The sequence below is a fragment of the Mesorhizobium kowhaii genome (assembly GCF_003253745.1).
GTDB classification, from domain to species: domain Bacteria; phylum Pseudomonadota; class Alphaproteobacteria; order Rhizobiales; family Rhizobiaceae; genus Mesorhizobium; species Mesorhizobium kowhaii.
Window position 1 is genome coordinate 280178 of the sequence record NZ_MZXV01000076.1, and the last position, 55981, is coordinate 336158.

Genomic DNA, 55981 nt, shown 5'->3' on the forward strand with positions numbered 1-55981 from the left:
GTTGCCGTCACCGGCGGCCGCATTCCGCCAGCGCACAACACAGGCTGGTTCTACGAGCCGACCATCCTGACCGGCGTTACCTCTGACATGGCGATCGTGCGCGAAGAGTGCTTCGGCCCGGTCGCAGCGATCTGCCGGGTCAAGGATTTCGACGAAGCGATCCGGCTTGCCAATGACAGCCCGTTCGGGCTTGGCGCCTCGGTGTTCACCACCGATCTGGCCGAAGCGCATGACGCCGCCGAGCGGCTCGAGGCTGGCATGGTCTGGGTCAACAACCCGCTGATCGACAATGACGCCTTGCCCTTCGGCGGCTGGAAGGCGTCAGGCCTCGGCCGCGAGCTTGGACGCCAGGGGCTGGACGCCTTCCGCCGCTCGAAGATGGTCATCATCGACCACAGACCGGCGATCCAGGACTGGTGGTACCCCTACCCCGACAGCTGGTTCCGAGAGACCGGCGGCCGCAAGCACATATAGGTCGAAAAGTCCGCGGGATATCCGCGTTATGAAGACAGCCCTATCGAATCTGCCTTGCGACTTGCTGGATCACCCGCGGCGAATACGGCGCTCGCCTCGCTGACGATGGAAACGTGGTCCCGTGCCGCCTTGCCGGCGGCAGCGCCATCGCCGCGCATGATCGCGGTGACGATGGCGTCATGCTCCTGCCAGGATTTGGCCAGGCGGCCTGGCAGCATGAACTGGGCGCGACGGAACGGCGCCAGCCGGCTGCGCGTCATTACGGTTAGCTCCGAGATATGGGTGCTGTGGGCACCGCGATAGAGCCGGGTGTGGAACTCGGTGTTGAAATATTCATAGTCCTCCTCGGCGCCCAATCGCACCAGGCGGGCCGAGGCCTGATGCTCAACCTCCAGCGCGCGGCGCTCGCCAGCGGTCATGCGTTCGGCGCAGAAGCGCGCGCAAATACCTTCAAGCTCGGCCATGCTTTCGAACATCGAGGCGAGATGTTCCTGCGTGACCACCGCGACGATGGCGCCGCGGTTTGGCCGCCTTTCCACCAGGCCCATGGCACTGAGCTGACCGAGCGCCTCCCTGACCGGCGTGCGTGATACGTCGAAGCGGGCGGCCAGCGACGCCTCGTCGAGTTTTTCACCGGGGCGCAGGAAACCGGTGACGATGCGGTCGCCAATCGCCCTCACCATTTGATCGACGGTCGTACCCGACCTGATCAAGTTGCGCTTTCCCGACACGTCTCCTCCGTCCAGTCTTTTCGTGGCCGTGAATCGCATGGCTCGCGGACCAGCTTCGACTCGGGCATCCTCTCTATGCCTGTATTTTAATCTACATGTCAAACTGTCTATTTTAAAAGCAAAAAGTGCATGCAATTGCCCGTCACTTGTGCAGGTGTCATTGGGGCAATTGTTGATTTAATTGGATAAATTTCACTGTTTAAACTGGCACGCTGATTGCATGCACTTTCATGACAAGGTTAACCGACTCGAAAAGGGTCTTACAGGGGAGCATTCACATGACCGACAGATTCATGCTTAACCGTCGCCAGTTGCTCAAGACCTCCGCCGCCGGAGCCGCACTTGGTCTTGCCTCAGCATCGTTTCCAATCAGCAGAGCCTTTGCCGCCGCTGCGACGGTCGGCTTCATCTATGTCGGTCCGAAGGACGACTATGGTTACAATCAGGCGCATGCCGAGGGTGCCGCGGCGCTGAAGGGCATCGACGGGATCACCGTCGTCGAGGAGGAGAATGTGCCGGAGACGGTCGATGTCCAGAAGACCATGGAATCCATGATCAATCTCGACGGGGCCTCGCTGATCTTCCCGACCTCCTTCGGCTATTTCGACCCCCATATGCTGGCCATGTGCGCGAAATTCCCTGACGTGCAGTTCCGTCATTGTGGCGGCATGTGGAACAAGGACAAGCATCCGATGAACGCCGGCTCTTATTTCGGCTATATCGGCATGGGCCAATACCTCAATGGCGTCGTCGCCGGCCACACCTCGAAGACCAAGAAACTCGGCTTTGTCGCGGCCAAGCCGATCCCGCAGGTGCTGCTCAACATCAACTCCTTCCTGCTCGGTGCGCGCTCGGTCGACCCGACCATCACCTGCCAGGTAATCTTCACCGGCGAGTGGTCGCTGGCGGTCAAGGAGGCGGAAGCCACCAACGCGCTGGTCGACCAAGGCGCCGACGTCATCACCTGCCATGTCGATAGCCCGAAAGTGGTGGTCGAGACGGCGGCCGGTCGCGGTGCCTTCGTTTGCGGATATCACGCCAACCAAAGCCCGCTGGCACCCGAAAAATACCTCACCGGCGCCGAGTGGAACTGGGCCAAGGTCTACAAGATGTTCGTCGACGACCTGGTCGCCGGCACGCCGCTGCCCAACTTCACCCGCGGCGGCCTGGCCGACGGTTTCGTCAAGATGAGCCCGCTCGGCCCCGCCGTCGGCGAGGCCGCGCACAAGCAGTTCGACGCCACGCTGGCCGAAATGATGAAGGGCGGTTTCTCCGTCATCAAGGGCCCGCTCAAGAGCAACAAGGGCGTTGTCGTCGCCACCGAGGGCCAGGCCTTCGTCGAGACCGCCATCGAGCTCGAAAGCATGGATTATCTCGTTGAGGGCGTCGTCGGCTCGACCGCCTAAGGCTGAGCGCGGAGACGGGACCATGACAGATACGACCAGCAGTGCGGAGGCGCCGGCCATCCTCGGCGCCAGGGCCTATCCGGCAGCGCTCGAATGGATCGCGCGGCGAGCGGAAGCCTTCGTCATTCCGCTCGCCGCGCTGGTCGTCGGCATGGTCCTGTTCAGCCTGTTCATCTTGGCTGTCGGCAAGTCGCCGGTCCTGCTCTACGAAACCATGTGGCGCGGCGGCTTCGGCTCATGGTTCTCGGTGCAGAACTCGCTGTCGCGGGCCGCACCCTTGCTGCTTGCGGCGCTCTGCGTGGCGCTGCCGGCGCGGCTCGGCCTCGTCGTCATCGGCGGGGAGGGCGCCATCGTGCTCGGCGGTGTCGGTGCCGCGGCCATCGGTGTCGCGTTGAGCGGCGCGCCTTCCTTCATCGTCATTCTTGCCATGGGCGTGGCGGGCATGGCCGCCGGCGGCATCTGGATCGGTGCCGTCGGCGCGCTACGCCACTACCGTGCCGTCAACGAAACCATCTCCAGCCTGCTGATGGCCTACATCGCTATCGCCCTGATGAACCAGCTGGTGGAAGGACCGCTGCGCGATCCCGCCTCGCTCAACAAGCCCTCGACGCAGCCGCTGGCCGACATCTATCGCATCGGCAACATTCCGGGCATGGATGTGCATTGGGGGCTGGTCGCCGGTGTCGTTGCCTGCATCGTGTCCTGGGTGCTCATTGAAAAGACCCGCTGGGGTTTCGCCGCGCGCATCGCCGGCGGCAACGTGCGCGCGGCACAGGTGCAGGGCCTGGCCGTCGGGCCGCTCATCGTCGGTTTTACCGCGCTGGCCGGCGGCTTTGCCGGGCTCGCCGGCATGTTGGAAGTCGCCGCCGTCCAGGGCAGCGCCAATGCTTCGCTCGCCGCCGGTTATGGCTACACCGGCATCCTCGTCGCCTTCCTGGCCCGCCACAACCCGCTGGCCATCATCCCGGTCGCCATCCTGCTTGGCGGCATCGACGCGTCCGGCGGGCTGATCCAGCGCCGCATGGACCTGCCCGACGCCACCGTACTGGTGCTCCAAGGCATGCTGTTCATCGTCATCCTGTTCAGCGAAACCTTGTACGGCCGCTTCAAGGCCTTCAATCCCGATTTGTGGCAGAGGGCCTCCTGATGGACGCGACCGAGATCGGCCTCTGGGGCGTGCCGCTGGCCATTCTGGGCGGCGCCATCCGCGTGTCGACGCCCTTCATCTTCGTCTCGCTGGGCGAAGCCATCACCGAGCGTTCCGGCCGCATCAATCTGGGGCTCGAAGGCACGCTCGTCTTCGGCGCCATGACCGCCTATGCGGTGGCGGTGATGACCAACTCGCCATGGCTCGGCCTGCTCGCCGCAGCCTTCGCCGGCCTGTGCTTCGGCCTGTTCCACGGCTGGATTTGCAAATTTCCGAAGGTCAACGACATCGCCATCGGCATCGCGCTGATGCTGTTCGGCTCGGGGCTCGCCTTCTTCTTCGGCAAGCCGTTCATCAAGCCGAAGGCGCCCAACCTGCCGGCCATTCCTTTCGGCGGCTGGTCCGATATTCCGCAGGTGCAGGCCGCGCTCGACGTCAACGTCCTGTTCCTGATCGGAGCGGCACTTTCGGTCGTCCTGTGGTGGGCCTTCCGCAACACCCGCGCCGGCCTCATCGTGCGCGTTGTCGGCGACAGTTCGGACGCCGCGCGCGCCATGGGTCTCAATCCCGACACGGTACGCCTGCTCGCCACCGGCGTCGGCGGCGCGCTGGCCGGCATCGGCGGCGCCTATCTGTCGCTCTACTATCCCGGCAGCTGGACCGAACGCATCTCGTCGGGCCAAGGGCTGATGGCGGTGGCGCTGGTCATCTTCGCGCGCTGGAACCCGCTTGGCTGCTTTGCCGCCGCCCTTCTGTTCGGTGGGGCCGGCGCTCTTGGACCGGCGCTGCAGTCGGTCGGCGTCACCCAAGGCTACTACCTCTTCTATGCCGCGCCCTACATCCTCACCCTGATCATCATGATCGCCACCTCGTCGCCGACCCGTTCGCTCGCCGGCGCACCGGGCGAATTGTCGATCACCAAATAACTGGAGTTTTTGCCATGAACGCCAGAGCCGAGATCACCCAGCGCTACATCGACGCCGACCCCTATCCATGGCCCTACAACGGCGAACTTCGCCCCGACAATACGGCACTGATCATCATCGACATGCAGACAGATTTCTGCGGACCGGGCGGCTATGTCGACCATATGGGCTATGACCTGTCGCTGGTGCGCGCGCCCATCGAGCCGATCAAGTCGGTGCTCTCGGTGATGCGCGCCAAGGGCTACACCATCATCCACACGCGCGAGGGCCACCGGCCCGATCTCGCCGACCTGCCGGCCAACAAGCGCTGGCGCTCGCGCCGCATCAATGCCGGCATCGGCGATCCCGGCCCTTGCGGGCGTATCCTGGTGCGCGGCGAGCCGGGCTGGGACATCATCCCCGACCTCTATCCGGCCGAAGGCGAGCCGATCATCGACAAGCCCGGCAAGGGTTCGTTCTGCGCCACCGACCTCGAGCTGATCCTCAACCAGCGCGGCATCGAAAACATCGTGCTGACCGGTATCACCACCGATGTCTGCGTGCACACCACCATGCGCGAGGCCAACGACCGCGGCTATGAATGCGTGATGCTGGAGGATTGCTGTGGGGCGACCGACTACGGCAACCATCTGGCGGCCATCAAGATGATCAAGATGCAGGGCGGCGTCTTCGGCGCGGTGTCGAGTTCGGCGTCCTTCGTCGCCCAATTGCCGTGAGGTTCGACCATGCGTGAAGGCAGCAGAAAGGCCGTCGGCGTCGAGACCATTGGCATGACCATGCGCTTCGGCGCCTTCACGGCGCTGGGCGATGTCTCGATCAAGGTGCCGGCGGGATCATTCCATGCGCTGCTCGGCGAAAACGGCGCCGGCAAGTCGACCCTGGTCAAATGCATGATGGGGTTCTACCACCCGACCTCCGGCGATATCCTCGTAGATGGCCGCGAGGTCGCGGTCGCCAGCCCCCGCGATGCCTCTGCGCTCGGGCTGGGCATGGTCTACCAGCATTTCACGCTGGTGCCCTCGCTGACGGGGGCGGAAAACCTCGTCATCTCGCGCGAAAAGGTGCCGGGCATCATCGACTGGCGCAAGGAGCGCGCCGACCTTGCCGTGTTCATGGAGCGCATGCCGTTCAAGCTGCCGCTCGACGTCAAGGTGGCGGAGCTCGCAGCCGGCGAGAAGCAGAAGCTCGAGATCGTCAAGCAGCTCTATCTCGGCCGCTCCTTCCTTGTGCTGGACGAGCCGACCTCGGTGCTGACGCCCGGCGAGGCGCAGGAGGTGCTGGGGCTGGTGCGCGACATGACCAAGGCCGGCGACCTCACCGTGCTGATGATCTCGCACAAATTCCATGAGGTGACGGCCTTCGCCGATGATGTCAGCGTGCTGCGCAAAGGCAAGCTGACGGGAACGGGCCGCGTCGCCGACCTCGACCACAAGACGATGGCAGCGATGATGATCGGCGACCAGCCGATCGCTGCGCTCGACAGCCGTGCAACGCCGAAGCCCGATGCCGAGACGGTGCTCAAGGTCAGGTCGCTGAAGGCGCCTGACCGAACCGGGTTGAAATCGATCAGCATCGACGATCTCGGCGTGCGCTCGGGCGAGATCGTCGGCATCGCCGGCATTTCCGGCAATGGCCAGAAAGAGTTTCTGGAAGTGCTGGCCGGCCAGCGTCCGCGCAACGCGGGCGACGTGCTGGTGCGCGGGTCCGCCTATGGGGCGACACGCGCCGAGGCGCGCGCGCTCAATGTGCGGCTCATCCCCGAAGAGCCGCTGAAGAATGCCTGCGCCCCGAAAATGACCGTGGCCGAGAACATCTCCTTCCGCACCTTCGACGTGGACGGCAACGGCAAACCGGTGAGCTGGATCAGCACCAGTGCCATCCGCGCGTTCAGCGCCAGGCTGGTCGAGCAGTTCAAGGTCAAGACCGCATCGCTGTCGTCGCCCATCGCCTCGCTGTCGGGCGGCAATGTGCAGCGCGCAGTGCTGGCGCGCGAACTGACCGGCGAGGTCGACTTGCTCATTGTCTCCAATCCCTGCTTCGGTCTCGACTTCTCGGCGGTGGCCGAAATCCGCGCCCGCATCATGAAGGCGCGCAATGCGGGTGCTGCCGTGCTTTTGTTGTCGGAGGACCTCGACGAGTTGCTGGAACTGTCGGACCGCATCTTCGTCATGTCGGACGGTGCGCTGGTCTACGAAACGCCGATCGCGCGGGCGAGCGTGCAGACCATCGGCGAGCATATGGCGGGACACTATTGATGGCTGAAATCGATGCGCAGCCGTTTGCCTTTGCATTCAAGCCGGAGACGACGGCGCTGGTCGTCATCGACATGCAGCGCGACTTCGCCGAGCCGGGCGGCTTCGGCGCCAGCCTCGGCAACGATGTCAGCCGCATCACGGCCATTGTGCCGACGGTGAAGCGGCTGATCGATGGGTTCCGCGCGGCCGGCCTGCCGGTGATTCACACGATGGAGTGCCACCGGGCCGACCTGTCCGACCTGCCGCCGTCCAAGCGCAACCGCGGCAATCCGTCGATCCGCATCGGCGATGTTGGGCCGATGGGCCGCGTGCTGATCGTTGGCGAGCCGGGCACAGCGATCCTCGACGAACTCGCGCCACTGCCCGGCGAGATTGTCATCGAGAAGCCTGGCAAGGGAGCTTTCTACGCAACCAGCTTTGGCGAAGATCTGAAACGACTCGGCGCACTGCAGTTGGTCTTTGCCGGCGTCACCACCGAGGTCTGCGTACAGACGACGATGCGCGAGGCCAATGATCGGGGCTATGAGTGCCTGCTCGCCGAAGACGCAACGGAGAGCTATTTTCCGGAGTTCAAGGCGGCCGCCATCGCCATGATTAGAGCGCAAGGCGCCATCGTCGGCTGGACGGCGACGACCGACCAGGTGCTTCGGGGAATTGCAAATGGCTAATCTGAGTCTTGCCGGCGTCCTCGGCGGCGGCTGGCGCGATCTGGCGTTCGAACATTTTCGCGAGGGCATCGCGGTGCACTGGCTGCTGAAGGGCGAACCGGTCGAACCGTCGGTGGCAATCCTCAACTACCGGCCCGGCGCCGGCGTGCCGCGCCATCGACATGTCGGGCTGGAAACCATCGTCGTGCTCGAGGGGACACAAAGCGACGAGAATGGCGATTATCCGGCCGGCAGCGTGGTCCTGAACCCGGTCGGGACCGAGCATTCGGTGTGGACGAAGGAGGGCTGCGTCGTGCTGATCCAATGGGACCTGCCGGTGATCATTCTGGGGGAGACCAAATGAGCGAGATCCGCTTCGACATCGGCAGTTTGCATGCGGCCTATCGGGCCGGCGTCGGTGTCGCCGCCATGATCGATACCGTCCATGCCCGCATCGCGGCGGCTGACGATCCGGGCATTTTCATTCATCTCGCCGCCAAGGCGGACATGCTGGCGCAGGCGCAAACGCTCGGGCCGTTCGATCCGGTAACCAAGCCGCTGTGGGGCGTGCCCTTCGCCGTCAAGGACAACATCGACGTCGCCGGCATGCCGACCACCGCGGCCTGCGCCGAATATGCCTACATGCCCCAGGTGGACGCCACCGTGGTGGCCCGGCTCAAGGCTGCCGGCGCGCTGGTGGTCGGCAAGACCAATCTGGATCAGTTCGCCACCGGCCTTGTCGGCGTGCGCACGCCGTACCCGATCCCGAAGAACGCCATCGATGCCAGTCTGGTGCCCGGTGGCTCCTCGTCGGGGTCCGCCGTTGCGACGGCGCGCGGCATCGTCTCCTTCGCGCTCGGCACTGACACGGCAGGCTCCGGCCGCATACCGGCCGGCCTTAACAATATTGTCGGCCTGAAACCGACCGTCGGGGCGCTGTCGGCCGCCGGCGTCGTACCGGCCTGCCGCACACTCGACTGTATCTCCGTGTTCGCGCTGACCGTTGACGATGCCTACGCGGTGTTCGGTGTGGCCGCAGCCAAGGATCCAGCCGATGCCTATTCGCGCGCGGTCAAGGTGCCGGCCCTCACCGCGCGGCCGCCGGTGTTAAGTGTCGGCGTGCCGGCGAAGCAGGATCTCAAATTCTTCGGCGACGCGGCGATGGCAGAGGGTTTCGACGCGGCGCTAGACATGCTGCGCGGGCTCGGTTGCCGGCTGGTGGAAATCCCGTTCGGCGATTTCTACGCCACCGCCAACCTTCTCTATGAAGGCGCCTGGGTGGCCGAACGGTACGCGGCGATCGCCGGTTTCATGGAGGCCAACGAGGCGGCCATGCATCCGGTGACACGGAAAATCATCGGCGGCGCGCGCAGCCTCTCCGCGGCCGATGCCTTCAGGGGCCTCTATGCGCTTCAGGCCTACAGGGCGAAGCTCGCACCGGTCCTCGCTTCGGTCGACCTGTTCTGCGTACCGACCGCGCCGACGCATTACGCTCTCGATGCGGTTCTCGCGGACCCTATCGTCACCAACAGCCGTCTCGGCACCTTCACCAATTTCGTCAACCTGCTCGACATGTGCGGCGTCGCCGTGCCGAGCGGCCGGCGCGACGATGGCTTGCCGATGAGCGTGACCTTGCTGGCGATGGCGGGCAAGGACTGGCTGACGGCCGGTCTCGCTCGCGACATCCACGCGGCCAGCGGCCTTCCGCTTGGCGCGACCGGCTGGGCGCAGCCGGGCAGCGCGCCGCCTGGCGAGCGCGCGCCGGACGAGATGATCGATCTGGTGGTCGTCGGCGCGCATCTGTCGGGCATGCCGCTCAATGGCCAGTTGCGAGATCTCGGCGCCCAGTTCTCGAGAACGACGAGAACAGCGCCTGCCTACCGGCTTTACGCTCTCGCCGGCCAGTCCGTACCCAAGCCTGGACTCGTCCGGGTCGCCAGAGATGGAATGCGGATAGATGTCGAGGTCTGGCGGCTTGATCCGGGCGCCTTCGGACGCTTCGTAGCCGCTATTCCGGCCCCGCTCGGCATTGGCACGATCGAACTCGACGATGGCACAACGGCGAAGGGGTTCGTGGCCGAGACAGCCGGCTTGTCGGCGGCGATTGACATCTCGGCCCATGGTGGGTGGCGCAGCTTCGTCGCGAGCTCGCACGAACCGCAACGCCGCCTGGAGGAAGTTGCGCCCACCTGACCATCCAACTCGAATAGCGGTTTTGTGACGTTCTGCCTTTGGTGAGGGGCCGAAACTCAAGAAGCCTGTCGCGCCCTCAGCAATGGCGCGACAGGGTCTGCGCCGCTAAAACGTCTAAGCCTCGATCGCTTCGACCAATGCCCGTGAGACTGAGGCAATGACGGCGTTGCGTTTGGCCAGGCTCTGTTTCGTGCCCGTCAGATAGATCGACATCAAAATCGGGTTGCTGGAAGTCGGCCAGATGACGGCCGCGTCATTGGTGCTGCCGCGCGCGCCGGTTCCGGTCTTGTCGCCGCATGTCCAGCCTTTCGGCAGTGCCGCCCTTATGCGCGCGTCGCCGGTCTTGTTCGCCACCAGCCAATCGACAAGCTGCGCCCGGCCCTTCCCCGACAGGCTGTTGCCGATCGTCAGCCGTTCGAGATTGTTGACCATGGCCAGCGGCGAGGTCGTGTCGCGCGCGTCCCCCGGCAGCGACTCGTTCAGCTCCGGCTCGATCCGGTCCAGCCTGGTCACCTTGTCGCCTATCGAACGCAGATAGGCCGTCAGCTGCGGAGGCCCGCCAAAGGACTCCAGCAACAGATTGGCTGCCCCATTGTCGCTGACTGTCACGGCGGCTTCGCAAAGCTGCGCCACCGTCATCTCGCCGCCGGCATGTTTGTTGGTCGTTGGAGAGTTCGCGATAATGGCGTCGTGCGGGACCTCGATGCTGCGGTCGAGCTGCTCGATGCCGCCGTCGACACGATGCAACACGAATGCCGCCGCGAGTGCCTTAAAGGTGCTGCACATTGGAAACGGCTCGTCCTCACGATAGCCGAATTGCGCAGTCGTTCCGGAGATCCGGCAGGCGACGCCGAGCCGGCCGCCGCTTTTCACCTCGATCCGCCTCATTTTCGGCAAGACCCCATCAAATTTTGTCGGGCTTATTGCCGCCTTCGCGATGGCGCCAACCGGGGCCGTCAAAACCACCGCGAGACCACTGATGAAACTGCGCCTGCTTGTCATGTCCACACTCTCTGTTGCCCCGCGCGGCAGAACTGGACCGGATCCGGCCCCATCGCAAACGAGTAAACATCGCCCCCGCCATAAAAAAAATTAGGGCTGGGATGATGAAGCGATCGCACCTCCCACTGAACGGTTTGCGCGCCTTCGAGGCCTCGGCAAGGCATCTCAGTTTCACCGGCGCCGGCCTCGAACTGCGCGTCACCCAGGCCGCCGTCAGCCATCAGATCAAGGGCCTTGAAGAAGTCCTTGGTATCAGGCTTTTTCGCCGATTACCGCACGGCCTCGCTTTGAGCGAGGAGGGCGAGGCTTTGTTGCCCGTGTTGAGCGATGCCTTCAACAGGATTAGCGTCACGCTCGACCGCTTCGAGGGCGGCCGCTTCAACGACATCGTCACCGTCGGTGTCGTCGGCACTTTCGCCTCGGGCTGGCTGATCCCCAGATTGCCGGCATTTCACCAGGCCTATCCGGATATCGAGCTGCGCATCTCGACCAACAACAACCGGGTCAATCTCGCCGCCGACGGTCTCGATTTTGCCATCCGCTTCGGCGACGGCTCCTGGCAGGGAACCGAGAACACGCCGCTGCTGCCCGGCGCTTTCTCGCCGGTCTGCACGCCCGGCATCGCGGCGCGCCTGCGCGACCCGTCCGATCTCGCACGCGAAACGCTGCTATGCTCCTACCGGGAAGACGAATGGTTGCGCTGGTTCGAGACGGCAGGGCGCCATTGCCCGTCGATCAAAGGCATCGTCTTCGACTCATCGGTCACCATGGCGAACGCTGCCGTCCAGGGTGCCGGCGTGGCATTGCTGCCGGTTTCGATGTTCAGCCGCGAACTCTGTTCGGCCCAGCTGGTGCAGCCTTTCGACTGCACGGTCGATGTCGGCCGATACTGGCTGTCGGCACGGCGCAGGCGCCAGAACTCGCAGGCAATGACGATCTTCGCCGACTGGTTGAAGGCCGAGACGGAGTGCAGTTCCAGGAAAAGTGTGTAGCGGTCTTCCCGGGAAAAGCGCATAGCGCTTTCCCTCAGGGAATTGCGTCAAAACAAAGAGATAGAGCGGTTCGGCGTTTCCGTAAGATGATGAACCGCTCTACTCCCCGGCTTCCCAGGAACCGGTCTCGGCCATTCGCTTGAGCAACGGCGCCGGTTTAAAGACTTGCCTTCCGGTGCGCTGATGCCAGTACTCGAGCCGCTCGATGATCTTGGCCGCCCCTTCAAGTCCGGCCCAGAACATCGGGCCGCCCTTGCCGACGGGAAAGCCGTAGCCGTTGACCCAGACGACATCGATGTCTGACGCGCGGGCCGCGATCCCTTCCTCCAGAATCCTGGCGCCCTCATTGACCAGGGGATAGAGCGTGCGTTCGATGATTTCTTCCGCGCCGACCGCCCTCAGTGCGATGCCCTTTTCGGCCGCCTTGTCGCGGATCAGCGCCTCGACCTCGGGATCGGGCACTGCGGTGCGTGCGCCGGCCTCGTAGAGATAGTAACCGCGGCCGGTCTTCTGGCCGAAACGTCCTTGTTCGCACAGCGTGTCTGCGATCACGGCCGTCTGGCCGCGCGCCTTGCGGTTGCGCCAGCCGATGTCGAGGCCGGCGAGATCGCCCATCTGGAACGGTCCCATCGGCCAGCCGAAATCGGTGAACGCCTGGTCGACCTGGCGCGGGGTCGCGCCCTCGAGCAGAAGCGCCTCGGATTCGGCGCCACGCGCCGCCAGCATGCGGTTACCGACAAAACCGTGGCAGACGCCGACGACGACAGCCACCTTGCCGATCCGCCGCGCCAGGTCGACGACGGCAGCCAGCGCATCGGGCGCGGTCTTCTCGGCCCGCACGATCTCCAAGAGCTTCATGACATTGGCCGGCGAGAAGAAATGCAGGCCGAGCACATCCTGCGGGCGCGAGGTCGAGGCGGCGATCTCGTTGATGTCGAGATAGGAGGTGTTGGTGGCGAGGATCGCACCCGGCTTGGCTGCCGCTTCGAGCCTGCCAAAAACCTCCTTCTTGACCGTCATGTCCTCGAACACCGCCTCGACGATCAGGTCGCAATCGGCGAGATCGGCATAGTCGGTGGATCCCGTGAACCGGGCGAGCCGCTGCCGCTTGGCGTCTTCGGTCAATGAGCCGCGTGTGACGGAAACGGCATAGTTCTTGTCGATGGTCGCCAGTCCGCGCCGCAAGGCCTCCTGGCTGGTCTCCAGCAAGGTGACGGGATAGCCGCCATTGGCGAAGGCCATGGCGATGCCGCCGCCCATCGTGCCGGCGCCGATGACGCCGACGCGGGCAATCCTGCGCTTGATGAAATCTTTGCCGGGAATCTTTGCCGCCTCACGTTCGGCGAAGAACAGATGCCGTTGCGCGCGCGACTGGTCGCTGGCGACAAGCTTCACGAAGAGCGCACGTTCCGCCGCCAGCGCTTCGTCGAAGTGCAGCGTGACGGCATTGCGCACCGCCTGCGCGCAGGCGATCGGCGCCTCGAGGCCGCGCGCCTTCTTGGCAAGGTCCGCTGCCTCGGTGTCGAAGGCGGCCAGGTCAGTTGTCTTGAGCCCTTCATCGCGATCGCGCACCGGCGTGAAGGGACCACCCTTGCGGGCTATTTCCCTGGCGAAGTTCACGGCATGCGTGGTCAGATCGCCTTCGAAGACGGCATCGACCAGACCGGCCGCATGCGCCTCTTCAGCACCGATCGACGCCCCGGAAACGATCATCTTGAGCGCCTTCAGCGCGCCGACAAGGCGCGGCAGCCGCACCGTGCCGCCGCCGCCCGGCAAAAGGCCGAGCTTTACTTCCGGCAGGCCGAGCTTGGCGCCGGCATCAGTGACGCGAAAATGGCAGCCGAGCGCCAGCTCCAGGCCGCCACCCAGCGCGGTGCCGTGAATGGCGGCGATTGTCGGCTTGGCGATGGTCTCAAGCGTCGCCACGATGGCGCGCAGTTCGGGCTGCTGCACCGGCTTGCCGAATTCAGTGATGTCGGCGCCGGCAACGAAAGTTCGGCCGGCACAGGCGATGACGATGGCCGCTACCGACGGATCATCCCGCAACTCAACCAGAGCCTGCATCAGCGGTTCGCGAACGTGGAAGCTCAGCGCATTGACCGGCGGATTGTCGATGATGACGATGGCGACATCGCCGTCCCGGCTGACCTTCAGGAAATCGGACACGCAAAACCTCCCAGCGATGGTGAGCGGCCGTGGCCGCGCGGACCGGATTTACAGCGCCATGACGCGGATGGGAACCCGATGCCGGCCTGGCACAATGATTCCCAGCTTTGAATACTTCAATGGCCCGACATCAGCTCGGGGAAGAGCGTGCGCCTGAGAGCATCTGCACGCCGGCGTGGGTCGAGGCGTCTGCGGTTTTCGGAGGTGTGTTGAGATTCAGGTCAGGCCGAGCCGGAGTCGAAGACGGGCGCGAAGCGACCAAACAAGGTGGGATTCGAGAACCGGAGCGGAGCGTACATTCGGGTACGTGAGCATCGGAAGCACAGAAACCCGCCGTTTGCAGGCCGGCATCACCTGAATATCAACACACCTCAACGCAGCGCCTTCTGCCCACCCGCCGCCGTGATCACCCCGACAATGATCAGCCCCGTCAGCAGCAGCCGCACGCCGGCGCTGACGCCGAACGTGTTGAGCATGGTCAACAGCAGCACCAGGAACAGGGCCGCGCCCCAGACGCCCGGCACGTTGGCCTTGCCGCCAGCCACCGATGTGCCGCCGATGACGACGACGGCGATCGAGGCCAGCAGATACTCGTTGCCGATGTCGACATTGGCGCCCCGGAAATAGCCAGCGAGCAGCGCCCCGTCGATGCCGCCGAGCGCACCCGACAGCGTGTAGGTGAGGAAGCGGATGCGGCCGACATTGACGCCGGCGAGCCATGCGGCACGGATGTTCTGGCCGATCGCCAGCACCGAGCGGCCATAGATCATGCGCTGCAGCGCGATCGCCGCACCGATGGTGAACAGCACGGTGAGGATCGCCAGCACCGGAATGCCCAGCACCTGCCAGTTGGCGAAATCCGCGAAGCCCGGCGGCGGCTTGATCTGCAGCCCGCGCCCATAGCTGATGTCGATCGACTGGATGATGAAGCTGGCCGACAGCGTGGCGATGATCGGCGGGATGCGCAACGCCCAGATCAGCAAATAGTTGGCGGCGCCGATCGCAACCCCCGTGGCGAGCGCCGCCAAAAGCCCGACCGCGATCATGGAGTCGTTGCCGTCCATCACCTTCATGGCGACGGCACTGGCAAGGCCGATATTGGCCGGCAGCGACAGGTCGACATTGCCCGGCCCGAGCGTGATGACGAACATCTGGCCGACACCGACGATGACGGTAAACACCGCAAGCGACAGCGCCGCCGTAACCATGCCGCCGGCGCCATAGCCACCGGTGAAGACGATCGTCGCCAGCCACACCAGCAAGGCGCCGAGGAACGACCAGATCCAGGGTTTGGCAAGCAGTGGTTTCAACACGGCCATGGCTACCTCTCCCTGCGGCTGATCAGGACGCGGGCCGCCAGCACGATGATAAGGATGGCGCCATTGGCGGCCACCTGCCAGTCGGGCGGAATGTGCATGAAGGTGAGCAGAGGCGAGGCGGCGAGCGCCAGTGTCAGCGCGCCGATCACCGCGCCGATCGGCGACACCCGGCCGCCGACGAACTCGCCGCCGCCGAGGATGACGCCGGCGATCGCCAGCAGTGTGTAGCCATTGCCGATATTGGCATCGGCCGAAGTGGTGATGCCGATCAGCGCCATGCCCGACAGCACGCCGAACAGGCCGGCCAGCGCAAACAGCACGATCTTGGTCTTGAGCAGCGACCAGCCGGCGCGCCCGAGCGCTGCCGGATTGCCACCGGAGCCGCGCAGGATCACGCCGTAGGAGGTGCGCATCAGGCCGAAATGAACGATGAGGCCGATCAGCAGTGCGGCAATGATCGGGAATGGCACGAAAGGCGGCTTGAATGCCATGAACGCCAGCAGCCAGTCCGGTGCCTTGCCGCCGGGTTTGGGCAGGACGAGAATGGCCAGCCCCTGCCAGACGAAACTCATGCCGAGCGTCACCACGATCGAGGGCAGGTTGCGCAGATGGATCAGCGCGCCGAGCAGCGCATAGACGCCGATCGACCCGAGCAGGATGACGACGCCAACGAGCGGCGCGTCCTTCAGCCAGGTCGCGGTGACGCAGCCGACGAAACCGACGAAGGTGCCGATCGACAGGTCCAGCTCGTTGCCGGCGATGACGAACATCTGCGCGATCGTCGCCAGCGCGATCGGGATCGCCAGGTTCAGCATCAGGCTGAAGCCGAAATAGCTGATGGCGCGCGGGTTGAGCCAGGCGATGGCGAGCAGCACCAGCGCCAGCGACAGCGCCGGCAGCAGCCCGCGCAGCAGGCGCGCGCGCGCCAGCGCGCCACGCTCGGCGGAAGTCTTGGCGGTGGTGTCGAGGCTGGCGGCCGTCATCTCAGGCCGCATCGCCGAACGAGGACTGGATGATCTTCTCTTCGGTCAGTTCGTCGCGACGCAGATTGGCGACGATGCGGCCGTTCTTGAAGACATAAATGTGGTCGCAATTGTCGAGCTCTTCGGTTTCCGTGGTGTACCAGAGGAAGGTGCGGCCGCGCCTAGCCTCTTCGCGCACGAGCTCGTAGACCTCGAGCTTGGTGCCGATATCGACGCCGCGCATCGGGTCGTCCATCAGCACGATCCCAGCGTCGGAGCCGAGCGCCCGGGCAAACAGCGCCTTCTGCTGGTTACCGCCTGACAGCGAGAGGATGTTGTTGTTCATGTCCGGCGTGCGGATGCCGATCTTCTTCTGCCAGAATGCAGCCAGCTCGGCCTCGCTCTGCGGCGAGATCAGCAGCCCAGTGCGCAAACGCGCCAGCGAGCGGATGCCGATGTTCTGCGCAATCGACCATTGCGGGAAGATGCCGTCTGACTGGCGGTCGCCGGCCACCAGCGCCACCGGCGCGGTCACCTCGATGCCGGCCTTGGTGCGCGATGCCGCCCCGAAGATCGCCAGCAACAGGTCCGTCTGGCCGTGGCCAGCCAGCCCGGCAAGGCCGATGACCTCGCCGGCGCACGCGACAAGGTCGGTGCCGTCCTTCTGCCCGGCGGGTCGCGCCCGCACCCGCAACGGACTGGCTCCAGGTTTGGCGGCGGCAACTTCGGCGGCAATCTTCTGGCGCGCTTCCGCTCCGCCCATCGCCGTCACCAGCCGGTCGCGGTCGAACGCACCAGCAGCGTCAGCGACAACCACCTTGCCGTCGCGCATCACCACGATGCGGTCGGCGTTCCGCAGCACTTCGCCCAGCACATGCGAGATCAGGATGCAGCTTTTGCCGCCGGCGACGAAGCGGCGCACGAAGGCCAGCAGCTGGCCGGCCGTATGGGCGTCGAGCGACGATGTCGGCTCGTCGAGGATGACGAGGTCGAGCCGGTCCTGGGTGACGGTAAAGGCGCGCGCCACCTCGACCATCTGGCGCCGGCCGATCGACAGGTCGCCGACAATGTCGCCCGCCGAGATGCTGTGGCCCGGAAAGATCTCGTCGAGCTTGGCGGCGATCAGTTCGGCTGCCTTGCGCCGCCAGCCGAAGCCGCGCAGCGACGCGTGGTTGATGCGCGTGTTCTCGGCGACGCTGAGATTGGGGCACAGCGACAATTCCTGGAAGACGCAGCGTATGCCGAGCTGCTGCGCCCGCGACACCGAGTAATTGTCCTCGATGCCGCCATGCACGCCGATCTGGCCGCTGTCGGGCATCAGCGTGCCCGCCACCATGTGCATCAGGGTCGACTTGCCGGCGCCATTGTGGCCGACGAGGCCGACGCATTCGCCGGGGCCAACGTGGAAATCCACGCCGCCCAGCGCGCGAACGGCGCCGAAATGTTTTTCGGCGCCGTTCAGTCTGATGATGTCAGCGTTCCCTGCAACCATGCTCAACGATATCCGCTCGGCGATACGGACGGCAACGCTTGTCCGACGCTCACTTGATGTTGGCTTTGATGGCCGCGATCGCGTCCTCTTGCGTGTACTCGTGGCTGGCGACGCCACCCTTGACGATCTTCGGCAGCTCGGTTTCGAAATCGTCTTGGGTGAAGGCCAGATACGGCACCAGCAGATCGTGCGGGATGTCGGTGCGACCGTCGAGCACCTGCTGCGCCACCCAGAAGGCCAGCGATGAGACGCCCGGCGCGATCGAAGCCGACCACGTCTTGTAGCCGTCCTTGTCCTTCTGCTCCTTCCACCACTGCAATTCGTCCTGGCGGTTGCCCATGATGATGGTCGGGCGCGGCTTGCCGGCGGCGGCAAAGGCCTGCGCCGCGCCATAGCCGTCACCGCCCTGGTCGACGATGCCGACGACGTCCGGCAGCGACGGCAGGATGGTCGCAACTGCCTTCTGTGCCGTCGTCTGGTCCCAGTCGCCGGTCACCGAACCGACGATCTTGAACTCGGGATGGGCGGCCACACCTTCGAGGATGCCGGCATGGATGGCATCGTCGATCGAGGTGCCGGCCAGGCCACGGATTTCCAGCAGATTGCCGCCCTTGGGCTGGAACTTGGCCATCTGCTCGACTTCCTGCTTGCCCATGTCCTTGAAGTCGACGACGACGCGATAGGCGCAAGGCTCGGTCACGGTGCCGTCGAAGGAAACGACGGTGATGCCGGCGTCACACGCCTGCTTGATGGCGCCGTTGAGTGCATCCGGGGAAGCGGCGTTGATGACGATCGCATCATAGCCCTGCAGGATCAGGTTCTGCACCTGGGCCGCCTGCGTCGGCACTTCCTTGTCGGCGGTGGTGAAGATATCGGCTGCGCCGACGACCTTGTCCGCGACCGCCTTCTTGGTGACGATGCCATAGCTGTCGAGCATAGCCTGCCGCCAGGAATTGCCGGCATAGTTGTTGGAGAAGGCGATCTTCTTGCCACTGGTGTCGGCCAGTGCGGTGCCCGAGGCGAGCATTGCCGCCAAGGCGCCCAAGACGAACAGTTTCTTCATGTCGTAATCCTCCCAGATGATGTTTACTGCTGCAGTTCCCGCCGGTTTTGACCCCGGCCTCACTCCCAATCTGATTTGAGCACGGACGGTCCCGAACTCAAAACAGTCTCAATCCCGGCACGCGCACCCGGAGCCGGTACAGCGACGTCGATGCGGCGATGTAGAGGCTCCTCAGGTCGTCGTCGCCGAAGGTGAAATTCGCGCAGTCTTCCGGCGTCCGGATGACACCCAGAATGGCGCCCGAGCCGTCGAAGACATGGATGCCGCCGGGGCCGGTGCAATAGACGTTGCCGCGGCTGTCGATCTTCATGCCGTCTGGCGCTCCCGGCCCGTCGCCCTCGGTCACCGCCCACACCGCACCGCCGTTGAGATCGCCATCCGCCTCGACCCCGAACACCCTGATGTGTCCGCGTTCGGTGTCGTTGATGAACAGCCGCGACTCGTCCAGCGAAAAACAAAGCCCGTTCGGCTGGACGAAATCATCGGCCAGCAATGTCAGCCGGGTGCCATCGCCATCGATGCGGTAGACACCCTGGAAGGACAACTCCTGCGGCCGCGGCACGCCGTAGAATTCCACCCTGCCATAGCCCGGATCGGTGAAGTAGATCGATCCGCCGGTGGCAACGACGATGTCGTTCGGGCTGTTGAGCTGCTTGTCCTGGTGGTGTGTGGCAAGCACGGTCACGCTGCCGTTGGGCTCGGCGCGGGTCACCCGGCTCGTCGCGTGCTCGCAGGTGACCAGCCGCCCCTGCCGGTCCAGCGTGTTGCCATTGGCCTTGTGGCTGGGCTCACGGAACAGCTCGATCTCGCCCGCGGCGCTGCGCCGGTACATGCGGCTTTCCGGAATGTCGGAAAAGACCAGCCACTTCTCGTAGGGATGCCACACCGGCCCTTCGAGGAAACCGAAGCCACTCGCCAGCGTTTCGATCGTCGCATCGCCGACGACGTCGTCGAAGCCGGGATGGCGGGCTCGCGCCGACGCCGACATCACTGGCTCCCGGCGGCGTGAGCAGCCGTGCGAATCCGCATGGTGACGAATGGCATGAGCGCTTCCCCGATATGTTTTCTTGTTGGGGATCGAAGGTAGTTGCGGCACCGGCGTGGCGATACGGGTCAAAGCGCAGGGACGACTGTGCATTTGCACAGTCGTCCCTGGCTAGAATTAGTGCTCGGGCGGCGCCTGCGCCAGCCAGGCATCGAGCCGGTCCTGCTCGCGGCGCAGCGCGTCGATGTTGATCAGGCCGCGCGCCATCGCGAGATAGATCGCCCGCGTCCGCGAGTTGAACACGGAAGCATCGCTGGCGCCGTCCTCCGCCGGCACGATGCCGAGCTTGTCATAGACATGCTTGATGCGGCTCTGCGCTCCGCGGATCGACAGGCCGCGGCGCGCCGCAATCGCCCGGTCGGTCAGGCCGAGCGCGATGTCGATCAGGCTTTCATACTCGCCGTCGGTGATGCCCTCGAACTTGTCCTGGACGCGGTGCTGGATGCCGCGGATCTCGCGGTCGATGATGCAGTGGCCTTCGCGGAAAACGCCGCGCAGGGCCGAGCGCATGCCTTCCTCCGTCGCCGATTTGAGCACATAGCCATAGACCGAGCCGGGCGGCACGATGCGCGCCACGCCGCGCACATAGGCCTCGTCGGCGAAATTCGACCAGAACAGGATGTGCGTGCCGGCGCGGCGGTTCCAGATCGCCCTGGCAACCTCGATCCCCGTTGCCTTCGGCATCTGCAGATCGAGCACGACATGCGGCGGCTCGCGCTCGGCCGCCAGGTTGATGGCGTCTTCGCCGTCGCTCGCTTCGATCACCTCGACGTCGCCGGGCCACAATTGCTCGACGGTGCGACGCGCGAATGTGCGGTGCAGCCCGTCATTTTCGGCGATCATCACAAGCATCACATGGCCTCCGACACGGCGAGCTGACCGGGCACCGTTGCGGCCGCCGCAACCGGCAATTCCCGCGACGGCTGGCGGTCGATCTCGACGACGACACGGGTGCCGCCGCTCTTGCGGCCGGCCTGCCCGATGCGCAGCCGCGCGCCGATAAGGGCTGCCCGCGTGTGCATGTGGCCAATACCGCCATGGGCGGCCGGATCGACGGTGCCGCAGCCCTGGCCGTCATCGGTGACGATCACCCGCAGGACGCTCGCGGTCGACGCCAGCAAAACATCGATGCGGCGCGGCGCGGCGTGACGAACGGCATTGTTGATCGCTTCCTGGACGATCCGGTAGAGCGCGGTGCGGACGGGCTCCGGCAGGCTGTCGGCGCCGCCGTCACTGGTGTCCGCGATGCGCACGGCGATCGGCGGCTTGGCTCTGGCGACGCTGCGGTTGAGATGCGCTTCGACCGCGTCGCGCAGGCCGAACAGTTCGAGCACACTCGGCCGCATGTCGTCGACGATGTGGCGCAGTTCCGTCAAGCAGCCGGCGACCTCCTGCTCGAGGTCGGCAAGCTGCGCCGCCCGCGCCACGCCCTGGCCGCGCAAGGCCGAAAGCTGGCGGGCGATGCGGGCTAGGTCGGCAAGCGTCTGGTCATGCAAATCCATGGCCATGCGCCGGCGTTCGCGCTCCATGCCTTCGGTCAGCTGAGAGGCGCCGACGCGCAGCAATTCGACACGATTGCGCGCCTCGCTCTCGGCAAGCATGGCGCGGCGCGCCTCCTCGGTCTGGATCAGCGCGAAGATATAGGGCGCGATCAGATCGGCGCATTGCTGGGCGACCGCGACATCGGCAAGCGTGTAGCAGCCGACCTCGTGCCGGCTGATGTTGAGGGCGCCGATGATGCCGCCGCGTGCCCTGAGCGGCACGACGATGCGGCTGCGCAGCCTGGCGGCGAAGATCGGCCCGTCAATGGCCGTGGCGAAATGGAAGCGCTGGTCGCGCAGCGCGTCGTCGGCAAGCAGGTAGGGCACCTCGCCCCACAGCACCGAGCGGATCGGGCTGACTTCGGTCGGCAGCGGATGCTGGGCAAGCTCGCTCCAGCTGGTGTGGAAGCCGGCTTCATAACAGGCGTGCCTGCGCCCGTCATGCGACAGCACCGCCAGATCCATGTGGTCGTGCGGAATGAGCGTGCCGATCTCGATGGCTGTCGCGCGAAACGCCGTGCCGGGATCGATATGGCCGGCAAGCGCCCGCGAAATCGCCAGCAACCGGTCGATCAGGACCAGGGACACCTCCGGCATGGCTTCGCGATCCTCCCGTGCCGGGAATAGTGGACGCTACGCGGCGCCGCTGTCAACGAGGACGCCATTGGCGGTGGCGATCACTTTGCAGTGCAATGATTGAAAAGGGTTCGCGTCCTGGTCTAGGGAAGGGTCAGGAGACCGCGATAGAATGCCAGTGACGCCAACCGTTGCTCCGGGCGCCCCGGGAATTCCGGCCCGCTGGACGTCAAGCGCCAAGAGTGGCGTCGGAACGTCCCTTTCGCCGGCCGGCCAGATCTGGTTCACGATCAGCCATGGCATCCTCAACGAGATCTACTATCCGCGCCTCGACAGCGCCTGCACGCGCGATTTCGGCCTGATCGTCACCGGCCCCGACGGCTATTTCTCCGAAGAGAAGCGCGATGCCGCGCACGCCATCGAACCATTCGAGAACGGCGTGCCGGCCTACAGGCTGGTCAACACCGCCGGCGACGGCGCCTATCGGATCGAAAAGAGCATCCTCGCCGACCCGGCGCGGCCCGCTTTGCTGCAGGAGATCGTTTTCACACCGCTCAAGGGTGCCGCCAGCGACTACCGTGTCTACGCCTTGCTGGCGCCGCATCTGGTCAATGCCGGCATGGGAAACACCGCCTGGGTCGGTGACCACAAGGGAAAGCCTGTGCTGTTCGCCACGGGGCGCGGCACCTGCCTGGCGCTGGCCTCGTCGCTGCCCTGGCGAAGCTGCTCGGCCGGCTATGTCGGCGCCTCCGACGGCTGGCAGCAGCTCCACAACACCGGCAAACTCGATCCGACTTGCCGGCGGGCCGAGGACGGCAATGTCGCGCTGACCGGCGAGATCGGTTTTTCTACTGGCAAGTCAAAAGCGTTGCTGGCGTTGGGTTTTGGCGCGACGCCCGACGAGGCTGCTGAAAATGCCTTCGCCAGCCTGAAACGAGGCTTTGAGCCCGCCGCAAAATCCTACGTCGAGAAATGGCGCAAATGGCAAAAGGGCCTGCTGCCGCTGGACCGGCATGCCGCATCCGGGATCAACTTCTATCGCGTCTCGACCGCTGTCCTGGCGACGCACCGGTCGATCGCCGTGCCGGGTGCGGCGGTCGCCAGCCTTTCGATTCCGTGGGGCTTCAACAAGGGCGACGACGATCTCGGCGGCTATCATCTGGTCTGGCCGCGCGATCTGGTCGAAACGGCAGGTGGCTTTCTCGCTGCCGGCGACGCCGCGTCGGCCCTGCAAATCCTTGACTATCTGCACTCCATCCAGCAGCCGGACGGACGCTGGCCGCAGAACGCCTGGCTCGATGGATCGGCCTATTGGCCAGGCATCCAGATGGACGAATGCGCCTTCCCGCTGCTGCTGGCCGATGCGCTGCATCGCGCAGGACACCTGCCGCGTGCCAGGCTCGCAGCCTTCCTGCCAATGATCGAGCGCGCCGCCAGCTATGTCGTGCGCAACGGACCCGTCACCGGCGAGGATCGCTGGGAGGAGGATGCCGGCTACAGCCCGTTCACGCTGGCCGTCGAGATCGCCGCACTGCTCGCCGCAGCGGACCTGCTCGACGCCTGCGGCAAGCAGAGCGCGGCGGCCTATCTGCGCGAGACCGCCGATGTCTGGAACGACCAGGTCGAGCGCTGGACCTATGTCACCGGCACGGCACTCTGCCGGCAAGCCGGCGTCGACGGCTACTACGTCCGCATCGCACCGCCCGACAGCGCCGAGGCCGGTTCGCCGAAGGACGGCTATGTCCCGATCAAGAACCGGCCGCCCGGCGATACCGACCGTCCAGCCGAGGCAATCGTCAGCCCGGACGCGCTGGCGCTCGTCCGGTTTGGCCTGAGGGCAGCGGATGATCCGCGCATCGTCGACACGGTCAAGGTCATCGATGCGCAATTGCGCTGCGACCTGCCGCAGGGACCGCTCTGGTACCGCTACAATGGCGATGGCTATGGCGAACACGAGGATGGAGCGCCGTTCGACGGCACCGGCCAGGGCCGGCCCTGGCCGTTGCTGGCCGGCGAACGCGCCCATTACGAGCTGGCGGCGGGGCGCAAGGACAAGGCGGCGAGCCTGCTGGCCGCGCTGGAAGGTTCGGCCGGACCGGGCGGCCTGTTGCCCGAACAGGTCTGGGACGGCGCCGACCTGGCTGAGCGCGAACTGCTGCACGGTCGTCCCTCGGGCAGCGCCATGCCGCTGGTCTGGGCGCATTCGGAGTATATCAAGCTGTTGCGCTCGCTGCGCGACGGCGCGGTCTTCGACATGCCGCCGCAAGGCGTCAAGCGCTACATCGAGGACAAGACTGTATCGCCGCTCAGGACATGGCGGTTCAACAACAAGATCCGCACGATCCCGGCCGGCAAGACGCTGCGCGTCGAGCTGCTGGCCCCGGCGACGGTTCGCTGGAGCACCGACAATTGGGCAACCGCCGTCGACAGTCAGACGACAGAGAACGCTTTCGGCATCCATCTTGCCGATCTGCCCACGGCCAACCTCCCCAGCGGAAGCACGCTGATCTTCACTTTTTTCTGGTCCGGAGCCGGTGATTGGGAGAATGTCGACTTCTCCGTCATATCAGGCGAGCAGGATAGCCAGTCGATCCTTCCTCGACAAACCCCGTAAATCTCCAGGAAACAGGGACGAAACCATGCAGATCGGAATGATGGGACTGGGCCGGATGGGCGCCAACATGGTCCGGCGCCTGATGCGCGACGGCCACCAATGCGTCGTCTATGACATCAACCCGGCCAGCGTCGCCGCGCTCGTAACCGACGGTGCGTCGGGAGCGGCATCCCTTGCGGAATTCGTCGGCAAGCTGGCCAAGCCGCGCTGCGTCTGGCTGATGCTGCCGGCTGCAATCACCGGCAAGATCGTCGATCAGGTCGCCGCCCTGATGGAACCCGGCGACATTATCATCGACGGCGGCAATTCCTATTACCATGACGACGTCGACCGGGCGGCGAAGCTCAGGGACAAGGGCATCAGCTATGTCGATGTCGGCACCAGTGGCGGCGTCTGGGGCCTCGATCGCGGCTACTGCCTGATGATCGGCGGGCCTGACGAGGCGGTCCAGCATCTCGATTCGATCTTTGCCACGCTGGCGCCCGGCGCCGATGCCGGCGCGCCCGCTCCCGACAAGGCCGCCGCCGGCACGGCACCCTTCGGCTATCTGCATTGCGGCCCGAGCGGTGCTGGCCATTTCGTCAAGATGATCCACAACGGCATCGAATACGGCGTCATGGCCGCCTACGCCGAGGGCATGAACATCCTCAAGGCCGGCAATGCCGGCAAGGTCAAGCGCGCCGCCGACGCCGAGACCAGCCCACTGCAGAACCCGGAATATTATCAGTTCGACTTCGACCTCGCCAACGTCGCCGAGGTCTGGCGGCATGGCAGCGTCATCGGCTCCTGGCTGCTCGACCTGACCGCCGGCGCGCTCAAGTCAGACGCCTCGCTGGCGAGTTTCGGCGGCCGCGTCTCGGATTCCGGCGAAGGCCGCTGGACGCTGAAGGCGGCGATCGACACCGGCGTGCCGGCGCCGGTGCTGTCCTCGGCGCTGTTCGACCGCTTCTCCTCGCAAGGCGAATCCGAATTCGCCGACAAGCTTCTGTCCGCCATGCGCTATGCGTTTGGCGGCCATGTCGAAAAGCCGAAGTCCGGCTCGTGACAGCCGGCAGGGGAGACAATTTGATGAGCCAGGAACGGTCCGATACGCTGGTGCTCTTCGGAGCGACCGGCGACCTCGCCCACAAGAAAATATTTCCAGCGCTTTACCAGATGGTCGCCAAGGGCACGCTGACCGAACCGGTGATCGGCGTCGCGTTCGACGCCTGGGACCTCAAGCAATTGCAGGCGCGCGCCCGCGACGGCATCGTCGATGCGCTCGGCAAGATCGACGAAAAGGTGTTCGCCAAGTTCGCGTCGCTGCTGCGCTACGTCAGCGGCGACTACCGCGATCCGGCGACGTTCGAGAAACTGAAAAACGCGCTCGGCACCGCCCAGCGGCCGCTGCATTACATGGCCGTGCCGCCGACCATGTTCGAGACCGTCGTCCAGGGGCTCGAGCAATCGGGCACGGCGCATGGCGCGCGGCTGATGGTGGAAAAGCCCTTCGGCCACGACCTGCAATCGGCGCGCTGGCTGAACCGGGTCCTGCATCTGGTGTTCGACGAACAGTCGATCTTCCGCATCGACCATTATCTCGGCAAGGAAGCGATCCAGAACCTGCTCTATTTCCGCTTCGCCAATTCCTTCCTCGAGCCGATCTGGAACCGCAACTTCGTCGAGAGCGTGCAGATCACCATGGCCGAGGATTTCGGCGTCGAGGGGCGTGGCCGCTTCTATGACGATGTCGGCTGTATCAGGGACGTCATCGAGAACCATCTGCTCAACATCCTGTTGCTGCTTGCCATGGAGCCGCCTGTCGGCCGTTCGGCCGACGATTTGATCGACGAGAAGGTGCAGGTGCTGCGCGCGATCCGCACGCTGACGAAGGACGATGTCGTGCGCGGCCAGTTCACCGGCTATCTCGCCGAACCCGGCGTGGCGCCGAACTCACCGGTCGAGACCTTTGCGGCGGTGCGTTTCTTCGTCGACACCTGGCGCTGGCAGGATGTGCCGTTCTTCATCCGCGCCGGCAAGAACATGCCCGTGCATGTCACCGAGGTGGTGGTGCGGCTGAAGCGGCCGCCGCTCGACGTCTTCGACCCGATCAAGCCCGCCGACCAGAACTACGTCCGCTTCCGCATCGATCCGCAAGTGGTGATCGCCATCGGCGCCCAGCGCAAGGCGCCGGGCGACGACATGATCGGCGAACAGGTCGAACTGACGGCGCTTGACGACAGCAAGAGCGACATGCCGCCCTATGAGCGGCTGATCGGCGATGCCATGAACGGCAACGGCCAGCTGTTCACCCGCCAGGACGCCAGCGAGCTGGCCTGGCGCATCGTCGGCCCGGTGCTTGGCGACACCACGCCGCCGGACCTCTATGAACCGCTCACATGGGGTCCGGCGGACGTGATGGCCGGGTTCGGGCCGCCCAATGGCTGGATCGATCCGGTAAAGTGAGTGGAGGTGGCACAATGGCCAAGGCGATGAAGCAGCCTGCATCGGACGCTGAGAAGATCGTGCTTTCGATCGATATTGGCGGCTCGCACGTCAAGATCCTCTCGAGCGCCGGCGGTGCGGAGCGCCGCGCCGACTCGGGACCTGGCCTGACGCCGCAGCAGATGACCGATGCGGTCAAGAAGCTCGCCGAAGGCCTGTCCTACGACGTCATCTCGATGGGCTACCCCGGCCCGGTCAACCACAACAGGCCGCTCACCGATCCTGCCAATCTCGGCAAGGGTTGGGCCGGCTACGATTTCGCCGCGCAGTTCGGCAAGCCGGTGAAGGTGGTCAACGACGCGCTGATGCAGGCCATCGGCAGCTATGAGGGCGGCCGCATGCTGTTCATCGGACTGGGAACCGGCCTCGGCGCGGCGATGATCGTCGACAATGTCGCCCAGCCGATGGAACTCGCCCACCTTCCCTACAAGAAGGGCAGGAGTTTCGAGGACTATGTCGGCGAACGCGGGCTGGAAAAGCGCGGCAAGAAGAGATGGCGCAAATATGTGTTCGACGTCGTCGACCGGCTCCGCGCCGCCATGCAGCCTGACTATGTCGTCATTGGCGGCGGCAATGTCGACAAGCTCGATGAATTGCCCACCGACTCGAGGCGCGGCGACAACACACGCGCCTTCGAAGGCGGCTTTCGTTTGTGGCGCGACAAGGCGCTGATAGTCTGATATTATTATTGTTTAATATAGTTGTTCAAAATAACGTGTGCCGCGGCATCAAGTCATTGCGCTGCGCAGATTTGCCGACTAGGAATTTCGCGCCACAACAACGCCGCCCGTCCCGTGGATGCACAAAGGACGCCGCAGCATTTTGATTTTGCGCATGATCCTTTCCGGGAATCGAATCCGATTTTCAGGTCATGCGCTTTAGACGGAGAAATAGATTGACCGACGATAGCAACAGCGCCCGTAAAGACATCGACCTGCTCGAGCTGACCGCTCATATCGTGTCCGCTTATGTCGAGAAGAACCGCTTGCCCGTTTCAGGTCTCGCCGATCTCATCGCCAGCGTCAGCGCTTCGATAAGCGGGCTCGGCCAGCCGGTGGTGCCGGTGGCGGCGCCGCTGGTCCCGGCGGTCAACCCCAAGAAATCGGTGACACCGGACTTCATCATCTGCCTCGAAGACGGCAAGAAGTTCAAATCCCTGAAGCGTCACCTCGGCGTGCATTTCGGCCTGACGCCGGATGCCTATCGCGCCAAATGGGGCTTGCCGTCGGATTATCCGATGGTCGCTCCCAATTATGCCGCTTCGCGTTCGCTGCTGGCGAAGTCGATCGGCCTCGGCCGCAAGGCCGCCCCGAAGCCGGTCGTCAAGGGCAGGAAGGCCAAGGCTTCGGCCTGAGGCAATTCCGCACTGAGCCAATAGGCTGAGCCAATGGATTGATTGGAGCCTGCCGGCGAATCCGCCTTGGCAGGCTTCATGTTTTTGTGGCTTGGATGAATCGGACGGATTCTTTTGGGGGAGAGCCATGAACTACGCCAGGATGGTGATCGAGAAAGAGGCGCCGGAAGAATACGGCTATGACCGGATCCGCTACAATCTTTCCGAAAGCTCGATTGCCGACCAGAAACTCTCCGACATCGGCCTGTCCTTGCCCGATCTCACGCTTTTTTACGGCGAGCATCGCGGCGACAAGGAGTTGCGCGCGCTGATCGCGGCGCAGGATGCCGGCATCTCGTCCGATGATGTCCTTGTCACCGCCGGCGCTGCCGGCGCGCTGTTCATCATCTCGACCTCGCTTTTGTCGGCGAGCGATCATCTCGTCGTCATCAGGCCCAACTACGCCACCAACATCGAGACCCCAAGGGCGATCGGCTGCGCTATCAGCTTTGTCGACCTAGCCTTCGAGGACGGCTTCGCCATCGATGTCAGCCAAGTCACGGCGGCGATACGGCCGAACACCAGGCTGATCAGCGTCACCTGCCCGCACAACCCGACCGGCACGATGATGGACCGGGCCGAACTCGATGCGCTGGTCGCGCTCGCCGAAAGCAGGAACTGCCATTTGCTGGTCGACGAGACCTACCGCGACCTTTCCTATGGCAAGCGCCTGCCGTCGGCGGCATCGCTGAGCCCGAAGGCGATCAGCGTCTCGTCGCTGTCCAAGGCCTTCGGCATTCCCGGCATCCGCATCGGCTGGCTGATCACCAGGGATGCGGACCTTCAGGAGAAGTTCCTCGCCGCCAAGGAGCAGATCGGCATCTGCGGCAGCGTCATCGACGAAGGCATCGCGCGTGGCATGCTGCAGCGTCGCGACGCCTTCCTGGCAAGGCTGCTGCCCGAAATGGCCAGGCGCCGCGATATCGTCCAGGTCTGGATCGACCGCGAGCCGCTGGTCGACTGGGTGCGACCCGAAGGCGGTGTCGTCGGCTTCCCGCGCCTGAATGTCGATCCCGGCTTCGATCTCGACCGGTTCTATGTGAACCTGCTGGAAAACCATGGCGCCTATGTCGGACCCGGCCACTGGTTCGAAATGGAAAAACGCTTCTTCCGCGTCGGATTCGGTTGGCCGACGGAAGCGGAGTTGAGCGGCGGCCTCGACGCCATCTCCGCGGCGCTGCGGCAGTAACGTCCTCGTGCAATCAAAGGAACAGGGTGAAAATTCCTTGATCCAGCCCTGATTTTAACGCACACCCCGGCTCGAACTTTGTTAGAAGTTCCCTTGGCCGGAACAGCGCCCATCCGGGAAGTGCCCCGCCGGCCGATGCTACTACAACGGGGCCATATCCATGACATCCCAATCCAATATTTCGCCGGACCAGCGCTATGCCGCGTTCCGCCACCGCTCCTTCCTGAGCTATTGGGCGGCGCGTTTTCTCACCACATTCGCCACCATGATCGTGTCCGTCGCGGTCGGCTGGCAGATGTATGACCTGACCCGGGACCCGCTTGATCTCGGCCTGGTCGGCATCGTCCAGTTCCTGCCGTCGCTGTTGCTGGTGCTGGTCACCGGCGTCGTCGCCGACCGCTTCGGCCGCCGCCTGATCATGGCGCTGGCGGTGGTGGTGGAGGCGATCTGCGCGCTGACGCTGCTGTTTCTGACGCTGCACGGCATCAGCGGACCGCTGCCGATCTTTGCCGTGCTCGCCATGTTCGGCGTCGCCCGTGCCTTCTTCGGCCCGGCCTCGGCCTCGCTGTTCGCCAACCTGGTGCCGCCTGAGGATTTCGCCAACGCCATCGCCTGGAATTCGTCGGCCTGGCAGACCGCGACCATTGTTGGCCCTGTCGCCGGCGGCCTGCTCTATGGCGTGTCGGCGGAAGTCGCCTATGGCACCGCTGCCGTCCTGATGCTGGCCTCCGGGCTGCTGATCTTCACCATCCCGAAGCCTTCGCAACGCATCGAGACCGAAAAGCCGACGCTGCAGAATCTGTTCGGTGGGTTCAGCTATATCTGGGGCGAGAAGATCGTGCTGGGCGCCATCTCGCTCGATCTGTTCGCCGTGCTATTGTCGGGCGCCTCGGCGCTGCTGCCGATCTACGCGCGCGACATCCTCCAACTTGGCCCCTGGGGCCTCGGCCTGCTGCGCTCGGCGCCCAGCGTCGGCGCCATTTGCGTCGCGATCTGGCTGGCCGGGCATCCGCTCCGCAACCACGCGGGCATGATCATGCTAGCCTCCGCTGCTTCGTTCGGTGCCTTCACTGTGCTGTTCGGCCTGTCGACGATCACCTGGCTGTCGATCGTCGCCCTTGCCTTCCTCGGCGCCACCGACATGTTCAGCGTCTACATCAGGGAAACCTTGATCCAGCTGTGGACACCCGACCATGTGCGTGGCCGTGTCAACGCCGTCAACCAGGTCTTCGTAGGCGCCTCCAACGAGGTCGGCGAATTCCGCGCCGGCACGATGGCGGCGTTGATCGGCACAGTGCCGGCCGTCGTGGTCGGTGGCATCGGCGCCATCGCCGTCGCCGGGCTGTGGATGGTACTGTTCCCGCAACTGCGCAAGGTGCGCCACCTCAACGGGCGAAACTGACGCGCGCCGTCGTAGCCCTATCGCACCGCCGGCTTGCCGAAGATCATGCGTAGGAATTCGTCCAGCCAGCGCTTGAGATGCATGTCCCAGATCAGCCGGCCGCCGAGATGATCGCGGCCGGGCTGCGCTCCGGGTAACTCGAAGCGATGCGCGCCGCGCACCACCCAGCGCTGCATCATCGCCCTGGTCAGCTCGCCATGGAACTGGATGCCCCAGGCATTGTCGCCATAGCGAAAGGCCTGGTTGGGGTAGGTCTCGGCCGTTGCCAGCAGCGTCGCGTCCCTGGGCAGCGAAAAGCCCTCGCGGTGGAACTGGTAGACCATTTCAGGCCAGTGCATCAGGTTCTTGCCGGCTTCGGTCGCCTTCAGCGGATACCAGCCGATCTCGACCAGCCCATCGTCGTGACCCTCGACCTTGCCGCCGAGATGGTTGGCCAGCATCTGCGCACCGAGGCAGATGCCGAGGAACGGCCGGTTCTCCCTGAGCGGTATTTCCAGCCAGGCGGTCTCGCGACGAACGAATTCGTCCTCGTCATTGGCGCTCATCGGCCCGCCAAACACCACCGTGCCGGCGTGGCCGTCCAGCGTTTCCGGCAAGGTATCGCCGAGCGGCGGACGACGGATATCGAGCTCGAAGCCCTCTTCCAGGAGCATGTGGCCGACGCGTCCGGGGCTCGAATTCTCCTGATGCAGCACGATCAGGATCTTTGGCTTCGAGCTCGTTTGGCGCGGCATGGGCAGGCGAAATCCCGTCTATTCGTCGCTCGATGTTCCGGTGGCGCCCGGTGCTTTCGCCGCCGCCTTGCGGCGCGCCTCGACGCGGTCGCGGCGTTCGACGCCGATCAACTCGGCGACGCGCCAGACCGTGTTGTCCTCCAGCTCGTGCAGCTCGCCATCGGCATAGACGATCTCCCACATCAGGCCGATGAAGGCCTTGCGCGCATCGGCATCGAGGTGGCGCTTCAAGACACTGGTGAAGGCATAGAGATCGATCGCTTCATTGTCGGCCCGCTCGCCGGCAGCGGCGAGGGCTTCGAGCTCGGCGCCGCTGATCGAGTAGCTCTCGGCCAGCACCGCCTTGAACCGCTCCCACTCGACATCCTGGCGCACACCATCGGCATTCATGACGTGATAGAGGAGCGCCGAAGCCGCAACGCGCGGATCATCGGTGCTGGCATGCGTGCCGACGCCGGCCGGCAAATCCCTGAGAAATGACAGAACGCGTTCAAACATAAATCCATTCCTTAGAGCATGATGCCGAAAAGTGTGAAGCGGTTTTCGGACGACATCATGCTCTATCTGCTTGAGCTAGAGGGGCCTGGCGGCCGGCCCAATTCAAAACAGCCGGAACCGGCGCGGCGATTTTTCCGCTTCCTCGTCCGGATCGACGCCGGGATCGTCCGGCAGCCGCGCAAGCTCCTCGGCCGGCTCGACGGCTTCCGCGTTGGTCGGCACCTCAGCGAAGGCGGCTGCCGTGATCGGCCGGACATCATCCTCGTGGGTCTCGGCATCCTTGCCTGCGGGCGCGCCTGGGCCAGCGTCATCGATCACCTCGACAGGCCTTTCGCTCACCGGCTTTGCCAGCGCTTCGATGACCGGCACGGCCGAGGCCGGTGCGTCGTCATGGCTATCGATCAGCTGGCCGAGCCGCTCCATCGGCGCACGCCACTCGAAGGCGTCGAGCCGGCCGGTGACCGGCGATACCGGCGCCCAGCGCTCGGAAACGACACCATCGGCGACCCAGGCCGGATCGCGCGGCGCCCGCACCGCCCTCGACAGCAGCTGCCGCACCTTGCCCTGGTCGCCGGTATCGGCCTCCTCGATATCGGCCAAAAGCAGATAGGCGCCCTCGCGGCGGTCCATCCGGATCGCGGCCTCGGCCTCGCGGCGGGCGGTCGAAAAATCCAGCGCGTCAAGTGCGGCGCGCGCCACCGTCATCGACGACTCGGCGTGGTTCTTCTTCATCTCCTGCAGCTTCTTCGCCCGGTTGAGGCGGTCGAGCACGGCGTCGCCCGGCCGTGCATGGGTGTAGAGCTCGGCAATCTCCGGATGCGGCTCGGCCTTCCATGCCGCCTCGAGGATTTTCGAGCCCTTGCGCACATCGTTCTGCTTGAACAGCGCAGCAGCAGCAGCAACAGCGGCCGGCGCGAAGTCCGGCCGCAGCCGGTTGGCCTCGATCGCCGCGGTTCTGGCGGCAGTCGGATCGCTGTCGGCAAGTGCCTGCGCCTTGGCCGTCAACAATACGGCGCGACGGCGGTTGGCGGCATCGCGTTCGATCTGCCGTGTCGACTTCTGCGCGTCGACGAGTTTCAAGGCACCGTCCCAGTCGCCGCGCGCGGTCAATTCTTCCAGCGTCGATTCGGCCGCCCAGGCCAGTTGCGGCGCCATCACGGCGGCACGGCCGGCGTAATGTCTGGCGGCGTTGCGGTCGCCGAGCCGTTCGGCTTCGAGATAGAGCCCGCGCAGGCCGAGCAGCCGCATTTCGGGGTCGTCGAGCATGCTCTCGAACTTCTGCCGCGCGCCTTCATGATCGCCTTCGAGCAGCGACGCCTGCGCCTCGAGCAGATGGATCAGCGGCTCCTGGTCGGAGCGGATCAGCTTTGCCGCTTCCTTGGTTTTCTTGCGGGCCAGTGCTCCGTCACCGGCGCCGGCGGCGATCATGCCGGTCGACAGTGCCTGATAGCCACGGTCGCGGCGGCGCACGCGGAAATAGCGCGAAATGGTGTAGGGGCTGTTCCACAGCGACTTGAGCAGCCACCAGAAGATCATCACCGCGGCAACGACGGCAACAACGGCCACTGCCGCCACCATCAGGCTGACCTGGTACTGGTAGCCGCTGACGGTGACGACCATGTCGCCCGGCCGGTCGGCCAGCCAGGCGAAACCCAGCCCGAGCGCGAAAACGACGATGAGGAAGGCCAGCAGGCGGATCATGGTGTTGCCCTCATGCCTTCATCGCGCCGGAGATCAGCGCGTCGACCTGTGTTTCGACCTCGATGCGTGCTTTCAGTTTGCCGGCAAAGTCGGCGCCGGCCGCCTTCACGGCTTCGGGCAGCGTGTCATACTCGCTGAGCGCCTTGGCATAGTCGCCCTGGTTGACCGCCACCTCGATGCGCGCGACGGTTTCCGGCGCGCCGGCACCTTCGACGGCGCCGATCGGCCGGACCTTGACCAGCGATTCGGCGCTCGACATAAGATTCTGCAGGAAGCCGGCATTCTCATCGACAGGCGTCGCCGCGGCGACCATGGCGTTGGCGGCGGCATCCGCTTGCGATGCGATCTCGGCACGGGTGGGCACGCCTTTTTCGGCATAGGCGCGCAGTGTCGCAAGCTGCGGCGCATCCGGCGAAATCGCGGCAAAGGTCTCGAGTTCGGCCGAGAATGGCGCGCCGCGGTCGAGCGCCGCCTTGAGCGCCGACGCGGCGATAGCGAGCGCGATCTTCGGCTGTCCTGCCGCCGCCTCGACCTTGCCGGAAAGCTGCGACACCGACTGCTCCAGTGCGGTGAGCCGGCCATCCTGCGCCGTCGTCGCCTCGCCGGCTGACTTCACCAGCGCGTCGAGGCCAGCCAGTTTTTCGTTCAGCGGGCCGAGATCGACCGGCGCCGTGCCGCCAGCCTTGCCAAGGGCGGCGACCGCCGTTTCGATCTGTTTGACCTTGTCGCCAAGCGCCGCGAGCCCGGCATTGTCGCCCGCTCCACCGGATTCGACCGCCGATTTCAGCGCCGCGACATCCGTCTTGACCTGATCCAGCGCCGACGACAGGGCATCGACCTTGGCCGACGCGTCGCTGTTGCCGCCCGTTTCTTTCAAGCCGGCGATTTCGCTCTTCAGCGCGGCGATTTCGCTGTTGACGCCGTCGAGCGAGACGCCGGAACCGGATCCTGGCGCGCCGAGCAGGCCGGCGAATTGCAGGCCACCGGCGCCGACCAGCGCGATGACACCGCCAATGATGCCGGCGGCGATGCCATTGAGGCCGCTACGCTTGGCCGGAGGTGTTGGCGCCATTCTGTCGTCCCGTGTCTCGGTTTTTGCCTTGCTGTCGTCGGCCTGGGTGCGCTTGGCCGATGCATCCTCGAAATTGTAGTCGAAGGCTTTGGTTTTGCTGGCTGGCGCATCGGACGGTCCGGGATAGAAAGATTCAGCTTCGCTGCCATCCTTGGCCGCCGCCGCTGACTGCTCCGATTCGGCCTGGGCGTCGGCATGCTCCCACGGCTCGAGATCGGTCTGGTCGGCATGCACCGGTTCTTCGGGGACCTCGGCTTGCGAGGCGGCCTCCTCAGGTGCCGCTTCAGCGCCGGCCTGCGGCTTGGCGGCGTCCTCGCCGGCGATGCGCGAGACCGCGCCGGGCTCGAGATCTATGGTCACCGGCTCGCGGCGGCCTTTCGAGTGTCGCATCTTCGGCGTCTTGACCATGCCTGGGCTCCGCACAATTCGCTTCGTCTCAACGCCTGGCGGCGCATGATGGTTCAGAAAGGGTCTAGCACATCACCAAGCGGTGAAAAGGGGCGGTGTGATGACGCGGCTCAGAGCCGCGCCCGCAAAAGCCCCAGCAGCGTATCCTCATCGGGCTGCGCGGCAATGCGGATTCTTTCATCGGTGGTATCGTCAAGCGCTGCCGCAATGCGCGCGGAAAGAGCGAAAAACCTTGTGCTTTCAAAGAGTCCCTGCAAAGCGGGCCGCCTGGTCAGGACTTGCACCGCGGCGGCGGCTTTGGCTGAGTAAAGCAGCACCGCATCGGCGGATTGGCCAGACAGACGCTCGAGGATGGCTTCATCAGAATAACCCACCGTGAGCGTGTCATATGTCTCGACGGCGTGGACCTGGACGCCGGCTGCCTTCAGCCTCTGTTCGAACACCGGAAAGCGCACGCGTCCACAGAGATAGACAATGGTCTTCCCCCAGAGATAACCAGCAAGACTGTCGGCAAGCGCTTCGGCATTGCCTGGGCCTTCGCTGACCGACAAGAACCCCGCTTTTCGCGCGGCTTCCGCCGTCCTTGTTCCCACGGCATCGCAGGGCAAGGCGGCAAGCGCCGCGATGAGCTCCTTGGAAGCATGGCGCACGGCATTGGCGCTGGTGACGGCCACGGCGACGGCATCGCCTGGAAGCAGTCCGGCATCGACCGGCAAAGCCGCCGTTTCGGTCAAGGGCAGAAGGATCGGCTGGAACCCTGTGTCCTGAAGCTGCCGCGCCGTGCGCGAGGCTCCCGGTTCCGGTCTCGTCACCAGGACGCGAAGCATTTCAGAGCCAGCCGTCGAAGAACTTTTCGCCGGCCTTGGCCCGCACCGTCCGGGCCGCTTCCTGACCGATGCGGGCAGCATCCTGCGCCGATCCCTGCAGTTCGACCGTGTGCGACTGCGTGCCGTCAGGCGAGATGATCAACCCGGCAAAGGAAAGCTTTCCGGCCTCGATCGAGGCGTAACCGGCGATCGGCGTGCGGCAGGAGCCATCGAGCGCCGCCAGAAAGGCGCGCTCGCAGGCGAGCGCCTGCCCGGTCGGCACATCATGGATGGCGGCCAGCATTTTTTCGACGTCGCGATCGCCGATGCGGGTCTCGATGCAGATCGCGCCTTGTCCCGGCGCCGGCGGGAAGATGTCGAGCGGGATCAGGTCGGTGACGACATGCTCGAGTCCCAGCCGCTTCAGCCCGGCATAGGCAAGGATGGTGCCGGCGGCGACCCCTTCGTCCAGCTTGCGCAGGCGCGTCTGCACATTGCCGCGGAACATCACCACGTCGAGATCCGGCCGCATTCGGCGGATCAGCGCCTGCCGCCGCAGCGACGATGAGCCGATTTTCGCCCCGCGCGGCAGGTCGGCGATCGTCTTCGCCGCCTTGCCGACAAAGGCATCGCGCGCGTCCTCACGCGGCAGGAAGGCGCTGAGTTCCAGACCGTCGGGCAGTTGCGTCGGCATGTCCTTCGACGAATGCACGGCGATGTCGATCCGGCCCGCCAGCAGCGCCTCCTCGATCTCCTTGGTGAACAGGCCCTTGCCGCCAGCCTCCGACAGCGGCCGGTCCTGGATGCGATCGCCGCTGGTCGAGATGACGACGACCTCGAACGCCACCGCCGGCATCCCAAGCGCGGCCATCAGCCGCGCCTGCGTTTCATGCGCCTGTGCCAGCGCCAGCGGGCTGCCGCGTGTTCCGATTCTCAAGATTGTTTGCATGGCATGCAGTCCGTGATAACCCCCGGCCAGCGAGGTTTTTCCGGGCTTTCTCCTAAAGCGGAAAGTCCTGACATACAATCTATTGGGACAGCGACGAATTGATCCGCGTTCTGGGCATTGAGACGAGTTGTGACGAGACCGCCGCCAGCGTCGTGGCGGTCGACGGCGATGGCGCGCCAAGAATCCTGTCCAACATCGTGCTCAGCCAGATCGAGGAGCATGCCGCATTCGGCGGCGTTGTGCCGGAGATCGCGGCGCGTGCCCATGTCGAGGCGCTGGACGGCATCGTCGAGGCAGCCCTTGCCGATTCGGGCGTGGCACTAGCCGATATCGATGCGATCGCCGCCACCGCCGGCCCCGGCCTGGTCGGCGGGCTGATTGTCGGGCTGATGACCGCCAAGGCGATCGCCGCGGCTGCAAACAAGCCGCTGATCGCCATCAACCACCTCGAAGGCCATGCCCTGACCGCCCGGCTGACCGATGGGCTCGATTTTCCCTATCTGCTGCTGCTGGTCTCCGGCGGCCACACGCAGATCCTGGCCGTGCGCGGCGTCGGCGACTATCAGCGCTGGGCAACCACCATCGACGACGCGCTCGGCGAGGCCTTCGACAAGACCGCCAAGATGCTCGGCCTGCCCTATCCCGGTGGACCGAATGTCGAGAAGGCGGCACAAACCGGCAATGCGTCGCGTTTTGCCTTTCCGCGTCCGATGAAGGGCTCGGCCCAGCCCGATTTTTCCTTCTCCGGTTTGAAGACCGCCGTGCGCCAGGCCGCAACCGCCATTGCGCCGCTGAGCGACCAGGATGTCGCCGACATCTGCGCCTCGTTCCAGGCAGCGGTGGCCGATGCGCTGGCCGACCGTGTCGCGCGTGCGCTGGCGCGCTTCCGCGAGACATTTCCCGGCACCAGAAATCCGGCGCTGGTCGTGGCCGGCGGTGTCGCCGCCAACCGCACCATCAAGGCGACGCTGGAACGGCAGTGCGACGAGGCCGGTTTCACCTTCGTCGCGCCACCGCTCAAACTTTGCACCGACAATGCGGCGATGATCGCCTGGGCCGGCATCGAACGGCTGCGCGAAGGCATGGCGCAAGAGAACGGCTTCGATTTCGTGCCGCGCTCGCGCTGGCCGCTGGACAGCATCTCGACGCCGATGGTCGGCTCCGGCCGGCGCGGAGCCAAGGCATGAATGGCCGGAACATGAACGGCCCGGGCAAAAGCGGCTGGCGCGTCAGCGTGCTTGGCGGCGGCGCCTGGGGCACGGCGCTGGCGCTGGCCATGCTACGCGCCGGCCATTCGGTGCGGCTGTTCGCACGCGACCCGGAAACCGTCGCCTCGATCGGCCAAGGCCAGAACCCGCGCTATCTGCCCGGTATCGCCATCGCGCCCGGCATCGAGGCGACGAGCGACATCAAGGCGGCACTCGCTGGCGCCGATTGCGTGCTGGCGGTGACGCCGGCGCAATCGCTGCGGGCAACGCTGGCGGTCGCGAAAGGCCATATGCCACCCGGCATTCCGCTTGTTCTCTGCGCCAAGGGCATCGAGCGCGACACCGGCGCCTTGCTGTCGGCGATCGTCGAGGAGATCCTGCCGCAAAACCCCGTCGCCGCTTTGTCGGGTCCAAGCTTCGCCACCGATGTCGCCCGCGGCCTGCCGACAGCCGTGGTGGTCGCCGCCCGCGACGAGGCCCTGGCCGCAGACCTCGCCGCCCGCTTTTCGGCGGAGAATCTGCGCTGCTATTCGAGCGATGACCTCATCGGCGTCGAGATCGGCGGCGCCTTGAAGAACGTCTTCGCCATTGCCGCCGGCGCGGTCACCGGCGCCGGGCTCGGCGCCAGTGCCCAGGCCGCCATGGTGACGCGCGGCTTTGTCGAACTGCGGCGCATCGGTGCCGCCTTCGGCGCCAGGCCCGAAACGCTGATGGGGCTTTCCGGCCTTGGCGACCTGCTGCTCACCTGTTCGTCGACCCAGTCGCGCAATTTCGCCTATGGGCTGGCGCTCGGGCAAGGCAAGCCGCTTGCCGGATTGCCGCTGGCCGAGGGCGTGCCGACGGCGGCGATCGCTGCCCGCATCGCCACCGAGCGCAACATCGATGCGCCGATCATCGCTGCCGTCGCGGCGATACTGGACGGCACCATCACCATCCGGCAGGCTGTGACGGCCTTGATGACCCGGCCGCTGAAGACCGAAACCAACGATTGATCCCCACAACATTGATCCCAAGACCAGGAGAAAGACCATGCTGTTTGCTTTGATTTGCAAGGACAAGCCCGCAAGCCTGCAGGTGCGCCTCGACACGCGGCCAGAGCATATCGCCTTTCTCGAAGGGTTGAATGGCGACAAGAAGCTGGCTTTCGCCGGTCCGTTCCTTGACGCCGAAGGCAAGCCCAATGGCAGCCTCGTCGTTGTCGAGGCACCGGACCTAGCGGGGGCACAGGCCTTGTCGGCCGCCGACCCGTACGCCCAGGCCGGGCTGTTCGAAAGCGTCGAAATCCGCCAGTGGAACTGGACGTTCAACAAGCCGGCGGCTAGTTAATCCTGGTCGCTGGCGAGCGAGCGCAAGGAGGAGCACAAGAATGAACTACTGGCTGTTCAAATCCGAACCCTCGGTCTTCTCCTTCGAGGCGCTGAAGGCGAAGGGCAAGGCCGGCACGCAATGGGATGGCGTGCGCAACTATGCCGCGCGCAACAACATGAAGGCGATGCAGATCGGCGATCTCGGCTTCTTCTACCATTCCAACGAAGGGCTGAACGTGGTCGGCATTGCCGAAGTCTGCGCGCTTGCCCATCCCGACACCACGACGGACGATCCACGCTGGGAATGCGTCGACATCCGTGCCTATGGGGATGTGCCGAACCCGCCGACGCTGGAAGAGGTCAAGGCCAATCCCAAGCTTGCCGACATGGCGCTGGTGCGGCTCGGGCGGCTTTCCGTGCAGCCGGTGACGCCGGCCGAATGGAAGGAAGTCTGCCGCATGGGCGGCCTGACACCAGCTCCGTGACGGCGCTCACGCCACACAGCGCAAAGCAATTCATCCTCGACAACACGGCGCTGATGGCGCCGCCGCACGTGCCGGAAATCCTGCTTCATCTTGCCGATGAAGCACATGATTTGTGGCAGCGGACGGAGGATGAGCTGGTCGAGATCGGCCTGCCGCCGCCCTTCTGGGCCTTTGCCTGGGCCGGCGGTCAGGGCCTTGCCCGCTATATCATCGACAATCCCGGCACCGTGCGGGGAAAGCGCGTGCTCGACTTCGCTTCCGGCTCCGGCCTTGTCGCCATTGCCGCGGCCAAGGCCGGCGCGGCCAGGGTGATCGCAACCGACATCGATCCTTTCTGTGTGACCGCGATCCGCCTCAATGCGCAAGCCAACGATGTCGGGATCGACTTCCTCGGCACGGATTGCATCGGCACCGATGCGGGCTGGAACGTGATCCTGGCCGGCGATGTTTTCTACGACAGATCCTTCGCCGACCGGCTGATGCCGTGGTTCGCAACGCTGAAGGGGCGCGGCGCCGAGATCCTCGTCGGTGATCCCGGCCGGTCGTATATGCCGAAGGCGGGGCTGGAACCGCTCGCGGTCTATGAAGTGGCCGTCACCCGGGCACTGGAGGATTCACTGGTCAAGCGCACCACGGTCTGGCGGTTTGCTTGACGCAATCGCCGAACAGGCGTTCCATCAGATCTGTATCGGAGGGGGATCTCATGGATTTTGAAGCAGTGAACTGGCTGGCGGTGATCGCCGCCGCCGTCGTGGCATGGTTGTTCGGCGCCGCCTGGTATATGGGCCTGAGCAAGCCGTGGCTGAAGGCCGCCAAGCTTGATCCCGCAACCATGAAAAAATCGCCGCTGCCGTTCGTCATCAGCTTCATCGCCGAACTGATCATGGCCTACATAATGGCCCTGGTCGTCGGCGCGATGACCGGCGGCGAGCCGACACTGCTCGCCGGACTTGTCTTCGGCTTCGTGCTTTGGCTGGGCTTCGTCGCCACAACGCTCTCGGCCAACCATCGTTACCAGAATTTCGGCTGGGACCTGACCCTCATCGACGGCGGCCACTGGCTTGGCGTGCTGCTGATCATCGGCGTGGTCATCGGCTGGTTCGGCGCGGCGGCAACCTGATCAAAAGGGAGTAGGGCAGTAAGGCAGTAGGGGAATGGGGGCCGAAGGCAGCATCGACGCCCATCCCTACTGCCCTACTGCCCTACTGCCCTACTGCCCTACTGCCCTACTGCCCTACTGCCCTACTGCCCTACTGCCCTTTGTCCGTGGTTTGCGTCCTGGCGACTTCCTCGAGAATCCACTCGCGAAAAGCGACGATACGCGGATCGTCGGCGGTGCTCTCGGGATAGACCAGGAAATAGGCGAACTCGGCCCCCACCCGCAGGCCGAGTTCAAAAGGCTGCACCAGCCTGCCTTCGGAAAGGTCGTTTGCCACCATGGCGAAATCGGCGAGCGCGACGGCATTGCCCTCGATCGCCGCCTGAACAGCGTCGGTGGAGTTTCTGAACACGATGGTCCGGCTGTCGTCGAAATCGTTGATGCCGGCCGCCGCCATCCACATCCGCCAGTTCGGCCATGTCACGCCTTGTCGCGCCCATTCGATATGGGCAAGCGTGTGATTGAAGAGGTCACGCGGCTCGCGCAGCGGCGGACCGGACGTCAGCAGGCCCGGGCTGCACACCGGAATGATGATGTTGTCGAACAGGCGATGGGCGCGAAGGCCCGGGTATTTCCCGACGCCGAACCGGATGCCGACATCGACGTCGTCGAGGTCGAAATCCCGCACTTCGTAGGCGATGTCGAACCTGAGTTCGATATTGGGCCGACGCCTGCGAAAATCGTCGACGCGCCGCATCAGCCATTTTGACGCGAACTGGGCGTCGAGCGTTACCTTCAGCAATGCCGTGCCGCGCGTCAGCTTGCGCGCACGCGAGACGGCCCGGCCAAGCAGGTCGAGCGCATCGATCGAGGCCTCGAACAGCACCGTGCCCGCCGCCGTCAGCCGGATGGTGCGGCTGGTGCGCGTGAACAGCACGATGCCCAGCTGATCCTCGATTTCCTTGATCTGATGGCTGACCGCAGCCGGCGTCAGGCCGAGCTCGTCGGCGGCACGAGTGAAGTTGAGGTGCCGGGCGGCGGCTTCCAGCGTCCTCAGCGCTCGCGTTCCAGGCAGCAGGCGGGACATACCATCCTCAAATAAAACTTGATGATCTTGAAAGAACTACTCGTTTCTCATTTAAATTTCAATGCGGCATGCTGCATTCATCGACACACCATCAAACCGGATTTGACATCCGGATGAAACGGATCACGCCATGTCCCACATCGTTTTGAACTCACCAGCGTCCACGCCGGCCTGGCTACGCGCGGTGCTTGACTGGTTTCGCCATGCCAGGGTCGCCATACGCCTCGCCCGCCACGATATCGCCCACCAAAACGTCGAGGACCTCCCCGATCGCCAGCTACGCGACATCGGCGCCGAGCGCCGTGACGTCGCCCGTGCCATGGACAGGGAAATGGGTCGGTTAGGCCTTCTCGACATCGGCTGGCAAAAGCCTGGCCGGAAGGGAATAGGGGAGTAGGGCAGTATGTAATAGGAAGCTACGGCGCCGACGCTGATCCCTACTCCCTACTCCCTACTCCCTACTCCCTTACTTACCGCACCACCTTCATCACCGTCCTGTCCGACAGCAACGGCAGCAGCCGCGCCATAGTGCGCGCCGTCACCGCCACGCACCCTTGAGTCGGCGTGAAGCCGGGGCGCGCCAGGTGGAAGAAGATGGCGCTGCCGCGCCCACGCCGGCGTGGCGCCAGGTTCCAGTCGAGCACCAGGCAGGCGTCGTAGAGACGGTCGTCGCGCCGCATGCGTTCGTGGCTGGCGCCGTAGGGAATCTTGACCGGCCTGTTATAGTTGCGGTCGTCAGGCACTTCGCACCAGCCCAGATCAGGCCCGATCGGCGCCATCGCCAAACGCGTCTTGCGGCCGCTGGAGAACTGATCTCCCCGGAAATAGCCCGACAGGATCCGCATGTGGCCAAGCGGCGTGGCGCCGTCGCCTTCGCGCTTGCCGGCCGAGATGCCGCCCCGTCCCAGAGCACAGGCAAACACAGTTCCGCCGGCCTGCAGCAGGCCCTGGCTCGGGTTGCCGGGCCTCGCCCGCACGGTCAGCACGCGCAGCCCTTTTCGCAAAATTGCGCCGGCTGCATTGCGATCGCGTTTTTTCTTGTATGATCGTGCCACGGAACAAATCACTGTGATCGGCTGTTGTGCTGGTCAGCTTCCGCATAAACAGGCAGCGGTCAACTGAATTTTCTTTTCAAAACAACGGATTGATCCATGACTTCACGCACCATTCTAATCGTCGACGACGATGACGACCTGCGCGGCACTCTGGTCGAGCAATTGTCCCTCTACGAGGAATTCGACGTGCTGCAGGAATCGACTGCGGCAAAAGGCGTCGCCACGGCGCGCGGAGGCCTCATCGATCTGCTCATCATGGATGTCGGCCTGCCCGACATGGATGGCCGCGAAGCGGTGAAGATCCTGCGCAAGGGCGGCTACAAGGCGCCCATCATCATGCTGACCGGCCACGACACCGATTCCGATACGATCCTCGGTCTCGAGGCCGGCGCCAACGACTATGTGACGAAGCCGTTCCGCTTCGCTGTGCTGCTGGCGCGCATCCGTGCGCAATTGCGCCAGCATGAGCAGAGCGAGGACGCCACCTTCTCGGTCGGGCCCTACACCTTCAAGCCCAGCCAGAAACTGCTGATCGACCCGCGTGGCGGCAAGGTGCGGCTGACGGAGAAGGAGGCCTCGATCATCAAATATCTCTATCGCGCCGACCAGAAGGTGGTGACGCGCGACGTGCTGCTCGAGGAAGTGTGGGGCTACAATTCCGGCGTCACCACGCACACGTTGGAAACCCACGTCTACCGGCTACGCCAGAAGATCGAGCGCGATCCTTCCAATGCGGAAATTCTTGTGACAGAAAGCGGCGGCTACAAGCTGGTTCCTTAAACATTTCATTATCCAATGAGCGGCCGGGGCGGGGCTGCATTCGGGTACGATCCTGTTGGAGGGGGTTCTGGATCGTATCGCAGTGGAGGGATTGGACTGACCGTTCGGGGACACAGCTAGATGGCGTTGGATGACGACATTCGCATCCTGTCCGCCGTGAGGCTCTTCGAGGGCTTCACGCAGGAACAGTTGCGTCTGCTCGCCTTCGGCGCCGAGAACACAATACTGCAAGCCAACCATAAGCTTTATCGCGAGGATGACGAGGCCGATTCGGCCTATGTCGTGGTCAGCGGGCGCATCGTGCTCTATCGAGAGCAGAATGGCGAACGCATCCCGATAGGCACGGCGGGGCCCGGCACGATCCTGAGTGAACTGGCGTTGATCGCCGACAGCAACCGGCTGACCAGCGCGTCGGCCGAAATCGATTCGGAAGTGATCCGGCTCAGCCGCAAGATGTTCCGCCGCATCCTCGAAGAATATCCGGAAATCGCAGTGAATCTGCACCAGCGCATCTCCGAGGAATTCCAGGCATTGATCCGCCGCATCGAGGAACTGGCGCCTCGTTTCGAGGGCTGAGCTGCAGCGACGCGTTGGTTATCCCGCTGCCCGGCCCCGAGGGGCGAGGTTTCGTTGACAGGCAAGAGGTGAAATCCTACAGAACCCCGAAAGGCGGGCGGCGTAGCAGCCACCGCCACCACCAAGCTCCCTGGGGGAGCGCGGCATGTCGCCAGCTCGGTACGAGATGATCATCCTGTATTCCCGGAATGACGCGTTTGGCGACGGGTTGGTCCGGGTCCCGGCTTTGCGGGCCGCCAGAACGGCATTCCCCGATAGTTTCATCGTCTACGGAACCACCGCATCATCGACCCTTGAACATGTCCTCAATCGCCATGTCGACCACCTGGTCGATGCGATCAATGTGCGCACGCCGCTGGCGCGTTTGGTGGCCAGCCACCGCAAGGGCAAGGAGCGGGTAGCCATTGTCGATTTTCGTATGGTGGCGCCCTGGCTGATTCAGACCTGGGCCTCGCTGCTCGGGCGCGAGATTGCCTATGAAGCGAACTTTCCGGCTTTCGCGCTCCTGGCCCCCCGGCCAAAAACCCGAAGCTCGCCCCGAGCACAATGCCTGGCGCTACCACCGCCTTGTCGAGCGTCTTGCGCGGAGACGGCTGCCTTTTGACCATCGGCTGGAGCCGACCCCGGGCGCGCGCGCGGTGGCCAGGCGGCTGGCGGACGGCAAGCATGGCCCATTGATCGTTATCGCGGCGCATGGTGACGGCGACAAACGAATGACAACGGATCAGGTTGTCGCAATATCCGACAGCATGATCGCCGACGGAGCAAACCTTATCTATGTGAAGACGCCCGGCGACGGCCCTGACGTCGCTGAACTGGTTCGGCGCGTGCCGAAGTTGCAGTCTATCGATTCCGGCACGGTGGAGGATGTCGCCGTCAGCGATATTCTGCTGGCGCTCGGAGAGTTTGCCGATCTTTACATTGGCGCCGAAGGCGGTACGGCACATCTGATGGCTACGGTGATGACGCCGATGGTTATCGTCAGCGGCGGTGCCAGCATGAGCCGTTGGCGGCCGCTTTCGAACAGCGTCGACATGATTGAGGCACGCCATGCAAGTCCAACTGGGCTGGTCGCCAATGTCCCGGCGCCGAAAATCATCGAAGCGGCTCGCAGGATGTTGGCCGCGCGCCGCCGCGACCATCCCTATCTGCTCGGGGATACGGACAAGACAGGATGCCTGTCCACGCAGCAGTCTTTGGACAACGACACCCACAAAGCCAAGGACCTGAAGCCCGTCGTTTGAACCCGTCTGGCTGCGACGCACTCTAAGGTGTTTTGAGATTCAGGTCAGGCCGAGCCGGAGTCGAAGACGGGCGCGAAGCGACCAAACTAGGCCGCTTCCGAGAACCGGAACGGAGCGTACTTTTTGGTACGTGAGCACCGGAAGCGCAGGAAGTCGCCATTTGCAGGCCGGCATCACCTGAATCTCAATACACCCTAATCGAGATCGAAGCGCGCGATGACCGGCACATGGTCCGACGGGCGCTCCCAGCCGCGCGCCAGGCGCAGGATCTCGTAGCCGGCAAAGTCCGGCACCAGGTTTGGCGACGACCAGACATGATCGAGCCGCCGGCCACGGTCCGAGGCTTGCCAGTCCTGCGCGCGATAGCTCCACCAGGTGTAAAGCTTCTGCTCGTGCGGAATATTGAGCCGCATCAGGTCGACCCAGTTGCCGGCGAGCCGCATCGCCTCGAAATTTTCCGTCTCGACCGGCGTGTGGCTGACGACGTTGAGCAACTGCTTGTGCGACCAGACGTCGTGTTCGAGCGGGGCGATGTTGAGGTCGCCGACCAGGACAGAGCCCGACACCTCGTCATGCTCGGCACGGATGGCATTCATCTCGGCGACGAAATCGAGCTTGTGCTTGAACTTCCTGTTGATGACAGGATCCGGTTCGTCGCCGCCCGCCGGAACGTAGAAATTGTGCAGCAGGATCGCCTTGCCGCCGGCCCGTACCGTCACCGACAGGTGCCGGCTGTCCTCGATTTCGCAGAAGCGGCGCTTCTCGACCACCTCGATCGGCCGCCGCGCCACCGTCGCGACGCCGTGGTAGCCCTTCTGGCCGTGGAAGGCGATGTGCTCGTAGCCGAGCTTGCGGAACGCCTTTTCGGGAAACAGCTCGTCCGGAACTTTCGTCTCCTGCAGGCAGAGCACGTCAGGCGCATGCTCGACAAGCAGGCGTTCGACGATCGGCATGCGCAGGCGAACGGAATTGATGTTCCAGGTGGCGATGGAAAAGGGCATTTGGCAATCCAGGACAGCGTATGGCGAGCCAGAACCGACGGGCCCTGACGGGGCAGACGCCTTTTGACGGAGTCAGTCCGGGAAACTGCCAGCCGCAAGCCGCAAAGACAAGCCTCGCACTAATCGTCGACCTTGGCGCTGCCGACGTCGGGAAGGAACCTAGCGCGTCTTGGTGTTGAGTTCGCGATTCGCGGTGTAGTCGATGGCGAAGGTGTCGGCGGCGAAGCTGACGCCTTCCTTGACGTTGAAGATCATCACCGTCGTGTCCTTGCCCTGCGCATCGGTGATCGTCCACTGACGCAATTCGTAGGATTTGGGATCGAACATCATCGTGATCTTCGAATTGCCGAACACCGTTTTGTCGGCGAGCTGGATGGTGGTGAGGTCATCTTCCTGCTTGACGCTTTTGACGCGGTCGCCGGAGAGATCGATCCTGTCGTCGAGCAGCAGCTTCAGCGGCGTCTTCGACAGCGGATAGAGATCGGACGTGTTCAGCCTCTTGTTCAGGATGGCCACCGACTTGCCGTCTGAAATCACCCGGAAATTTGACGCGCCGTCATAGTTGAAGCGGATCTTGCCCGGCCGTTCGAGGAAGAACTTGCCGCCGGTCTGCTCGCCCTTGGGACCGAACTGCACGAATTCGCCGCTCATCGATTTGACCGAGGAAAAATGATCGGCGATCTTCTGTGCGGCCGGCGGCACGGCCGCTTGCGCCGAAGCCAGCAACTGGAAGCCGGGCATCACGTTGAAGGCTGTCGCCCCCGCAAAAGCGAGGCCAAGCCCGAGCAGCTGGCGCCGGGTGGGAGCAAAACTGCTGAGCGCTGAAGGATCGTTTTTCATGTCGGTCACTCTCATCTGATTCCTGAGTTGCTCTAGTGCTTGGACCCCCAGTTGGGCTGAAGTTTGGCGGGTCAGGCCGCACCCTCAGTCGCTTCAACGCCTTGAACGGCTCAAGGTTGCCAGACAGGAGCTGTCACAGGGGTCTCCGGTCAGAATTTGTCCTCTTCGGTCGGCACCAGGATCTCACGCTTGCCGGCATGGTTGGCCGGGCCGACGATCCCTTCCTTCTCCATCTTCTCGATGATCGAGGCGGCGCGGTTGTAGCCGATGCCCAGCCGGCGCTGGATGTAGCTGGTGGAAGCCTTGCCGTCGCGCAGCACCACGGAAACCGCCTGATCGTAGGGATCGTCGGAATCCTCGAAATTGCTGTTGCCGCCACCACCGCCGGAACCGCCCTTGCCAGACGGCTCGTCGTCGTCCTCGCCGTCATCCTCGGTGATGGCGTCGAGATATTCCGGCACGCCCTGCAGCTTCAGGTGCGCGACGATCTTCTCGACCTCTTCATCGGCGACGAACGGGCCGTGCACGCGCTGGATACGGCCGCCGCCGGCCATGTAGAGCATGTCGCCCATGCCGAGCAGCTGCTCGGCGCCCTGCTCGCCCAGAATGGTGCGGCTGTCGATCTTCGACGTCACCTGGAAAGAGATGCGGGTCGGGAAATTGGCCTTGATGGTGCCGGTGATGACATCGACCGACGGGCGCTGTGTCGCCATGATGACATGGATGCCGGCGGCACGCGCCATCTGCGCCAGGCGTTGCACCGCACCTTCGATGTCCTTGCCGGCGACCATCATCAGGTCGGCCATCTCGTCGATGATGACGACGATATAGGGCATCGGCTCGAGATCGAGATTCTCGGTCTCGTAGATCGCCTCGCCGGTCTGGCGGTCGAAGCCGGTCTGCACTGTGCGCGAAATCTTTTCGCCCTTCTTGTCGGCTTGCTGCACACGGGCATTGAAACCGTCGATGTTGCGCACGCCGACCTTCGACATCTTGCGGTAGCGGTCCTCCATCTCGCGCACGGTCCATTTCAGCGCCACCACCGCCTTCTTCGGATCGGTGACCACCGGCGTGAGCAGATGCGGAATGCCGTCATAGACCGACAGTTCCAGCATTTTCGGATCGATCATGATCAGCCGGCAATCCTGCGGCGTCAGCCGGTAGAGCAGCGACAGGATCATGGTGTTGATGGCTACCGATTTGCCCGAGCCGGTGGTGCCGGCGACCAGCACGTGCGGCATCTTGGCGATGTCGACGATGACCGCCTCGCCATTGATGGTCTTGCCCAGCGCCAGTGCCAGCTTGGCCTTCGTCGTTTCGAAGTCACGGCTGGCCAGGATCTCCCGGAGATAGACGGTTTCGCGCTTGGCGTTCGGCAGCTCGATGCCGATGGCGTTGCGGCCGGGCACCACGGCGACGCGGCAGGCGATGGCGCTCATCGAACGGGCGATGTCGTCGGACAGGCCGATGACGCGCGACGATTTGATGCCGGGCGCCGGTTCGAGCTCATAGAGCGTGACGACCGGACCGGGGCGGACGGCGATGATCTCGCCCTTGACGCCGAAATCCTCCAGCACGCCCTCGAGCAGACGGGCATTCTGTTCCAGTGCGTCCTTGGACAGGCTGGCGTCGCGCACCACGTTTTTCGGTTCGGACAGGAAATGCAGCGACGGCATTTCGAATTTTTCCGAGCCGATCAGCGATGTCTGTGCCTCGCGCTGGACGCGGGCACCCGGAGCCGGACGCGGCGCCGGCGCCTCGACGCGCGTGGCGGCATCGGAGCGGAACTGCTGGACCCTGGCCGTCGGCGCCGGACGGCGTTGCACGACAGGCTCATCGTCGAAATCGGCATCTTCGCTGCCATTGTCGAAGACATCGTCATCATCCGGATCGACCGAAACGCTGCGGTCATTGACCATGGCGGCGAAGAATTCGGGCTCGACGCGGGCGCGGCCATCCAGGCTCATCCGCGATTCGGCGAATTCGGCCGATTCGACCCGTTCGGCGGCCCGCCGCCAGGCACTGGCGCGCGGCTCCATCTCCGGTTCGTACTCCTCCCGCTCCTGCCTGCGGCGCACGGCGCGGCGGTGCATCCAGGCGCGCAGCGACAGCCACCAATGGGTGATGGCGCCAAGCGCCAGAATGCCTTCGTCGCCTTCATCCTCGTCATTGTCGAACAAAAGGTCGTCGTCACGCGGATCGGCGGCAGGCTCGTCCTCCATCACGGCGAAGCCATTCTTGCGTCCGATCAGCGCCGAACCGTGGGCAAAGAGCCACAGCGCCGGTGCGGCCAGCAAGATGGCGATGATGCTGGCGAACAGCCCGGTCGGATAGCCGCCGATGACAACGCCAGGGATTTTCAGCACCATGTCGCCGAACACGCCGCCGAGGCCGGTGGGCAGCGGCCAGGTCTTGGGCGGCACCACGCAGCCGGCCATGGCCGCGGCCAGCAGGCCGAAGCCGAACCAGGACAACCCGCGCCTGGGCAGCCTGTCGACGCCGCGCGCGGAAAACAGCAGAAAACCCCAGATGACAGTTGGAACCAGGGCGGCAACGGCGGCGAGGCCGAAGAACTGCATGGCCAGATCGGAGAACACCGCACCGGCATAGCCCATGGCGTTGGTGACGGTGTTGTTCGTGGCGTGCGAGAAGCTCGGATCAGCGACGTTCCAGGTGGCAAGGCTGGCGACCCCGAAGGCGGCCAGCACGAACAGTCCGGCACCGACCAGCCGCCCGACCTGACGCCGCGCGAACGCCTGGATGCCGTGCCCCGTATTGGGCAGCGCGAGCGGTGCTGAAGCCCCTGAACGCATGCTCTTCCCCGTCTGTCATTGCTTGGTGCGGGTGCGTGGCGCACTCCGGCAGATTCGGGTCTCAGACTATCGGCGGGAAGGTTAAGGGCGCATTAACTATAAGAGGTTGAGGTGATCAAACCTCGTTACCGCCGGTTGAGCCGCCTGCCGCCCGAGGAAAGCGACCCAAGAGCGGTGCCGTGACTTTGCCGCAGGGCCACCAACCGTGGATAGAGGCATGCAATCCGTCGTCCTTCGCGTAGCGGTTCTGGGCTGGGCAGGGCTCAGTCTCCTGCTTGCCCTGCACTGGTTTGTCGAACTCGGCATGGTGGGCTTCCCGGATGGCTACGTGACGCCCTTTGCCAGAGCGACCGGCCCGCTCCTGCACATCCTCGCCACAGCCTGTCTGATGCAAGGCCTGTATTTTCTGTACAGGGGTCTTTTCGGCAAGGGATTTGGAGTGCTGGGGCTCGGCCTGCAGATTCTGATCGCGGCTGTCCTGACGGTCGCGCCTGTGATGATTGTCAGGAATTGCCCGCATTCCCAGACATGCAGCAGGGCCTACGAGGCGCTGACAAACACCATGATGGACGACGGAGCCGGCGGATAAAGCTGCCGCCGGAACGGGTTATCGCGAGATCCTGCGCAAGCCCTTTCGACGAGCACCAGCCTGGCCAACGGGACAATGGCGGGCACAAGGCACGCCATTGTTCGTTTCGCGAAATAGATCGGACCTCGGCCCGATCAAGACGTGTCAGTTGGCGCCGCCAAGCGCCTGCAGGTTCGCACAGAACTCGGCGTGCGGCTTACTCATGGCCGCGTCCTGGCATTCCTTCATCATGGCGCCCTGCTTGTCCTTCGCCATCGCATCCCAGGCGGCCTTGAATTCGGCCTTGGGCTTCATGGTTTTCATGCTGGCATCGGTGAAGAACGGCGCCATGTTGTCCGGTTCATCCAGAGCGCCGGCAAATGCCGTGCCGCTGACCATGGCAAGCGCGAGCGCTCCGAGGCAGATGTTCTTGAAGTTCATGAGATGGTTCCTCCCTGTCGTTCGCAACGAGCGCCGGAATGGCGGTCGTTCCCCACAGTTCGGAACCGATGCGGCCGATGTTTCTTCCCAAAGGCCCATCACGAGAACGTGATTGCGCGAACCATGGGTATTGTCGGAAAATTTTACCAAAAAAAGAGGCCCGGATACAATCCGGGCCTCAATGCGTGAGCTCCTTTCGGGAGCGTCACGACGGGATCTTTTCAAAACAATTCCAGGAAAAGTGCGCAGCGGTTTTCCGTTCGGAATTGCGTAAGCAGATTAGGGGCCGGCGGGAGGAGGGTTCCGCCGGCCCCGTTGGCTAAGCTGGCCTTACGGCACCACTTCGCCATGCTGGGAGATGTCGAGGCCTTCGACCTCTTCCTGGGTCGTCGGACGCAGGCCGACCAGCGCCTTGACGATGTAGAGGATCACGAAGGTGGCGACGGCCGTCCACACGATGGTGACGGCGACGCCGTAGATCTGCTTGCCGAGCGAAGCACCCGACGACAGGCTGTTGATCGCCGGATCGGCCAGCACGCCGGTGAGCAGGGCGCCGATGACGCCGCCGACGCCGTGCACGCCGAACGCATCGAGCGAGTCGTCATAGCCGAACATGTGCTTGACCTTGACCGCCGAGAGATAGCAGAGGACGCCGGCAACGATGCCGACGATGAAGGCGCCGGTCGGGTTGACGAAGCCGGAAGCCGGCGTCACCGCCACCAGGCCGGCGACGGCACCCGAGATGATGCCGAGCACGGAGGGCTTCTTGGCGACGATCCATTCGGCGAACATCCAGGCCAGCGCCGCAGCTGCGGTGGCAACCTGGGTGTTGAGCATGGCAGCGCCGGCAAGACCGTCGGCAGCCAGTTCCGAACCGGCGTTGAAGCCGAACCAGCCGACCCACAGCAGCGAAGCGCCGATCACCGAATAGACCAGGTTGTGCGGCGCCATGTTGGCGGTGCCGTAGCCTTCGCGCTTGCCGAGAACCAGCGCGCAGACCAGACCGGCGACACCGGCGTTGATGTGGACGACCGTGCCGCCGGCGAAGTCGAGCACGCCAGCCGTGCCGAGGAAGCCGCCACCCCAGACCCAATGCGCGATCGGCACGTAGACGACGAGCAGCCACAGCGCCATGAAGATCAGCAGCGCCGAGAATTTGAAGCGTTCGGCGAAGGCGCCGGCAATCAGCGCCGGGGTGATGATGGCGAAGGTCATCTGGAACATCGAGAAGACGAATTCAGGAATGTTCGCGACGCCCGGCAGCCACAGCGAGGCAGTGGTGATGCCGTGATGGAAGAATTTCGAGGTGCCGCCGAGATAGGCATTCATGCCGCCGCCGTCGGAGAAGGCCAGCGAATAGCCGAACATGAACCACAGCACCGTTACCAGGCAGGTGATGGCAAAGCTCTGCATGATGGTGGCGAGCACGTTCTTCTTGCGCACCATGCCGCCGTAAAACAGCGCCAGGCCCGGAATGGTCATCATCAGCACGAGCGCCGTCGAGGTCAGCATCCAGGCGGTGTTGCCGGTGTCGAGCACCGGGGTGGGGGCGGCAGCCGGTGCAGCCGCGGCCGCGGCGGGAGCCGCTTCCTGCGCGAAGGCGGTGACCGTGCCCAATGCTGCGAGAGCGAGCGACCCCAAAAGGGCGGCGCGTCCCGTCGTCTTCAAGGTGGAAGGTATATTCATTGAACTCTCCATTGGAATACGTGTTCGCCGCTCAGAGCGCGTCGGTGTCTGTTTCGCCGGTGCGGATGCGCACCGCCTGATCGATGCCGAAAACGAAGATCTTGCCGTCGCCGATCTGGCCGGTCTTGGCGGCCGCGGTGATGGCTTCGACGGCCTTGTCGACCATGTCGGCACTGACCGCGACTTCGATCTTGATCTTCGGCAGGAAACTGACCGCGTATTCCGCACCGCGATAGATTTCCGTATGCCCCTTCTGACGCCCGTAGCCTTTGACTTCGGTGACGGTCAGGCCCTGGATGCCGACGGCGGTAAGCGCTTCGCGTACCTCGTCGAGCTTGAACGGCTTGATGATTGCCATCACGATTTTCATAAGGTTTCACCCTTTGCTGTTGCGGTCCCCCGCGTTTGCACGACTTCACCGATCCCAAAGAGCCGGAGAGTGCCCACGAGGATTCAAGCTCCGTGCCAATTGCCGAAGCAGGGTGTTAACCTGTTGTAAACAAAGGAATTGAAGCGACTAACGCGGCGACGTGCACGCAACGCCGGCAAAGTGACTGCTTAAAAATTAGGCAATTTTTGCAAAATGCCTACTCTGTAGGCGATCGCTTGAGCCGGATCAGCCCTTCCTGCGCAACCGAGGCGATAAGCGTGCCGTCGCGGGCAAACAGCGAGCCGCGCGTAAAGCCGCGCGACCCTTGTGTCGACGGGCTGTCTTGCGTGTAGAGCATCCAGTCGTCGAGCGGATGGCTGCGATGGAACCACATGGCGTGATCGAGGCTCGCCGCCTGGATATCGCGATCGAAAATGGCCCGGCCATGCGCGAAGGTCGACGTGTCGAGCAGCGTCATGTCGGAAAGATAGGCGAGCACCGCCGCCTGCATGGCGCGGTCCGCCGGCACCGGACCGGTCGTGCGGATCCAGATGTTCTGCTTCGGCTCCAGCTTTTCGCGGCTGGTGTAGTGCTTCAGCATCACCGGCTTCATCTCGATCGGCCGGTCGCGCTCCCAGTAGCGCTTGATGCCTTCGGGCACCGCCTCGCCGAACTTGCCCAGCAACTCGCGCTGCGACAGCAAGGTGTCTGGCCCCGGGACGTCCTGCGGCATCGGCACCTGGTGTTCGAGGCCGACCTCATCCTGCTGGAACGAGGCTTCCAGCGAAAAGATCGCCTGGCCGTGCTGGATCGCCACCACGCGGCGTGTGGTGAAGGAGCCGCCATCGCGGATCCGGTCGACCTCGTAGACGATCGGCACCTTGGTGTCGCCGGGCCGCATGAAATAGCCGTGCAGCGAATGCACGTGGCGATCGGGGTCGACGGTTCGCTGTGCCGCCACCAGCGCCTGGGCGATGGTCTGGCCGCCGAAGACGCGCTGCCAGTCGAGCAAGGGGCTGCGACCACGATACAGATTGTGTTCCAGCTTCTCGAGGTCGAGAATGCCGAGAAGCTCGTCCATGGCAGCCGTCATATTTTCGCGCCCTTGCCGCAGAAGTGTTATGGCGGTTTCCGACAGGACGGACAGGCAGTCAAGGGCGCAAGACCCGGTCGGCGTGCAAGGAGCGAAGAAGATGGAACGCAAGACCGACGCGAAAACCAGGCCAAGCGCGAAAACAAGGTTTGGGCTCGACGTTCTGGTCGCCGGCGCCGGCTATGTCGGCCTTGCCGCGGCCGTCTCGCTGAAGCAGGCGCGTCCGGGCCTTGCCGTCGCCCTTGTCGATGCCGCGCCCGCCGGCGCCTGGCAAAGGGATGGCCGCGCATCGGCCATTGCCGCCGCCGCCTGCCGCATGCTCGACCAGCTCGGCGTGTGGGCCGAGATTGCGCCGCAGGCCCAGGCGATCACCGAGATGATCATCACCGATTCGCGCACCTCCGATCCGGTGCGCCCGGTCTTCCTGACCTTCGACGGCGAGATCGCGCCGGGCGAGCCCTTTGCGCATATGGTGGCCAACCGGGCGCTGAACGGCGCCTTGCGGGCCAGCGCCGAGAAACTCGGCATCGACATCATCGAGGGCGTCGCCGTGCAGGGTTTTGAGACCAACGGCGCCGGCATCACCGTGCATCTTGCCGACGGCGCGACGCTGAAGACCCGGCTGCTGGTCGCCGCCGACGGCGTCAACTCGAAGCTGCGCGACATGGCCGGCATCAAGACGGTGAAGTGGGAATATGGCCAGTCCGGCATCGTCTGCACGGTGGCGCATGAACGCCCGCACAATGGCCGTGCGGAAGAACATTTCCTGCCGGCCGGCCCGTTTGCCACGCTGCCGCTCAAGCCCGGCGAGGACGGCACCAACCGCTCGTCGATCGTCTGGGTCGAGCGCACGCAGGATGCCGAGAAGTTGGTTGCCGGTGACGATCTCGTCTTCGAGCACGAACTCGAACAGCGTTTCAGCATGAAGCTTGGCGAAATCCGCGTCGCCGACAAGCCGCGCGCCTGGCCGCTCGGCCTGACCATCGCGCGCGCCTTCGTCGCGCCGCGCATCGCGCTCGCCGGCGACGCCGCCCACGGCATCCACCCGATCGCCGGCCAGGGCCTCAATCTCGGCTTCAAGGATGTCGCCGCTTTGGCCGAAGTGATCGTCGAGGCCGACCGCCTCGGCCAGGACATCGGC

General features: G+C 64.5%; 55 protein-coding genes (2 of these 55 cut by a window edge). 30 read left to right on the plus strand and 25 right to left on the minus strand.

Annotation, left to right across the window (positions count from 1 at the left end; translation table 11 throughout):
• Nucleotides 1–474: the 3' portion of an aldehyde dehydrogenase family protein gene (locus tag B5V02_RS34875; protein ID WP_111548473.1), read on the plus strand. The gene continues 1035 nt to the left of window position 1, outside the view; 474 of the gene's 1509 nt are visible here — the last part of the coding sequence; its start codon lies off the left edge, out of view; it ends in the stop codon at nucleotides 472–474.
• Nucleotides 475–500: 26 nt separating this feature from the next.
• Here B5V02_RS34875 and B5V02_RS34880 read toward each other — a convergent pair whose 3' ends face one another.
• On the minus strand, nucleotides 501–1187 hold the full coding sequence (locus B5V02_RS34880) for a GntR family transcriptional regulator (RefSeq protein ID WP_425374447.1): 687 nt from the start codon (nucleotides 1185–1187) through the stop codon (nucleotides 501–503).
• A 296-nt stretch (nucleotides 1188–1483) separates the two neighbouring features.
• Between B5V02_RS34880 and B5V02_RS34885 the strand changes: the two genes are divergently transcribed.
• From B5V02_RS34885 to atzF, 8 genes are read left to right on the plus strand one after another with little or no spacing between them, the layout of a single operon-like run.
• Nucleotides 1484–2611, plus strand: coding sequence for a BMP family ABC transporter substrate-binding protein (locus tag B5V02_RS34885; protein WP_111548475.1), 1128 nt, complete (start codon nucleotides 1484–1486; stop codon nucleotides 2609–2611).
• Nucleotides 2612–2633: 22 nt separating this feature from the next.
• Nucleotides 2634–3758: an ABC transporter permease gene (locus B5V02_RS34890; protein ID WP_111548476.1), complete on the plus strand. Its 1125-nt coding sequence runs from the start codon at nucleotides 2634–2636 to the stop codon at nucleotides 3756–3758.
• Complete coding sequence (locus B5V02_RS34895) at nucleotides 3758–4684, plus strand: ABC transporter permease (protein ID WP_111548477.1); 927 nt, start codon at nucleotides 3758–3760, stop codon at nucleotides 4682–4684. Before B5V02_RS34890 ends, B5V02_RS34895 begins: the two co-directional genes overlap by 1 nt.
• Before the next feature lie 14 nt (nucleotides 4685–4698).
• Entirely contained in the window at nucleotides 4699–5400 is a 702-nt protein-coding gene (biuH, locus tag B5V02_RS34900) for a biuret amidohydrolase (protein ID WP_111548478.1), read from the plus strand.
• Nucleotides 5401–5409: 9 nt separating this feature from the next.
• The gene (locus B5V02_RS34905) at nucleotides 5410–6939 is read left to right on the plus strand and encodes an ABC transporter ATP-binding protein (protein WP_111548479.1); all 1530 of its coding nucleotides are present in this window, start codon (nucleotides 5410–5412) and stop codon (nucleotides 6937–6939) included.
• Nucleotides 6939–7607 (plus strand): cysteine hydrolase family protein, encoded by a 669-nt coding sequence (locus B5V02_RS34910; protein ID WP_111548480.1) that lies wholly within the window; start codon nucleotides 6939–6941, stop codon nucleotides 7605–7607. The genes B5V02_RS34905 and B5V02_RS34910 overlap by 1 nt, the downstream gene beginning before the upstream one ends.
• On the plus strand, nucleotides 7600–7950 hold the full coding sequence (locus B5V02_RS34915) for a cupin domain-containing protein (RefSeq protein WP_111548481.1): 351 nt from the start codon (nucleotides 7600–7602) through the stop codon (nucleotides 7948–7950). Before B5V02_RS34910 ends, B5V02_RS34915 begins: the two co-directional genes overlap by 8 nt.
• Complete coding sequence (gene atzF, locus B5V02_RS34920; RefSeq protein ID WP_111548482.1) at nucleotides 7947–9779, plus strand: allophanate hydrolase; 1833 nt, start codon at nucleotides 7947–7949, stop codon at nucleotides 9777–9779. The genes B5V02_RS34915 and atzF overlap by 4 nt, the downstream gene beginning before the upstream one ends.
• A 114-nt stretch (nucleotides 9780–9893) precedes the next feature.
• Here the strand turns inward: atzF and bla are convergent, their stop codons facing one another.
• Nucleotides 9894–10781 (minus strand): class A beta-lactamase, encoded by an 888-nt coding sequence (gene bla, locus B5V02_RS34925; RefSeq protein WP_111548483.1) that lies wholly within the window; start codon nucleotides 10779–10781, stop codon nucleotides 9894–9896.
• 104 nt (nucleotides 10782–10885) lie between these two features.
• Between bla and B5V02_RS34930 the strand changes: the two genes are divergently transcribed.
• Entirely contained in the window at nucleotides 10886–11773 is an 888-nt protein-coding gene (locus B5V02_RS34930) for a LysR family transcriptional regulator (protein ID WP_111548577.1), read from the plus strand.
• Between the two features lie 99 nt (nucleotides 11774–11872).
• Here the strand turns inward: B5V02_RS34930 and B5V02_RS34935 are convergent, their stop codons facing one another.
• The 8 genes from B5V02_RS34935 to B5V02_RS34970 all read right to left on the minus strand — a co-directional run bounded on the left by B5V02_RS34935 (nucleotide 11873) and on the right by B5V02_RS34970 (nucleotide 21958).
• Nucleotides 11873–13939 (minus strand): 3-hydroxyacyl-CoA dehydrogenase NAD-binding domain-containing protein, encoded by a 2067-nt coding sequence (locus B5V02_RS34935; protein WP_111548484.1) that lies wholly within the window; start codon nucleotides 13937–13939, stop codon nucleotides 11873–11875.
• Between the two features lie 371 nt (nucleotides 13940–14310).
• Nucleotides 14311–15258, minus strand: coding sequence for an ABC transporter permease (locus B5V02_RS34940; protein ID WP_111548485.1), 948 nt, complete (start codon nucleotides 15256–15258; stop codon nucleotides 14311–14313).
• Nucleotides 15259–15260: 2 nt separating this feature from the next.
• Nucleotides 15261–16241, minus strand: a complete 981-nt coding sequence (locus B5V02_RS34945; protein ID WP_167458791.1) for an ABC transporter permease — start codon at nucleotides 16239–16241, stop codon at nucleotides 15261–15263.
• A gap of 1 nt (nucleotide 16242) precedes the next feature.
• Entirely contained in the window at nucleotides 16243–17712 is a 1470-nt protein-coding gene (locus B5V02_RS34950; protein WP_111548487.1) for a sugar ABC transporter ATP-binding protein, read from the minus strand.
• Between the two features lie 49 nt (nucleotides 17713–17761).
• Nucleotides 17762–18775 (minus strand): substrate-binding domain-containing protein, encoded by a 1014-nt coding sequence (locus tag B5V02_RS34955; RefSeq protein ID WP_111548488.1) that lies wholly within the window; start codon nucleotides 18773–18775, stop codon nucleotides 17762–17764.
• Nucleotides 18776–18872: 97 nt separating this feature from the next.
• A complete protein-coding gene (locus B5V02_RS34960; RefSeq protein ID WP_111548489.1) occupies nucleotides 18873–19763 on the minus strand; it encodes an SMP-30/gluconolactonase/LRE family protein in 891 nt (296 codons plus the stop codon).
• A gap of 174 nt (nucleotides 19764–19937) precedes the next feature.
• Entirely contained in the window at nucleotides 19938–20672 is a 735-nt protein-coding gene (locus B5V02_RS34965; RefSeq protein ID WP_111548490.1) for a response regulator transcription factor, read from the minus strand.
• Complete coding sequence (locus tag B5V02_RS34970; protein ID WP_111548491.1) at nucleotides 20672–21958, minus strand: sensor histidine kinase; 1287 nt, start codon at nucleotides 21956–21958, stop codon at nucleotides 20672–20674. Before B5V02_RS34970 ends, B5V02_RS34965 begins: the two co-directional genes overlap by 1 nt.
• 151 nt (nucleotides 21959–22109) lie before the next feature.
• On the opposite strand from B5V02_RS34970, the gene B5V02_RS34975 reads away from it, so the two are divergent.
• The 7 genes from B5V02_RS34975 to B5V02_RS35005 all read left to right on the plus strand — a co-directional run bounded on the left by B5V02_RS34975 (nucleotide 22110) and on the right by B5V02_RS35005 (nucleotide 31019).
• Nucleotides 22110–24551, plus strand: a complete 2442-nt coding sequence (locus tag B5V02_RS34975) for a glucan 1,4-alpha-glucosidase (RefSeq protein WP_111548492.1) — start codon at nucleotides 22110–22112, stop codon at nucleotides 24549–24551.
• A gap of 25 nt (nucleotides 24552–24576) precedes the next feature.
• The gene (gnd, locus tag B5V02_RS34980; protein ID WP_111548493.1) at nucleotides 24577–25596 is read left to right on the plus strand and encodes a phosphogluconate dehydrogenase (NAD(+)-dependent, decarboxylating); all 1020 of its coding nucleotides are present in this window, start codon (nucleotides 24577–24579) and stop codon (nucleotides 25594–25596) included.
• Between the two features lie 23 nt (nucleotides 25597–25619).
• Nucleotides 25620–26996: a glucose-6-phosphate dehydrogenase gene (zwf, locus tag B5V02_RS34985; RefSeq protein ID WP_111548494.1), complete on the plus strand. Its 1377-nt coding sequence runs from the start codon at nucleotides 25620–25622 to the stop codon at nucleotides 26994–26996.
• A 14-nt stretch (nucleotides 26997–27010) separates the two neighbouring features.
• Nucleotides 27011–27715: an ROK family protein gene (locus B5V02_RS34990; RefSeq protein WP_111548495.1), complete on the plus strand. Its 705-nt coding sequence runs from the start codon at nucleotides 27011–27013 to the stop codon at nucleotides 27713–27715.
• 215 nt (nucleotides 27716–27930) lie between these two features.
• On the plus strand, nucleotides 27931–28389 hold the full coding sequence (locus B5V02_RS34995) for a Ros/MucR family transcriptional regulator (RefSeq protein WP_111548496.1): 459 nt from the start codon (nucleotides 27931–27933) through the stop codon (nucleotides 28387–28389).
• A 127-nt stretch (nucleotides 28390–28516) separates the two neighbouring features.
• Nucleotides 28517–29617 (plus strand): aminotransferase class I/II-fold pyridoxal phosphate-dependent enzyme, encoded by a 1101-nt coding sequence (locus B5V02_RS35000; RefSeq protein ID WP_111548497.1) that lies wholly within the window; start codon nucleotides 28517–28519, stop codon nucleotides 29615–29617.
• A 160-nt stretch (nucleotides 29618–29777) separates the two neighbouring features.
• Entirely contained in the window at nucleotides 29778–31019 is a 1242-nt protein-coding gene (locus B5V02_RS35005; RefSeq protein ID WP_111548498.1) for an MFS transporter, read from the plus strand.
• A gap of 17 nt (nucleotides 31020–31036) precedes the next feature.
• Here the strand turns inward: B5V02_RS35005 and B5V02_RS35010 are convergent, their stop codons facing one another.
• The 6 genes from B5V02_RS35010 to hemC form a co-directional block, all read right to left on the minus strand.
• Nucleotides 31037–31753 carry a glutamine amidotransferase gene (locus B5V02_RS35010; RefSeq protein WP_111548499.1) on the minus strand — a complete coding sequence of 239 codons (717 nt, stop codon included), beginning with the start codon at nucleotides 31751–31753 and terminating at the stop codon, nucleotides 31037–31039.
• Nucleotides 31754–31771: 18 nt separating this feature from the next.
• Nucleotides 31772–32251 carry a tellurite resistance TerB family protein gene (locus B5V02_RS35015; RefSeq protein ID WP_111548500.1) on the minus strand — a complete coding sequence of 160 codons (480 nt, stop codon included), beginning with the start codon at nucleotides 32249–32251 and terminating at the stop codon, nucleotides 31772–31774.
• 102 nt (nucleotides 32252–32353) lie between these two features.
• On the minus strand, nucleotides 32354–33952 hold the full coding sequence (locus B5V02_RS35020) for a heme biosynthesis protein HemY (protein WP_111548501.1): 1599 nt from the start codon (nucleotides 33950–33952) through the stop codon (nucleotides 32354–32356).
• A gap of 10 nt (nucleotides 33953–33962) precedes the next feature.
• Nucleotides 33963–35432, minus strand: a complete 1470-nt coding sequence (locus B5V02_RS35025; protein WP_111548502.1) for a COG4223 family protein — start codon at nucleotides 35430–35432, stop codon at nucleotides 33963–33965.
• A 110-nt stretch (nucleotides 35433–35542) separates the two neighbouring features.
• Complete coding sequence (locus B5V02_RS35030; RefSeq protein WP_111548503.1) at nucleotides 35543–36259, minus strand: uroporphyrinogen-III synthase; 717 nt, start codon at nucleotides 36257–36259, stop codon at nucleotides 35543–35545.
• Nucleotide 36260: 1 nt separating this feature from the next.
• Nucleotides 36261–37187, minus strand: coding sequence for a hydroxymethylbilane synthase (hemC, locus tag B5V02_RS35035; protein WP_111548504.1), 927 nt, complete (start codon nucleotides 37185–37187; stop codon nucleotides 36261–36263).
• Nucleotides 37188–37288: 101 nt separating this feature from the next.
• Between hemC and tsaD the strand changes: the two genes are divergently transcribed.
• From tsaD to B5V02_RS35065, 6 genes are read left to right on the plus strand one after another with little or no spacing between them, the layout of a single operon-like run.
• The gene (tsaD, locus tag B5V02_RS35040) at nucleotides 37289–38374 is read left to right on the plus strand and encodes a tRNA (adenosine(37)-N6)-threonylcarbamoyltransferase complex transferase subunit TsaD (protein ID WP_208647186.1); all 1086 of its coding nucleotides are present in this window, start codon (nucleotides 37289–37291) and stop codon (nucleotides 38372–38374) included.
• On the plus strand, nucleotides 38371–39387 hold the full coding sequence (locus tag B5V02_RS35045) for an NAD(P)H-dependent glycerol-3-phosphate dehydrogenase (protein WP_111548506.1): 1017 nt from the start codon (nucleotides 38371–38373) through the stop codon (nucleotides 39385–39387). Before tsaD ends, B5V02_RS35045 begins: the two co-directional genes overlap by 4 nt.
• 37 nt (nucleotides 39388–39424) lie before the next feature.
• A complete protein-coding gene (locus tag B5V02_RS35050; protein WP_111548507.1) occupies nucleotides 39425–39721 on the plus strand; it encodes a YciI-like protein in 297 nt (98 codons plus the stop codon).
• A gap of 40 nt (nucleotides 39722–39761) precedes the next feature.
• Nucleotides 39762–40187, plus strand: a complete 426-nt coding sequence (locus B5V02_RS35055; RefSeq protein WP_111548508.1) for an EVE domain-containing protein — start codon at nucleotides 39762–39764, stop codon at nucleotides 40185–40187.
• A 53-nt stretch (nucleotides 40188–40240) separates the two neighbouring features.
• On the plus strand, nucleotides 40241–40840 hold the full coding sequence (locus tag B5V02_RS35060; RefSeq protein ID WP_208647187.1) for a class I SAM-dependent methyltransferase: 600 nt from the start codon (nucleotides 40241–40243) through the stop codon (nucleotides 40838–40840).
• A gap of 50 nt (nucleotides 40841–40890) precedes the next feature.
• Entirely contained in the window at nucleotides 40891–41307 is a 417-nt protein-coding gene (locus tag B5V02_RS35065; protein ID WP_111548510.1) for a DUF1761 domain-containing protein, read from the plus strand.
• 130 nt (nucleotides 41308–41437) lie between these two features.
• Here the strand turns inward: B5V02_RS35065 and gcvA are convergent, their stop codons facing one another.
• Nucleotides 41438–42373, minus strand: a complete 936-nt coding sequence (gcvA, locus tag B5V02_RS35070) for a transcriptional regulator GcvA (protein ID WP_111548511.1) — start codon at nucleotides 42371–42373, stop codon at nucleotides 41438–41440.
• A gap of 130 nt (nucleotides 42374–42503) precedes the next feature.
• Here gcvA and B5V02_RS35075 point away from each other — a divergent pair, with 130 nt between their 5' ends.
• Nucleotides 42504–42770 (plus strand): hypothetical protein, encoded by a 267-nt coding sequence (locus B5V02_RS35075; RefSeq protein ID WP_111548512.1) that lies wholly within the window; start codon nucleotides 42504–42506, stop codon nucleotides 42768–42770.
• Between the two features lie 73 nt (nucleotides 42771–42843).
• Here B5V02_RS35075 and B5V02_RS35080 read toward each other — a convergent pair whose 3' ends face one another.
• The gene (locus tag B5V02_RS35080) at nucleotides 42844–43380 is read right to left on the minus strand and encodes a L,D-transpeptidase family protein (RefSeq protein WP_208647188.1); all 537 of its coding nucleotides are present in this window, start codon (nucleotides 43378–43380) and stop codon (nucleotides 42844–42846) included.
• A 144-nt stretch (nucleotides 43381–43524) separates the two neighbouring features.
• Here B5V02_RS35080 and B5V02_RS35085 point away from each other — a divergent pair, with 144 nt between their 5' ends.
• The 4 genes from B5V02_RS35085 (at nucleotide 43525) to B5V02_RS40935 (ending at nucleotide 46028) form a co-directional block, all read left to right on the plus strand.
• Nucleotides 43525–44208, plus strand: a complete 684-nt coding sequence (locus B5V02_RS35085; protein WP_023760937.1) for a response regulator transcription factor — start codon at nucleotides 43525–43527, stop codon at nucleotides 44206–44208.
• Between the two features lie 120 nt (nucleotides 44209–44328).
• Nucleotides 44329–44784: a Crp/Fnr family transcriptional regulator gene (locus B5V02_RS35090; protein ID WP_111548514.1), complete on the plus strand. Its 456-nt coding sequence runs from the start codon at nucleotides 44329–44331 to the stop codon at nucleotides 44782–44784.
• A gap of 145 nt (nucleotides 44785–44929) precedes the next feature.
• The gene (locus tag B5V02_RS40930) at nucleotides 44930–45388 is read left to right on the plus strand and encodes a hypothetical protein (protein WP_208647183.1); all 459 of its coding nucleotides are present in this window, start codon (nucleotides 44930–44932) and stop codon (nucleotides 45386–45388) included.
• 34 nt (nucleotides 45389–45422) lie between these two features.
• Nucleotides 45423–46028, plus strand: a complete 606-nt coding sequence (locus tag B5V02_RS40935; RefSeq protein WP_167458793.1) for a glycosyltransferase family 9 protein — start codon at nucleotides 45423–45425, stop codon at nucleotides 46026–46028.
• 194 nt (nucleotides 46029–46222) lie between these two features.
• On the opposite strand, the gene B5V02_RS35100 is transcribed toward B5V02_RS40935, so the two are convergent.
• The 3 genes from B5V02_RS35100 to B5V02_RS35110 form a co-directional block, all read right to left on the minus strand.
• On the minus strand, nucleotides 46223–47029 hold the full coding sequence (locus B5V02_RS35100; RefSeq protein WP_111548515.1) for an exodeoxyribonuclease III: 807 nt from the start codon (nucleotides 47027–47029) through the stop codon (nucleotides 46223–46225).
• A 159-nt stretch (nucleotides 47030–47188) separates the two neighbouring features.
• Nucleotides 47189–47869: an outer membrane lipoprotein carrier protein LolA gene (locus B5V02_RS35105; RefSeq protein ID WP_111548516.1), complete on the minus strand. Its 681-nt coding sequence runs from the start codon at nucleotides 47867–47869 to the stop codon at nucleotides 47189–47191.
• A gap of 149 nt (nucleotides 47870–48018) precedes the next feature.
• Nucleotides 48019–50682, minus strand: a complete 2664-nt coding sequence (locus B5V02_RS35110) for a DNA translocase FtsK (RefSeq protein WP_111548517.1) — start codon at nucleotides 50680–50682, stop codon at nucleotides 48019–48021.
• A 217-nt stretch (nucleotides 50683–50899) separates the two neighbouring features.
• On the opposite strand from B5V02_RS35110, the gene B5V02_RS35115 reads away from it, so the two are divergent.
• On the plus strand, nucleotides 50900–51271 hold the full coding sequence (locus B5V02_RS35115) for a hypothetical protein (protein WP_111548518.1): 372 nt from the start codon (nucleotides 50900–50902) through the stop codon (nucleotides 51269–51271).
• A gap of 144 nt (nucleotides 51272–51415) precedes the next feature.
• Here B5V02_RS35115 and B5V02_RS35120 read toward each other — a convergent pair whose 3' ends face one another.
• The 4 genes from B5V02_RS35120 to tesB form a co-directional block, all read right to left on the minus strand.
• Nucleotides 51416–51691: a hypothetical protein gene (locus B5V02_RS35120; RefSeq protein ID WP_111548519.1), complete on the minus strand. Its 276-nt coding sequence runs from the start codon at nucleotides 51689–51691 to the stop codon at nucleotides 51416–51418.
• A 330-nt stretch (nucleotides 51692–52021) separates the two neighbouring features.
• Nucleotides 52022–53359, minus strand: a complete 1338-nt coding sequence (locus B5V02_RS35125; RefSeq protein WP_425374451.1) for an ammonium transporter — start codon at nucleotides 53357–53359, stop codon at nucleotides 52022–52024.
• 49 nt (nucleotides 53360–53408) lie between these two features.
• Nucleotides 53409–53747, minus strand: a complete 339-nt coding sequence (locus B5V02_RS35130; RefSeq protein ID WP_013528889.1) for a P-II family nitrogen regulator — start codon at nucleotides 53745–53747, stop codon at nucleotides 53409–53411.
• Between the two features lie 217 nt (nucleotides 53748–53964).
• Nucleotides 53965–54840 carry an acyl-CoA thioesterase II gene (gene tesB, locus B5V02_RS35135; protein ID WP_111548521.1) on the minus strand — a complete coding sequence of 292 codons (876 nt, stop codon included), beginning with the start codon at nucleotides 54838–54840 and terminating at the stop codon, nucleotides 53965–53967.
• Nucleotides 54841–54940: 100 nt separating this feature from the next.
• On the opposite strand from tesB, the gene B5V02_RS35140 reads away from it, so the two are divergent.
• Nucleotides 54941–55981, plus strand: partial view of a ubiquinone biosynthesis hydroxylase gene (locus tag B5V02_RS35140; RefSeq protein ID WP_111548578.1) — the 5' portion only. Its footprint extends 237 nt past the window's final position; only the first 1041 of its 1278 coding nucleotides appear in the window; its start codon is at nucleotides 54941–54943; its stop codon lies off the right edge, out of view.

Excerpts from the sequence above, each read along its gene's own strand:
- B5V02_RS34890 (WP_111548476.1), top strand. The coding sequence starts at position 2,634 with ATGACAGATACGACCAGCAGTGCGGAGGCGCCGGCCATCCTCGGCGCC.
- B5V02_RS34905 (WP_111548479.1), top strand. The coding sequence starts at position 5,410 with ATGCGTGAAGGCAGCAGAAAGGCCGTCGGCGTCGAGACCATTGGCATG.
- B5V02_RS34960 (WP_111548489.1), bottom strand. The coding sequence starts at position 19,763 with ATGTCGGCGTCGGCGCGAGCCCGCCATCCCGGCTTCGACGACGTCGTC.
- B5V02_RS34930 (WP_111548577.1), top strand. The coding sequence starts at position 10,886 with ATGAAGCGATCGCACCTCCCACTGAACGGTTTGCGCGCCTTCGAGGCC.
- B5V02_RS34990 (WP_111548495.1), top strand. The coding sequence starts at position 27,011 with ATGGCCAAGGCGATGAAGCAGCCTGCATCGGACGCTGAGAAGATCGTG.
- B5V02_RS34965 (WP_111548490.1), bottom strand. The coding sequence starts at position 20,672 with ATGCTTGTGATGATCGCCGAAAATGACGGGCTGCACCGCACATTCGCG.
- B5V02_RS34970 (WP_111548491.1), bottom strand. The coding sequence starts at position 21,958 with ATGCCGGAGGTGTCCCTGGTCCTGATCGACCGGTTGCTGGCGATTTCG.
- B5V02_RS34915 (WP_111548481.1), top strand. The coding sequence starts at position 7,600 with ATGGCTAATCTGAGTCTTGCCGGCGTCCTCGGCGGCGGCTGGCGCGAT.
- B5V02_RS35025 (WP_111548502.1), bottom strand. The coding sequence starts at position 35,432 with ATGGTCAAGACGCCGAAGATGCGACACTCGAAAGGCCGCCGCGAGCCG.
- bla (WP_111548483.1), bottom strand. The coding sequence starts at position 10,781 with ATGACAAGCAGGCGCAGTTTCATCAGTGGTCTCGCGGTGGTTTTGACG.
- B5V02_RS34955 (WP_111548488.1), bottom strand. The coding sequence starts at position 18,775 with ATGAAGAAACTGTTCGTCTTGGGCGCCTTGGCGGCAATGCTCGCCTCG.
- B5V02_RS35000 (WP_111548497.1), top strand. The coding sequence starts at position 28,517 with ATGAACTACGCCAGGATGGTGATCGAGAAAGAGGCGCCGGAAGAATAC.
- B5V02_RS34945 (WP_167458791.1), bottom strand. The coding sequence starts at position 16,241 with ATGACGGCCGCCAGCCTCGACACCACCGCCAAGACTTCCGCCGAGCGT.
- B5V02_RS35020 (WP_111548501.1), bottom strand. The coding sequence starts at position 33,952 with ATGATCCGCCTGCTGGCCTTCCTCATCGTCGTTTTCGCGCTCGGGCTG.
- B5V02_RS34895 (WP_111548477.1), top strand. The coding sequence starts at position 3,758 with ATGGACGCGACCGAGATCGGCCTCTGGGGCGTGCCGCTGGCCATTCTG.
- B5V02_RS35120 (WP_111548519.1), bottom strand. The coding sequence starts at position 51,691 with ATGAACTTCAAGAACATCTGCCTCGGAGCGCTCGCGCTTGCCATGGTC.
- B5V02_RS35130 (WP_013528889.1), bottom strand. The coding sequence starts at position 53,747 with ATGAAAATCGTGATGGCAATCATCAAGCCGTTCAAGCTCGACGAGGTA.
- tesB (WP_111548521.1), bottom strand. The coding sequence starts at position 54,840 with ATGACGGCTGCCATGGACGAGCTTCTCGGCATTCTCGACCTCGAGAAG.
- atzF (WP_111548482.1), top strand. The coding sequence starts at position 7,947 with ATGAGCGAGATCCGCTTCGACATCGGCAGTTTGCATGCGGCCTATCGG.
- B5V02_RS35015 (WP_111548500.1), bottom strand. The coding sequence starts at position 32,251 with ATGTTTGAACGCGTTCTGTCATTTCTCAGGGATTTGCCGGCCGGCGTC.
- biuH (WP_111548478.1), top strand. The coding sequence starts at position 4,699 with ATGAACGCCAGAGCCGAGATCACCCAGCGCTACATCGACGCCGACCCC.
- B5V02_RS35065 (WP_111548510.1), top strand. The coding sequence starts at position 40,891 with ATGGATTTTGAAGCAGTGAACTGGCTGGCGGTGATCGCCGCCGCCGTC.
- B5V02_RS35010 (WP_111548499.1), bottom strand. The coding sequence starts at position 31,753 with ATGCCGCGCCAAACGAGCTCGAAGCCAAAGATCCTGATCGTGCTGCAT.
- B5V02_RS35045 (WP_111548506.1), top strand. The coding sequence starts at position 38,371 with ATGAATGGCCGGAACATGAACGGCCCGGGCAAAAGCGGCTGGCGCGTC.
- B5V02_RS35100 (WP_111548515.1), bottom strand. The coding sequence starts at position 47,029 with ATGCCCTTTTCCATCGCCACCTGGAACATCAATTCCGTTCGCCTGCGC.
- B5V02_RS40930 (WP_208647183.1), top strand. The coding sequence starts at position 44,930 with ATGTCGCCAGCTCGGTACGAGATGATCATCCTGTATTCCCGGAATGAC.
- B5V02_RS34910 (WP_111548480.1), top strand. The coding sequence starts at position 6,939 with ATGGCTGAAATCGATGCGCAGCCGTTTGCCTTTGCATTCAAGCCGGAG.
- zwf (WP_111548494.1), top strand. The coding sequence starts at position 25,620 with ATGAGCCAGGAACGGTCCGATACGCTGGTGCTCTTCGGAGCGACCGGC.
- B5V02_RS34975 (WP_111548492.1), top strand. The coding sequence starts at position 22,110 with ATGCCAGTGACGCCAACCGTTGCTCCGGGCGCCCCGGGAATTCCGGCC.
- B5V02_RS34940 (WP_111548485.1), bottom strand. The coding sequence starts at position 15,258 with ATGGCCGTGTTGAAACCACTGCTTGCCAAACCCTGGATCTGGTCGTTC.
- B5V02_RS34885 (WP_111548475.1), top strand. The coding sequence starts at position 1,484 with ATGACCGACAGATTCATGCTTAACCGTCGCCAGTTGCTCAAGACCTCC.
- B5V02_RS35115 (WP_111548518.1), top strand. The coding sequence starts at position 50,900 with ATGCAATCCGTCGTCCTTCGCGTAGCGGTTCTGGGCTGGGCAGGGCTC.
- B5V02_RS35075 (WP_111548512.1), top strand. The coding sequence starts at position 42,504 with ATGTCCCACATCGTTTTGAACTCACCAGCGTCCACGCCGGCCTGGCTA.
- B5V02_RS34950 (WP_111548487.1), bottom strand. The coding sequence starts at position 17,712 with ATGGTTGCAGGGAACGCTGACATCATCAGACTGAACGGCGCCGAAAAA.
- gcvA (WP_111548511.1), bottom strand. The coding sequence starts at position 42,373 with ATGTCCCGCCTGCTGCCTGGAACGCGAGCGCTGAGGACGCTGGAAGCC.
- B5V02_RS35110 (WP_111548517.1), bottom strand. The coding sequence starts at position 50,682 with ATGCGTTCAGGGGCTTCAGCACCGCTCGCGCTGCCCAATACGGGGCAC.
- B5V02_RS35105 (WP_111548516.1), bottom strand. The coding sequence starts at position 47,869 with ATGAAAAACGATCCTTCAGCGCTCAGCAGTTTTGCTCCCACCCGGCGC.
- B5V02_RS35090 (WP_111548514.1), top strand. The coding sequence starts at position 44,329 with ATGGCGTTGGATGACGACATTCGCATCCTGTCCGCCGTGAGGCTCTTC.
- hemC (WP_111548504.1), bottom strand. The coding sequence starts at position 37,187 with ATGCAAACAATCTTGAGAATCGGAACACGCGGCAGCCCGCTGGCGCTG.
- B5V02_RS35005 (WP_111548498.1), top strand. The coding sequence starts at position 29,778 with ATGACATCCCAATCCAATATTTCGCCGGACCAGCGCTATGCCGCGTTC.
- B5V02_RS35030 (WP_111548503.1), bottom strand. The coding sequence starts at position 36,259 with ATGCTTCGCGTCCTGGTGACGAGACCGGAACCGGGAGCCTCGCGCACG.
- B5V02_RS35055 (WP_111548508.1), top strand. The coding sequence starts at position 39,762 with ATGAACTACTGGCTGTTCAAATCCGAACCCTCGGTCTTCTCCTTCGAG.
- B5V02_RS35050 (WP_111548507.1), top strand. The coding sequence starts at position 39,425 with ATGCTGTTTGCTTTGATTTGCAAGGACAAGCCCGCAAGCCTGCAGGTG.
- B5V02_RS35085 (WP_023760937.1), top strand. The coding sequence starts at position 43,525 with ATGACTTCACGCACCATTCTAATCGTCGACGACGATGACGACCTGCGC.
- B5V02_RS35060 (WP_208647187.1), top strand. The coding sequence starts at position 40,241 with ATGGCGCCGCCGCACGTGCCGGAAATCCTGCTTCATCTTGCCGATGAA.
- gnd (WP_111548493.1), top strand. The coding sequence starts at position 24,577 with ATGCAGATCGGAATGATGGGACTGGGCCGGATGGGCGCCAACATGGTC.